The sequence below is a fragment of the Rheinheimera riviphila genome, from assembly GCF_004005945.1.
Lineage (GTDB): Bacteria > Pseudomonadota > Gammaproteobacteria > Enterobacterales > Alteromonadaceae > Pararheinheimera > Pararheinheimera riviphila.
Genome location: NZ_SACS01000024.1, coordinates 1 through 57,671, shown reverse-complemented (window position 1 = coordinate 57,671; position 57,671 = coordinate 1). Strand labels below are relative to the sequence as shown.

53 protein-coding genes and 1 other RNA gene (1 of these 54 running past the window's edge) are annotated in these 57,671 nt (G+C 49.6%); 28 read left to right on the top strand and 26 right to left on the bottom strand.

The annotated features are described in order from the left end of the window. The 8 genes from EOE67_RS17640 to EOE67_RS17605 form a co-directional block, all read right to left on the bottom strand. Positions 1 to 812: the start of a TonB-dependent receptor gene (locus tag EOE67_RS17640; RefSeq protein WP_206099653.1), read on the bottom strand. It extends 2,323 nt beyond the left edge of the window; 812 of the gene's 3,135 nt are visible here — the first part of the coding sequence; it begins with the start codon at positions 810 to 812; its stop codon lies beyond the left edge, outside the window. A 145-nt stretch (positions 813 to 957) separates the two neighbouring features. Further along, entirely contained in the window at positions 958 to 2,592 is a 1,635-nt protein-coding gene (locus tag EOE67_RS17635) for an NADP-dependent glyceraldehyde-3-phosphate dehydrogenase (RefSeq protein ID WP_127700650.1), read from the bottom strand. A gap of 125 nt (positions 2,593 to 2,717) precedes the next feature. Next, positions 2,718 to 3,668 carry a sugar kinase gene (locus tag EOE67_RS17630; protein WP_127700649.1) on the bottom strand — a complete coding sequence of 317 codons (951 nt, stop codon included), beginning with the start codon at positions 3,666 to 3,668 and terminating at the stop codon, positions 2,718 to 2,720. A gap of 74 nt (positions 3,669 to 3,742) precedes the next feature. After that, positions 3,743 to 4,432, bottom strand: a complete 690-nt coding sequence (gene eda, locus EOE67_RS17625; RefSeq protein WP_127700648.1) for a bifunctional 4-hydroxy-2-oxoglutarate aldolase/2-dehydro-3-deoxy-phosphogluconate aldolase — start codon at positions 4,430 to 4,432, stop codon at positions 3,743 to 3,745. Next, a complete protein-coding gene (locus tag EOE67_RS17620) occupies positions 4,429 to 6,060 on the bottom strand; it encodes a mannitol dehydrogenase family protein (protein WP_240652868.1) in 1,632 nt (543 codons plus the stop codon). The genes eda and EOE67_RS17620 overlap by 4 nt, the downstream gene beginning before the upstream one ends. A 55-nt stretch (positions 6,061 to 6,115) precedes the next feature. Continuing rightward, complete coding sequence (gene uxaC / locus EOE67_RS17615) at positions 6,116 to 7,531, bottom strand: glucuronate isomerase (protein WP_127700647.1); 1,416 nt, start codon at positions 7,529 to 7,531, stop codon at positions 6,116 to 6,118. A 45-nt stretch (positions 7,532 to 7,576) separates the two neighbouring features. Continuing rightward, positions 7,577 to 9,184, bottom strand: a complete 1,608-nt coding sequence (locus EOE67_RS17610) for a UxaA family hydrolase (protein WP_127700646.1) — start codon at positions 9,182 to 9,184, stop codon at positions 7,577 to 7,579. Between the two features lie 82 nt (positions 9,185 to 9,266). Continuing rightward, on the bottom strand, positions 9,267 to 10,760 hold the full coding sequence (locus tag EOE67_RS17605) for a glycoside hydrolase family 28 protein (RefSeq protein WP_240652867.1): 1,494 nt from the start codon (positions 10,758 to 10,760) through the stop codon (positions 9,267 to 9,269). Positions 10,761 to 11,239: 479 nt separating this feature from the next. Here EOE67_RS17605 and EOE67_RS17600 point away from each other — a divergent pair, with 479 nt between their 5' ends. Further along, positions 11,240 to 12,442, top strand: coding sequence for a hypothetical protein (locus tag EOE67_RS17600; protein ID WP_127700645.1), 1,203 nt, complete (start codon positions 11,240 to 11,242; stop codon positions 12,440 to 12,442). 10 nt (positions 12,443 to 12,452) lie between these two features. Next, positions 12,453 to 12,872 (top strand): type 2 periplasmic-binding domain-containing protein, encoded by a 420-nt coding sequence (locus EOE67_RS17595; protein ID WP_127700644.1) that lies wholly within the window; start codon positions 12,453 to 12,455, stop codon positions 12,870 to 12,872. Between the two features lie 67 nt (positions 12,873 to 12,939). Here the strand turns inward: EOE67_RS17595 and EOE67_RS17590 are convergent, their stop codons facing one another. From EOE67_RS17590 to EOE67_RS17555, 8 genes are all read right to left on the bottom strand, one after another. Further along, the gene (locus EOE67_RS17590; protein WP_127700643.1) at positions 12,940 to 15,891 is read right to left on the bottom strand and encodes a ligand-binding sensor domain-containing diguanylate cyclase; all 2,952 of its coding nucleotides are present in this window, start codon (positions 15,889 to 15,891) and stop codon (positions 12,940 to 12,942) included. A 100-nt stretch (positions 15,892 to 15,991) separates the two neighbouring features. Further along, positions 15,992 to 17,050, bottom strand: coding sequence for a LacI family DNA-binding transcriptional regulator (locus EOE67_RS17585; protein WP_240652866.1), 1,059 nt, complete (start codon positions 17,048 to 17,050; stop codon positions 15,992 to 15,994). A 31-nt stretch (positions 17,051 to 17,081) separates the two neighbouring features. Further along, positions 17,082 to 17,858, bottom strand: a complete 777-nt coding sequence (locus EOE67_RS17580; protein ID WP_127700642.1) for an IclR family transcriptional regulator — start codon at positions 17,856 to 17,858, stop codon at positions 17,082 to 17,084. A gap of 12 nt (positions 17,859 to 17,870) precedes the next feature. Further along, positions 17,871 to 19,166: a TRAP transporter large permease gene (locus EOE67_RS17575; protein WP_127700641.1), complete on the bottom strand. Its 1,296-nt coding sequence runs from the start codon at positions 19,164 to 19,166 to the stop codon at positions 17,871 to 17,873. Between the two features lies 1 nt (position 19,167). Beyond that, positions 19,168 to 19,665 carry a TRAP transporter small permease gene (locus EOE67_RS17570; RefSeq protein WP_127700640.1) on the bottom strand — a complete coding sequence of 166 codons (498 nt, stop codon included), beginning with the start codon at positions 19,663 to 19,665 and terminating at the stop codon, positions 19,168 to 19,170. Further along, complete coding sequence (locus EOE67_RS17565) at positions 19,658 to 20,788, bottom strand: TRAP transporter substrate-binding protein (protein WP_127700639.1); 1,131 nt, start codon at positions 20,786 to 20,788, stop codon at positions 19,658 to 19,660. The genes EOE67_RS17570 and EOE67_RS17565 overlap by 8 nt, the downstream gene beginning before the upstream one ends. Positions 20,789 to 20,946: 158 nt before the next feature. Beyond that, a complete protein-coding gene (gene kduI, locus EOE67_RS17560; protein WP_127700638.1) occupies positions 20,947 to 21,792 on the bottom strand; it encodes a 5-dehydro-4-deoxy-D-glucuronate isomerase in 846 nt (281 codons plus the stop codon). Positions 21,793 to 21,880: 88 nt separating this feature from the next. Then, on the bottom strand, positions 21,881 to 22,651 hold the full coding sequence (locus tag EOE67_RS17555) for an SDR family oxidoreductase (RefSeq protein WP_240652865.1): 771 nt from the start codon (positions 22,649 to 22,651) through the stop codon (positions 21,881 to 21,883). Positions 22,652 to 23,180: 529 nt separating this feature from the next. On the opposite strand from EOE67_RS17555, the gene EOE67_RS17550 reads away from it, so the two are divergent. The 4 genes from EOE67_RS17550 (at position 23,181) to EOE67_RS17535 (ending at position 30,673) form a co-directional block, all read left to right on the top strand. After that, positions 23,181 to 25,976: a TonB-dependent receptor gene (locus EOE67_RS17550; RefSeq protein WP_127700637.1), complete on the top strand. Its 2,796-nt coding sequence runs from the start codon at positions 23,181 to 23,183 to the stop codon at positions 25,974 to 25,976. 297 nt (positions 25,977 to 26,273) lie between these two features. Continuing rightward, complete coding sequence (locus EOE67_RS17545) at positions 26,274 to 28,640, top strand: glycoside hydrolase family 88 protein (protein ID WP_240652864.1); 2,367 nt, start codon at positions 26,274 to 26,276, stop codon at positions 28,638 to 28,640. Then, positions 28,640 to 29,866 (top strand): pectinesterase, encoded by a 1,227-nt coding sequence (locus EOE67_RS17540; RefSeq protein WP_127700635.1) that lies wholly within the window; start codon positions 28,640 to 28,642, stop codon positions 29,864 to 29,866. Before EOE67_RS17545 ends, EOE67_RS17540 begins: the two co-directional genes overlap by 1 nt. A gap of 12 nt (positions 29,867 to 29,878) precedes the next feature. Then, positions 29,879 to 30,673, top strand: coding sequence for a rhamnogalacturonan acetylesterase (locus tag EOE67_RS17535; RefSeq protein WP_127700634.1), 795 nt, complete (start codon positions 29,879 to 29,881; stop codon positions 30,671 to 30,673). Between the two features lie 7 nt (positions 30,674 to 30,680). Here the strand turns inward: EOE67_RS17535 and EOE67_RS17530 are convergent, their stop codons facing one another. Continuing rightward, positions 30,681 to 31,577 (bottom strand): LysR family transcriptional regulator, encoded by an 897-nt coding sequence (locus EOE67_RS17530; protein ID WP_127700633.1) that lies wholly within the window; start codon positions 31,575 to 31,577, stop codon positions 30,681 to 30,683. 97 nt (positions 31,578 to 31,674) lie between these two features. On the opposite strand from EOE67_RS17530, the gene EOE67_RS17525 reads away from it, so the two are divergent. Continuing rightward, complete coding sequence (locus EOE67_RS17525) at positions 31,675 to 32,154, top strand: PACE efflux transporter (RefSeq protein ID WP_164852424.1); 480 nt, start codon at positions 31,675 to 31,677, stop codon at positions 32,152 to 32,154. A gap of 16 nt (positions 32,155 to 32,170) precedes the next feature. Here the strand turns inward: EOE67_RS17525 and EOE67_RS17520 are convergent, their stop codons facing one another. Next, entirely contained in the window at positions 32,171 to 33,295 is a 1,125-nt protein-coding gene (locus tag EOE67_RS17520; RefSeq protein WP_164852423.1) for a serine hydrolase domain-containing protein, read from the bottom strand. 317 nt (positions 33,296 to 33,612) lie between these two features. Here EOE67_RS17520 and EOE67_RS17515 point away from each other — a divergent pair, with 317 nt between their 5' ends. Further along, on the top strand, positions 33,613 to 34,440 hold the full coding sequence (locus EOE67_RS17515) for a substrate-binding periplasmic protein (protein ID WP_127700630.1): 828 nt from the start codon (positions 33,613 to 33,615) through the stop codon (positions 34,438 to 34,440). A gap of 96 nt (positions 34,441 to 34,536) precedes the next feature. Then, positions 34,537 to 36,153 (top strand): methyl-accepting chemotaxis protein, encoded by a 1,617-nt coding sequence (locus tag EOE67_RS17510; RefSeq protein WP_127700629.1) that lies wholly within the window; start codon positions 34,537 to 34,539, stop codon positions 36,151 to 36,153. A gap of 106 nt (positions 36,154 to 36,259) precedes the next feature. Here EOE67_RS17510 and grpE read toward each other — a convergent pair whose 3' ends face one another. Continuing rightward, the gene (grpE, locus tag EOE67_RS17505) at positions 36,260 to 36,865 is read right to left on the bottom strand and encodes a nucleotide exchange factor GrpE (protein ID WP_127700628.1); all 606 of its coding nucleotides are present in this window, start codon (positions 36,863 to 36,865) and stop codon (positions 36,260 to 36,262) included. 45 nt (positions 36,866 to 36,910) lie between these two features. Continuing rightward, positions 36,911 to 37,939, bottom strand: a complete 1,029-nt coding sequence (gene hrcA / locus EOE67_RS17500) for a heat-inducible transcriptional repressor HrcA (RefSeq protein ID WP_127700627.1) — start codon at positions 37,937 to 37,939, stop codon at positions 36,911 to 36,913. A 110-nt stretch (positions 37,940 to 38,049) separates the two neighbouring features. On the opposite strand from hrcA, the gene nadK reads away from it, so the two are divergent. The 3 genes from nadK (at position 38,050) to EOE67_RS17485 (ending at position 41,222) form a co-directional block, all read left to right on the top strand. Next, entirely contained in the window at positions 38,050 to 38,976 is a 927-nt protein-coding gene (gene nadK, locus EOE67_RS17495; RefSeq protein ID WP_231916642.1) for an NAD(+) kinase, read from the top strand. Positions 38,977 to 39,115: 139 nt separating this feature from the next. Further along, on the top strand, positions 39,116 to 40,783 hold the full coding sequence (recN, locus tag EOE67_RS17490; protein ID WP_127700626.1) for a DNA repair protein RecN: 1,668 nt from the start codon (positions 39,116 to 39,118) through the stop codon (positions 40,781 to 40,783). A 73-nt stretch (positions 40,784 to 40,856) separates the two neighbouring features. Continuing rightward, positions 40,857 to 41,222, top strand: a complete 366-nt coding sequence (locus tag EOE67_RS17485; protein ID WP_127700625.1) for an outer membrane protein assembly factor BamE — start codon at positions 40,857 to 40,859, stop codon at positions 41,220 to 41,222. Between the two features lie 95 nt (positions 41,223 to 41,317). Here EOE67_RS17485 and EOE67_RS17480 read toward each other — a convergent pair whose 3' ends face one another. Both EOE67_RS17480 and EOE67_RS17475 read right to left on the bottom strand, forming a co-directional pair. Then, positions 41,318 to 41,647 carry an RnfH family protein gene (locus EOE67_RS17480; protein ID WP_127700624.1) on the bottom strand — a complete coding sequence of 110 codons (330 nt, stop codon included), beginning with the start codon at positions 41,645 to 41,647 and terminating at the stop codon, positions 41,318 to 41,320. Further along, positions 41,640 to 42,083, bottom strand: a complete 444-nt coding sequence (locus EOE67_RS17475) for a type II toxin-antitoxin system RatA family toxin (RefSeq protein ID WP_127700623.1) — start codon at positions 42,081 to 42,083, stop codon at positions 41,640 to 41,642. Before EOE67_RS17475 ends, EOE67_RS17480 begins: the two co-directional genes overlap by 8 nt. 116 nt (positions 42,084 to 42,199) lie before the next feature. Here EOE67_RS17475 and smpB point away from each other — a divergent pair, with 116 nt between their 5' ends. The 8 genes from smpB (at position 42,200) to EOE67_RS17435 (ending at position 47,783) form a co-directional block, all read left to right on the top strand. Next, positions 42,200 to 42,682 carry an SsrA-binding protein SmpB gene (gene smpB, locus EOE67_RS17470; RefSeq protein WP_127700622.1) on the top strand — a complete coding sequence of 161 codons (483 nt, stop codon included), beginning with the start codon at positions 42,200 to 42,202 and terminating at the stop codon, positions 42,680 to 42,682. 170 nt (positions 42,683 to 42,852) lie between these two features. Beyond that, positions 42,853 to 43,211, top strand: a transfer-messenger RNA (tmRNA) gene (gene ssrA, locus EOE67_RS17465). A 230-nt stretch (positions 43,212 to 43,441) separates the two neighbouring features. Next, entirely contained in the window at positions 43,442 to 44,905 is a 1,464-nt protein-coding gene (locus EOE67_RS17460) for a replication endonuclease (protein WP_127700621.1), read from the top strand. A gap of 17 nt (positions 44,906 to 44,922) precedes the next feature. Continuing rightward, positions 44,923 to 45,162, top strand: a complete 240-nt coding sequence (locus EOE67_RS17455) for a hypothetical protein (RefSeq protein WP_127700620.1) — start codon at positions 44,923 to 44,925, stop codon at positions 45,160 to 45,162. A gap of 72 nt (positions 45,163 to 45,234) precedes the next feature. Further along, positions 45,235 to 45,573, top strand: coding sequence for a hypothetical protein (locus EOE67_RS17450; RefSeq protein ID WP_127700619.1), 339 nt, complete (start codon positions 45,235 to 45,237; stop codon positions 45,571 to 45,573). Continuing rightward, the gene (locus EOE67_RS17445; protein ID WP_127700618.1) at positions 45,560 to 45,772 is read left to right on the top strand and encodes an excisionase; all 213 of its coding nucleotides are present in this window, start codon (positions 45,560 to 45,562) and stop codon (positions 45,770 to 45,772) included. The genes EOE67_RS17450 and EOE67_RS17445 overlap by 14 nt, the downstream gene beginning before the upstream one ends. A 3-nt stretch (positions 45,773 to 45,775) precedes the next feature. Then, positions 45,776 to 46,864: an Arm DNA-binding domain-containing protein gene (locus EOE67_RS17440; RefSeq protein ID WP_127700617.1), complete on the top strand. Its 1,089-nt coding sequence runs from the start codon at positions 45,776 to 45,778 to the stop codon at positions 46,862 to 46,864. Between the two features lie 328 nt (positions 46,865 to 47,192). Further along, a complete protein-coding gene (locus EOE67_RS17435; protein WP_127700616.1) occupies positions 47,193 to 47,783 on the top strand; it encodes a type III toxin-antitoxin system ToxN/AbiQ family toxin in 591 nt (196 codons plus the stop codon). A gap of 301 nt (positions 47,784 to 48,084) precedes the next feature. Here EOE67_RS17435 and EOE67_RS17430 read toward each other — a convergent pair whose 3' ends face one another. After that, on the bottom strand, positions 48,085 to 48,336 hold the full coding sequence (locus tag EOE67_RS17430; protein ID WP_127700615.1) for a hypothetical protein: 252 nt from the start codon (positions 48,334 to 48,336) through the stop codon (positions 48,085 to 48,087). A 6-nt stretch (positions 48,337 to 48,342) separates the two neighbouring features. After that, positions 48,343 to 48,849, bottom strand: a complete 507-nt coding sequence (locus EOE67_RS17425; RefSeq protein WP_127700614.1) for a hypothetical protein — start codon at positions 48,847 to 48,849, stop codon at positions 48,343 to 48,345. 116 nt (positions 48,850 to 48,965) lie between these two features. Here EOE67_RS17425 and EOE67_RS17420 point away from each other — a divergent pair, with 116 nt between their 5' ends. From EOE67_RS17420 to EOE67_RS17390, 7 genes are all read left to right on the top strand, one after another. Beyond that, positions 48,966 to 49,235, top strand: a complete 270-nt coding sequence (locus EOE67_RS17420) for a single-stranded DNA-binding protein (protein WP_164852422.1) — start codon at positions 48,966 to 48,968, stop codon at positions 49,233 to 49,235. A 125-nt stretch (positions 49,236 to 49,360) separates the two neighbouring features. Further along, positions 49,361 to 49,489 (top strand): major capsid protein, encoded by a 129-nt coding sequence (locus tag EOE67_RS21120; RefSeq protein ID WP_127700612.1) that lies wholly within the window; start codon positions 49,361 to 49,363, stop codon positions 49,487 to 49,489. 55 nt (positions 49,490 to 49,544) lie between these two features. Beyond that, a complete protein-coding gene (locus EOE67_RS17410) occupies positions 49,545 to 50,636 on the top strand; it encodes a hypothetical protein (protein ID WP_127700611.1) in 1,092 nt (363 codons plus the stop codon). Continuing rightward, positions 50,629 to 50,904 (top strand): DUF2523 domain-containing protein, encoded by a 276-nt coding sequence (locus tag EOE67_RS17405; protein ID WP_127700610.1) that lies wholly within the window; start codon positions 50,629 to 50,631, stop codon positions 50,902 to 50,904. The genes EOE67_RS17410 and EOE67_RS17405 overlap by 8 nt, the downstream gene beginning before the upstream one ends. Then, complete coding sequence (locus EOE67_RS17400) at positions 50,904 to 51,845, top strand: zonular occludens toxin domain-containing protein (RefSeq protein WP_127700609.1); 942 nt, start codon at positions 50,904 to 50,906, stop codon at positions 51,843 to 51,845. The genes EOE67_RS17405 and EOE67_RS17400 overlap by 1 nt, the downstream gene beginning before the upstream one ends. Positions 51,846 to 52,093: 248 nt before the next feature. Beyond that, positions 52,094 to 53,083, top strand: a complete 990-nt coding sequence (locus EOE67_RS17395) for a hypothetical protein (protein WP_127700608.1) — start codon at positions 52,094 to 52,096, stop codon at positions 53,081 to 53,083. Between the two features lie 11 nt (positions 53,084 to 53,094). Then, positions 53,095 to 53,667 carry a hypothetical protein gene (locus EOE67_RS17390; protein WP_127700607.1) on the top strand — a complete coding sequence of 191 codons (573 nt, stop codon included), beginning with the start codon at positions 53,095 to 53,097 and terminating at the stop codon, positions 53,665 to 53,667. A 134-nt stretch (positions 53,668 to 53,801) separates the two neighbouring features. Here the strand turns inward: EOE67_RS17390 and EOE67_RS17385 are convergent, their stop codons facing one another. Further along, positions 53,802 to 54,842 carry an oxidoreductase gene (locus EOE67_RS17385; protein ID WP_206099652.1) on the bottom strand — a complete coding sequence of 347 codons (1,041 nt, stop codon included), beginning with the start codon at positions 54,840 to 54,842 and terminating at the stop codon, positions 53,802 to 53,804. Positions 54,843 to 54,965: 123 nt separating this feature from the next. After that, entirely contained in the window at positions 54,966 to 56,039 is a 1,074-nt protein-coding gene (locus EOE67_RS17380) for a glycoside hydrolase family 43 protein (protein ID WP_206099651.1), read from the bottom strand. Positions 56,040 to 56,170: 131 nt separating this feature from the next. Between EOE67_RS17380 and EOE67_RS17375 the strand changes: the two genes are divergently transcribed. Continuing rightward, entirely contained in the window at positions 56,171 to 57,220 is a 1,050-nt protein-coding gene (locus EOE67_RS17375) for an arabinan endo-1,5-alpha-L-arabinosidase (protein ID WP_127700606.1), read from the top strand. Positions 57,221 to 57,671: the final 451 nt, after the last annotated feature.

Here is a 57,671-nt window from a genome sequence, read left to right as displayed (position 1 = left end):
GAATAGGCGGCGGAAAATAACACGCCAAACTTGTTATCCCAGTTTTTGCTGAACATCATTGACGCACGTGGGGTCACTTCTTCGGCGACATCGTTGTAACGGGCGTTCAGGTTGTAAGCGAACTTATCTTCCTGGTATTGAAATGGCCGCGCCGTTTGTAAATTGACGTTACCGGAAATACCACCGTCTTCCAGCTCGGCTGAGCTGGTTTTGTTGACATCAATCTGGGTAAATAACTCAGAGGCAAACACGTTAAAATCAAAAGCCCGGCTTTTATTGGCACCGCCCGCAGCGTCAGTAGCAGCACCAGCAGATGCCGATTCCATACCATTAATGGTGGTTTTGACAAAGGTCGAACCCAAACCACGCAAACTGATTTGCCGCCCTTCGCCCGCATCCTGTTCAATGGCAATGCCCGGCACCCTTGCTAAGGCATCGGCGATATTTAAATCCGGGAATTTACCTAAATCTTCGGCGAGGATAGTTTCTTTGGAGCCGACCGCTTCGCGTTTGGCCATTAACGCCACATTTAAACTGCCGCGAAAGCCGGAGACGGCGATCACTTCGATGTCTTTTTCTTTGTTGGTGGCAGCTGCAGGTTTGTCGGTATCGACAGTGCTTTGTGCCTGTCCTGTATTTTCCGAAGCAATATTTTCCTGCGCCACAACCTCCTGTGCGACCGCAGGTTGCAGCAATAACGTCATCCCACCGGCTAATAACATCGCCTGAAATAACGGCTGCAAAGGCCTGAGCTGGTTTGAACGAGTCGACCGGTGCGCGCCAGTCTGATGAGTTGATTTTTGGAATGTCATAAATATACCCTGTCTTTTTTTGTTGTGATTACAGGTTCTTACTGCGACCTGCTTGTTGGTTTAAAATAAAAATCCTGCTGCCATCGGCTGTTAAAATCCATAAGCCACCGGTGGCATTTCAAATAAATAAAAAGTTGCGTTCAACCTAAAACAGGAAATCCGTCGCTAAAAAACTACTGCTGCGCTGGTGGATCATCTGTTTTAATAAGGCAATTTGCTGATCGTTTTGCTTGGCTGCGACCAAAGTTGGAATAGAAAACTGCAACAAAGCGTCTTCCACCGACAAGGTGCCTTCGGCTGAATCTTTGCGACCGGTAAAGGGGAAACTATCCGGACTGCGCTGACACTGGCTATTGATGTTGATGCGGCCTACCTGATTGGCAAAAATATCCACCAGTTCACCAACTTGTTGCGGCTCACGACCAAAAATACTGAGCTGCTGGCCAAAATCAGAATGGATCACATAATCAATCACTTCGCTGATGTCGTTAAACGGCACCACCGGCACCAGCGGCCCAAATTGTTCTTCCTGATATAGGCGCATATCGGCAGTTACCGGATACAACACCGCTGGTTTAAACAACGATGCGGCAACTTCACCACCGCCTTGGTTCATCACCTGTGCGCCTTTCTCAGTCGCGTCCTGTAATAACGCGGTTAATGCGGCGGTTTTGCCGGGCTCCGGCAATGGGGTGATTTGCGCACCGGCTTGCCATGGCATCGCGAGTTTCAGCGCATTAACTTCCTGCGCCAGCTTTTGCACAAATTCATCCGCAATCGACTGATGCACAAACAGAATTTTTAGCGCAGTACAGCGCTGACCGTTAAAGCTTAACGCGCCGGATACCGCTTCTTTCACTGTGGCGTTTAAGTCGCAACACGGCAGAATAATCGCCGGATTTTTTGCATCTAACCCCAGCACGGCCCGCAGCCGATGTGGTTTTGGGTGCAGTTTTTTTAAGTCGCTGGCGCCTTTATTAGTCCCGATAAAAGCAAAAACATCAATTTTGCCACTTTCCATCAGCACGCCCACTGTTTCGCGGCCACGGCCATAAATAATGTTGATGACACCCGGCGGAAAACTGTCGGCAAAAGCCTGCAATAACGGCTGAATAAGTAACACGCCATATTTGGCCGGTTTAAAAATCACCGTATTGCCCATGATCAAGGCCGGGATCAAGGTGGTAAAAGTTTCATTCAGCGGATAGTTAAACGGGCCCATACAAAGAGCCACGCCGACCGGCACCCGGCGGATTTTGCCGATGGTGCCCTGCTCGACAATAAAGTGCGCCGCGTTGCGATCCTGCTGTTTTAGCGCATGAATGGTGTCGCGGATATAGTCGCAGGTGCGGTCAAATTCTTTGCTGGCATCGGCTTCGTTTTTGCCAATTTCCCACATTAATAGCTTGATGACTTCAGTGCGGGTTTTCAGCATCGCCTGCAGGAATTTCTCCACGTGTAGCACCCGCTCCAGCACCGGCAGCGTTGGCCATTCGCCACGACCCAAATCGTAGGCTTTGAGTGCTGCATCCAACGCGGTTAAGGCGGCAGTACCATCGAGCAAAGGCGTGGCACCCAGCACATAAGGGGTTAATTCATTGGTGTTTTCATCACGTAAACAGACCGGACTCACCACCGGTGCCAGTTCACCCGGCCAGCGTTTGAGTGCACCACCGATTAAATAGTCGCGTTGAAACACCGGCTCACCCGGCGCAAATTGCGGCGGAATATCGGCACTGGTTGGAAATAATCCGGCTAAAGGGCTGACTGGTTGGTTCACGTTATTGCTCCTGCAAATGGCTATTAGGCTGTCGATATTTCGATAGCGATCACGAATTTCAGGCAAAAAAAGCCCATACTGCGGCGAACCGCAGCAAAAATTCGGTCTTCCAAAAAAATTTTTAACTAGAAATCGGCGATCGGATTTTTAGTTTGAAACTCGGCAAATTTGTCTTTTGCCACAATAGCGCCGGTATGTTCCACCACAAAAGCAGCCAGCGTTGCCGCATACTGACAAGCCGCTTTGGCTGATTTGCCGTGTAGCCGCGCCGACAAATAACCGCCGTTGTAGGAATCGCCAGCAGCTGTGGTATCAACGACTTTTTTCACCTGCACCGCCGGGCTATGGAACGAATCGCCATCGACCTGTGCCAAAACCCCTTCTTTGCCGTTTTTGACAATAATTTCCTGCACGCCATAACTGATTAAGCGCGCCAGCACGGCTGGAGAGTCGGCATCGTTAAACAGCACTTTATGGTCATCGACGCCTGGCAGTGCTATGTCCGCCAGTTGATAAGCACGGATAAAATTCTCCCGCGCCTGCTCCGGGCTTTGCCATAACGCTGGCCGGTAATTGGGGTCAAAACCGATGCGACAACCGCTGGCTTTGAGTTCCTTCACCAGCGTAAACAAGGCTTCGCGATCTTCCGGCGATAAAATTGCCAGCGTGATACCGGAGAAATAAAACAAGTCCACACCTTGTAACGAAGCTTGCAGTTGCTGCGCCTGCAGGCATTGCAACACTTGTTTCGCAGCTGAGGTTTCGCGCCAGTACACAAAACTGCGTTCGCCAAAACAGTCGGTATTGATCATATAAAGGCCAGGACGGGCGGTTTTCGTGCGCAGTAATAAATCGGTGTCGATTTTTTCATCCTGTACCGCACGCAACAATTTATCGCTGATAAGGTCAGTACCGATGGCGCTAAAAAACTGCACCTGTGCCTCAGCGCCAACACTGCGTTTTAAATACACCGCAGTGTTAAACACGTCGCCAGCGAAATTCTGGTGGTAAACGTTTTCGACCAGCTGAAACAGCTCGACCATACATTCACCCATCATGATAACCCGTTGTGTCATAGTCTTTCGCCGTCCGTCTGAGTTGCTAAATTGCCTGCGTTAACAGTGGTTTAAAACATCAACAATGTGCCAGTTTAAGCCCGGCGTTGCAAGGCAGCGACCGGCTTGCAACGCTGAGCAACCGCAACTGCAGCTGCCGCCAAATCCGTGATCTGCTGCCAGTCGCCGGCTTTGACCAGAGCTGCCGGCGAAATCCAGGAGCCGCCGACCACAAACACATTGGATAGCGATAAATAATCCGCCAGATTATGCTGGGCAATACCGCCGGTCGGGCAAAACCGCACTTGCTGGTAAATGCCGCTGAGCGCTTTGAGCATCTCAGTACCGCCACTTAAATGCGCCGGAAAAAACTTCAGCTCGGTTAAGCCCATTTCCAAAGCCATCGCCACTTCCGAGCTGGTCGATACACCAGGCGCCATCGCCAAACCGGTATCGATCATCGCCTGCAACAACGCTGGGGTGCTGGCCGGGCTCACTAAAAACTGCGCGCCGGCGTTCTTGCAATTGTCAGCATCGGCTTTGCTCAGCACGGTGCCTGCACCGACTAACAAATCCGGGCATTGCTGACGAATGGCACTGATGCCATCCAGTGCCGCGGCGGTGCGAAGTACCACTTCCACCGCGCTGATGCCACCTTGTTGCATTGCTTTGGCGATTTGCACTGCTTGCGCTGCGCTATCGGCTTGGATAATTGGCAATAGTGCCGGACCGCTGATCAATGAAGATAAAGAAGGTAATGAAGGCGATGTTGATAAAACGGTCATACAGAAACTCCGTCTTGCTGCAATTGCAGCGCTAAAGTAGAAAGTTGTAATTGATCAAGGCTGGTGTAAGCGTTTTTCAGCGCGGCGACAAAACGGCTGTCGAGCGCCAGTTTCGGCGGGAAGACTGCATCTAAAGTGAGAAACAGTGCCACTTCCGTTGCCGGCTCATTCGCCTGCTCTGCACACTGCGCCGCCACCGCCAGAAGCTGCGCCGCCAGCGGATCGACCAGCGTCACGCCTTGCGCTTGCTGCGATGCGCGCAACCGGATAAACCGGCACCAGGCGGCAATCGCCAGCGCCAGTTTGGCAATAGGCCGGCCAGCCGCTAAGTTGTCCTGAATAACTGGAATGAGCCGCATCGGTAATTTTTGCGAGCCATCCCAGGCGATTTGCGCCAATAAATGCCGCACTGACGGGTTTTCAAAACGACGGAAAATATCGGCGCTGTAGCTTGCCACGTCCAGCTCGGCTGGCGCCTGAAACGATGGTTGAATTTCTTCCTCCACCAATGCCTTTAAGAATCTAACCAACACCGGTTGTTGCATCGCGTCATACACGGTTTCAATACCCAGCAACACGCCAAGGTAGGCCATGGTTGAGTGTGGTGCATTGAGTAGCCGCAATTTGGCTTTTTCAAAAGCACTGACATCGCTGGCATAAATCACCCCGGCTTTGCCCCAGGCTGGCCGGTCGGCGGGCAGAATGTCTTCAATCACCCACTGGCAAAAAGCTTCACGTTTAATTGGCCAGGCGTCTTCTAAACCAAGCTCATGAGCTACCGCTTGGCGCAGAGCATCGTCGGTGGCCGGGGTAATGCTGTCGACCATAGTGCATGGACTAATCAGCTGTTGCTTCAGCCAATTGGCGAGCGCCGGTGAACTTTTTTCGGCAAAAGTCAGCAAAGCATTTTTCAGCTTATGGCCGTTGTCGGTTAAGTTATCGCAGCTAATCACTACAAAAGGCGGCACGTTGGCGGTAAAACGCAGTTGCAGCGCTTTGACCAATAAGCCAATAGCCGATTTTGGCTGGCTACTATCAGCACAGCTGTTTAAATCGCGGGCAAAACTTTGTAAATCGTGCACGATATCAGCGTGTTGCAAATCCAGCACCCCGGCACCGTTCAGGCAATAACCTTTTTCGGTGATGGTCATGGTGACGTATTTAGTTGCTGCTGCCGTTAACCGCGCCAGCACTTGTGGGAAATGTTTTGGCGCGACCAGCACTTCGGCCACCGAGCCAATCAGCTGATAACTGGTTTGCTGCTCCATCACCGCCAGCGTGTATAAACCATCTTGTGGCGTTAAAGCATCCGACACATCAGAACTTCGTAGCGCCACCGCACAAATCCGCCAGTCGCCGCCCTGCTTTAATGCTTGATGCGTGTACCAGGCCTGATGGCCGCGGAAAAATGCGCCGGGGCCTAAATGCACAATGCCGATGCCGGGTTGAGCGGACTGATCAGCACCAGATGTTAAATAGCCCGGCAACGCCAAAGCCGGAATTGTGGCAGCAGTTCCTTGCAGCGTCTGCTGACTTAACCGTGGCAGCGTTGAAGTTTTCGCTTCTGCCAGCGGTGGCATTGTTTGTGCGTTTGCGCTCATCACCGAGTCCATCATCAGTGGAGCCATTTCGGCCCCGTTTTGAAATTAGTTTTGAAATTAATTGAGAAACGAATCCGCCAGCTTAAGCCAGCTGATAAGCCTTTTTCACCAGCCCATACGTCAGCTGATAAGCCAGTTCGGCCGCTTCGTCTTCACCTAACCGATGCTCGGCGACCAAACCTGCCAGGAAACGGCAGTCAATGCGCCGCGCGACATCGTGGCGCGCCGGAATGGAGAAGAAAGCCCGGGTGTCATCATTAAAGCCAACAGTGTTATAAAAACCTGCAGTTTCAGTGACCTGATGGCGAAAACGTAGCATGCCTTCCGGGCTGTCATGGAACCACCAGGCTGGTCCTAACTTCAGACAGGGATAATGGCCAGCCAATGGCGCCAGTTCACGGGCGTAAGTGGTTTCATCCAGCGTAAACAGGATGATTTTTAAATCTGAGTTATTGCCGTACTTATCCAGCAAGGGTTTTAAATTACTGACAAATTCGGTTGGGCTTGGAATATCGGCGCCTTTATCCGGGCCAAAATTCTGGAAAATAACCGGGTTATGATTGCGAAAGGCACCCGGATGAATTTGCATCGTCATGCCATCTTCGATGCTCATACCGGCCATTTCAGTCAGCATTTGCGCGCGGAACAATTCGGTTTGCTGCGTGCTGGCCTCACCTTTTAAACAAAGTGCAAACAGCGCCGCAGCTTCGGCTTTAGATAAATCGGCGGTTTTGGCGGTTGGGTGACCGTGATCGGTCGCGGTCGCGCCATGGTCGCGGAAAAATTGCCGACGGATGCGCAGCGCCTGTAAATAACCGTCCCAGCTTTGCGTATCCTGGCCTGTTAGTTCACCGAGTTTTTGCACATTGGCAGCAAAATCGGCGCGATCGGCATCGACCACATCATCCGGGCGGAAAGTGGTGATGACTTTTTTGTCATAACCGGTGCCTTTCAGTGCGCTGTGGTATTTCAATGAATTGAGCGCACCTTCGGTGGTCGCCAACAGCTCAATGTTAAAACGGTCTAACAAGGTACGGGGCTTAAATTCTGGTTTCACCAGCTGCGCATTGATGCTGTCGTAAAAATTGTCAGCGGTGGCCGTGGTTAAGGCTTGCGTAAAACCAAACACTTCGCTAAACACATGATCAAGCCACATCCGCGATGGCGTGCCGCGGAACAAATGATAATGGCTGGCAAAAGTCTGGAAAATTTTACGGTAATCGCTTTCCACTGCCACACCGTCTTTACGGCGAATACCTAAGCTTTCCAGCGAAATGCCCTGGCTATATAACATCCGGAATACATAGTGATCCGGCAGTAATAACAGGCTGGTGGCGTTGTCGAAATTGGCATTGTCGGCAAACCATTTTGGATCAGTATGCCCATGTGGGCTGACAATAGGTAAACCGGCGATTTCGCGGTATAAACGCTGCGCGATGGCCCGAACTGTTGGATCGGACGGAAATAAACGGTCTGGATGTAAAGTTAATGCGGCCATCTGGGCTCCTTCAATTGCCGGTATTTGCGGCAACTTATTCATTAGTTAAAGCGTGACGCCGTTTTTCCACAGCGCAATTTCTTTATTGTCAGACTTCTCATTGCGGGTGTACTGACCTGACGCCACCTGCAGTAAATAACGGAAAAATTCTTTGCTAAATTGCTGGCTATCCACGCCCGGTAACAACATGGCGCCGGCGTCGTAATCAATCCACATTGGCTTACGCGCAGCTAAATTTGAGTTCGACGAAATCTTCACCGTCGGCACTGGAAAACCAAGTGGCGTGCCACGACCGGTGGTGAACAACAGCAGCGTCGCGCCTGCTGCGGTAAGCGCAGTGGACGACACGGCGTCATTGCCCGGCCCTTCTAACAAGGTCAGGCCCGGCACGCTGGCCAGTTCGCCGTATTGGATCACTTGCTCGACGATGGCCGACCCACCTTTTTGAATGGCACCTAAGGATTTTTCTTCCAGCGTCGTCAAACCACCGGCTTTATTGCCAGGGCTTGGGTTTTCATACACCGGTTGGTTGTTGTCGATAAAATATTGCTTAAAGCCATTCACTAACTTCACGATGTCGTTAAACACCGCTTCATTGCGCGCGCGCGCCATAAACACTTGTTCAGCGCCAAACATTTCCGGCGTTTCGGTCAAGATCACTTTGCCGCCAGCGCCAGCGGCTAAATCAGCCACCTGACCGACTAAAGGATTGGCGGTGAGACCACTTAAACCGTCTGATCCGCCGCATTTCATCCCAAACACCAGCTCGGATACCGGGCAAGCAGTACGTTGGTCTTGCGCCATCAGCGCCAGCAATTCTTCAACCGCCGCGATGCCTTCTTCGACTTCATCTTCCACTTGCTGCGCGTTAAAAGAACGAATGCGGCTGCTATCAACGCCAGGGCTGGCTTCCAGTAATTTCGCCAGCTGATTGTTTTCACAACCAAGACCAACCACCAGCACCGCACCAGCGTTGGGATGCTGAATCAGACCAGCCAAAATAGTGCGGGTATGGGCGAGATCGTCGCCAAGTTGTGAACAACCAAATGGATGGGTGTAAGCAAAAACACCATCAATACTGGTTTGCACAGAATCGGTGTTTAAAATTCCAGCCGCCGCCAGCCGCTTATTGGCTTCTGCGGCAATCCGGGTGGCTGCGCGATTGACACAACCGACGGTATTGATGATCCAAAGCTCGTTGCGGGTGCCGACTTTGCCATTTTTGCGGCGATACCCCATAAATTCGGTGGGTAAATCAGCAGGATAATCAAGCTCAGTCGCCTGACAGCCACTGTAGTTGTAGGCCAGTTCGCCGCTCAGATTGGTCGCCGTATTGTGCGAGTGAATATGGCTACCGGCTTTTACTACTTGAGTTGTCGCGCCAATGGCAAAACCGTATTTGCGCACTTCAGCGCCTTGGGCTAAATCGGCAATCGCGACCTTATGACCGGCCGGAATTTCTTCCAACGCAGTCAGGTGCTGATATGGCGCTGGCAACACTTCGCCTTGAGCGATAGCACGCAGTGCAATTAATACATTGTCGCGTGGATGCACTTGCCACAAAGCAACGGTTTGCGTAGTGGCCGGCTCTGGCAAACTGACACTGCAACCTGGCTTGCTGTTGCTGGCTGCTGTTGTTGATTCAGTCGACATCGACTTGCTCCTGGGCCCCGCTTGGCTAGCGGTGGCAATTTTAAAAAATATAAGTTTTATCGTTGCGGTAGCGGCCTGGCCACTACAGCTGTAACGGCTTGCCGTTATAACGCACGTTATCCAGCACCAGTTGCGGCGCCCCTTCCACCACGCCAATTTCGGCTTGATCGATGGTGACATTCGACAACTGTACCAAGCCGACCGGCGCCCGTGGTAACCCCCGCACTTCAAAAATCCGCTTGGCTTTTTTCACATGCAAATTGCTGACAAAAATATTTTGTACCAACGGCAAATGGTCACCGGCATCACCTTCTTCGTAGTAGAAGTTAATGACGATGGCGTCTTTTACTTCGCCAATTTCGATATCGGTTAAAGCCACGGTATCAATCAGACCACCGCGCAAGGAGTTGGTTTTGATGCGCAGGCCACGTTCTAAATCCGGGCTACTCATCCGTAATCGACGGGCGAAAATGTGGTTGGCACCACCGGAAATTTCGCTCCCGATCACCACACCGCCGTGTCCGGATTTCATCATGCAATCCTGGATCACCACGTTTTGCACTGGCGTCGCCAAGCGCCGACCATCGTTATTGCGACCGGATTTCAGCGCAATACAGTCATCGCCGGTATCAAATAAACAGTTTTCAATCAGTACTCTGTTGCAGGATTCAGGATCGCAGCCATCGGAATTTGGACCGTGGCTGACAAAGTTCACACCACGCACGATGACGTCCGTGCAAAGCACCGGATTAACCAGCCAAAACGGCGAATTGCGAATGGTCACGCCTTCAATCAACACCCGGCTACAACGATACGGCTGAATAAACGGCGGTCGTAAAAAGTTCTTCTCAAATACCCGCTCCGCCACCGGCACACCTGCTTCAGCCATCGCAAATAACGGCGCGCGGGTTTGCTGTTGATCGGTTGCGGCGTCAAGCTGCCACGGCGTATGTTTCCATTTGCCTTTCCACGGCCACCAGTTGGTATTGCTGCCACCACCTTCTAAAATACCTTCGCCGGTAATGGCGATATTGTCTTGCTCAAAGGCGTAAATCAGCGGCGAATAACCCATTAATTCCACGCCTTCCCAGCGGGTAAACACATAAGGCAAATAGGCTTTAGGATCGGTTGAAAATGCCAGCACGGCGTTTTTCTGCAGGTGTAAATTGACGTTGGATTTTAAATGCACAGCGCCGGTCAGCCAGCGACCTTCTGGCACCATCACCCTTCCGCCACCGGCTTGGGCGCAGGCGGCAATCGCCTTGGCAATAGCGTTGGTGCAATCGGCACCTGCCACAGCACCAAACTGGGTGATTAAAAAATCGCGGGCGGCAAATTGAGTCGGCGCGATACTTTTTACAATAGCGTCGGCTTGTTGCCAGAGCTGCTGTTGTGCCTGTTGAGTTTTTGGCGAAGAACTTAATGTGTTTAATTTCGCAGCCGGTGTTGCCGAATTCACATCAGTCGATTGCGTTTTAGCACAACCCGCCAACCAGCCGCCGAGCGGCAGCGATAAAGCAGCCAATGACATCAGGCCGCCTTTCATGTGCTGTCGTTTTTGTCGATTGATGGTCACGCTATTCACTCCAACTGCCGAATTCACACCACATAAGTACAACTAAGTACAATGAATCTCTGTATTGAACCACAATATAACGCATCTGCCACCGGTGGCAATAGCTGACAGAAATTTTTTGCCACCGCTGGCAGGATGCTGATTATTGGTTTCAGATATGAAATAACGGCCTGAATGGCAAGGTTACTGTCGATGCGGTAGCGGTAATAATTTCAGCAGCGCGTTTACCGCCACCGGCAGCAGCACAGGCGCTGTAACCCATGCGAAGTAAAATCGTCTAAATATCTGAAATACCAAAACTTTATGCTAAAAAACATCACCCACTTCTGCCCGAGCGTTCGGAAAAATCGCTGGTTCAATATAGTGCTAAGCCTTGATAAAGAACAAATTTATCATCTGCAATCCAAAAAAAGCCACGGCATCTGCGCAAAGCTCAACTACGCTTGAGATGATTACCCACAATAACAAAAGGATAGGCGATGAAACTGCAATATAACCCGCGGCAACGCTGGCTGATTGGCTCGGTGTTGCTGACGACTCTGTATTTGCCGTCGGCAGTGGCGGAAGTAAAACTGAATGGCTTTGCGTCGATCCGCGGCACCTCTGTCTCCTCTGACGGCGGTGCAACCCCCTACCCAGGTTACGAAGAAGGTGAACTATCATTTAAAACCGAATCGCTGTTTGCGATTCAGGCTTCTGCCGATTTGTCGGAAGGCTTGTCCGCCACTGTGCAGTTATTTGGTGAAGGCGCCACCGACTTTGAAGTGGATGCTCGCTGGGCCTATTTCAGCTATCAGTTAAATGATACCCATCGGCTGAGCGCTGGGCGGTTTGCCAACCCGATTTTTCACCAGTCAGAATATGAAAAAGTTGGCTACGCCCACAATTTTTCCAGATTACCAAAAGCGGTCTATATTGGATTGGATTTCAGCACCATCGAAGGTATTGCGGTCGACAGCCAGTTTAATATTGGCGATTACAACCTGCAGACCAAAGTGCTGTATGGCGGCTGGTCTGGCGAAGTGTTTAGTGTGGTGACCAACAGCGCCGTTGGTTTTGGACTGGATAATATTATGTCGGCCAACGCCACCCTCGCCGGTGACTGGTGGCAACTATTTGGTGGTATTTTTGCAGCAGAAATTGATGGTGCGGTGATCGACAGCACCACGGTCTTTCCACTCGCTGCGGGTGGTATTGCGCTCGCCACCGCCAACGGCGCAACTGCCGCACAGATCGCTGATTTTCGAAACAGCATTGGCTGGAATGAAAAAGACGCCTTTTACTGGTTCAGCGGTTTTGCGGTGGATTACAATAACTGGTTGGTCGATTTTGAATATGTCGATTATGCAGTGAAAGACTCCACCGATGCGCTGAATAAATCCTGGTATCTGGCTTTGGGTCACCGTTTTGACAACGTCGTGGTGACCATCCACACCGAAGACTATGCGCAAGAAGCCGACTATGGCTTTTTAAACAGCGTCGCTCATCCGGTGTTGCAAGCTACCGGACGTGGTATTCACAACGCTTTTGCTCAACGTGAGTTCGACGGCGTCGGTTTATCAGTGCGTTACGATTTCCATCCAAGCGCCGCCTTTAAAGCGGATTATTTTAAAGGTACCGATACCAGAGCGACAGTCGATGACTATCAACTGATCTCTTTTGGCGTCGATTTGGTTTTTTAAGGGGCATCTGATGAAAAACAGAATTTTAGTACTGTCGACCTTACTCACCACCCTTGGCAGCACCATGGTATTTGCCGAAGTCGCGGTGATTGTTCATCCATCAAACGCCAATGCACTGGATGCGGCAACGGTGGCAAAAATTTACCTCGGCCGGGAGAAATCCTTTGCGGATGGCCAGTCCGTGGTGCCGATGTCGTTGGTGGAAACGGCGCCAAGCAGTGCCAGTTTTAACGATGTGGTGCTGAAAAAATCGGCCAGCCAGTTAAAGGCCTATTGGTCGAAGCTGGTATTTACCGGCAAAGGCACACCACCCAAAGAGCTGACCACTGAAGAGGAAATGCTGAAGCTGGTCGCTGGCAATCCGAGCCTGATTGGCTTTGTCGACGCCAGTAAAGTTGATGCTTCGGTGAAAGTCGCCTTTAAGTTCTGATCCGGCAATTGTGTATGACATGCTCTGGCCCGACCGTCGATAATGACGGCCGGTTCAGAGCATGGAACTAGCTGCAAACGGTATTGCGGCCATTGGCTTTGGCCTGATACAACAAACTATCGGCGCGGGAAATTAATTTGTCGTAATGTGCCAGACCGGTATTCACCGCTAAACCAAAACTGGCGGTTACGGTGAGTCCTGCGGCAATGTCCTGATAATCAGTACTTTCGATGGCATGACGCAAACGTTCACAGACTTCATGCCCCTGCTGCAAACTGGTTTGTGGCAATAACAACGCAAACTCTTCGCCGCCCCAGCGCGACGTCATATCGATATCGCGGCTATGTAATTTCAGGATTTGCGCTATCCGTTTCAGCACTTCGTCACCCGCCATATGTGACCATTGATCGTTGATCCGTTTAAAATGATCGATGTCGATAATCACCAGGCACAGCTGATGATGCAGGCGTTGCGCGCGGTTAAACTCAGACGCCAGCTGCTCATCAAAAGCGCGGCGATTGGCAAGTCCGGTCAGACCATCTTCGCGTGCCTGCGCAGCAAAAGCCGCTGCTTGCAGCCGTAACTGTTCAGCCAAAATACTTTTTTCTTCCACGGCTAAAGTCAGAATTTCTGCTTGTTGCCGCAGCGCCGACGTTTTTTCCAGCACCTGTCGCCGCAGCGTTTGCTCGTTGCGGCGCAAGCGGTGAATTCGCCAGCGATACAAAGCCAACATCAACAGCACCATTCCGCTTGCTGCGATCACCATAAAACTGGTGCGCTGCCAGAAAAATGGCAAGATTTCCAGCTGCACTGCGGCGGGATCTGCAGACCAGTCACCATCCGGATAAGCCGCGCTGACCAAAAACTGATAACGGCCAGGCGTCAGGTTGGTGTATTCGGCGACATGCTGCGGGCCGCGTTCGACCCAGTCTTTGTCAAACCCAACTAACTTGGTGCGGTACTGGATACGGGTTGGCATCACATAACTTAAACCAGCGAACTGCATTTCCACCCGACGGGTACCGGCCGATAACTGCTGGGCGGCAACCGGATACTGCACACCATCGGCACTAAGCTTCTGCACCACCACCGGTGGCGTGCGGATCACAAATTCGCTGAGCCTGGTCGGCGTGACCATCGCGACGCCTTGGGAAGTGGCAAACCACAAACTGCCATCTTGGCGGGCAACTGCAGCTGGCATCGAACCACCATTACATTGGGCACTTTGCATACCGTCACTTTCACCAAATAACTCATAACCGACCAGTTTCGACTGAGTCCCGGCAGCCACCTGCAATACATCCTGCTGCTTCACCCGCAAAATACCGCGATTGGAACTCAACCAAAAATACTGATCCGCTTCTGCTGCAATGGCGAAAACTTTATCAAAAGGCAATCCTGCCGCTTTGCCAACCAGTTGGATCTGGTTTTTTACAGCATCAAACCGCACCAATCCGCGATCAGTTGCCAGCCATAAATCATCACTTGCCGGCGGCTGATAAAACCCAAACACATAGTCGGCCTGATCAAAATTGTTGAGTGGTAACTGCCGGAATTTATCGCCTTCCTGAATTGAGACACCACTGCCAGTGCCGACCCACAGTTTGCCATTGGGCTGTACGGCAAGCGCCGTGACAAATTCGCCGGATAGACCATCTTTGACATGAAACTCGCGCACAGTGCCATCAACCAGATGACTCAAACCACCAGACGTGCCGACCCAGACACTGCCATCCGCCATCGGCAAAATCGCCCGCACTTCATTGGACGTAAGGCCAAAAGCCCGGTCAAATACAGCAATCACTTTGCCGTTGCGCAACCGCATTAATCCTTGTGAATAACTGCCGACCCACACATCACCGTCTGGCCCTTCCGCCAGACTCAGCACGGACGTCAGCGGCCCACCTTGCGGATGAGTTACCGCCGAAATCTTGCCATCGAGCTGTCGATCCAAACCGCCGCTGGAGCCAATCCACATCGAACCATCGCGGTGTTCCAGCACGGTTCGTACATAGTTATCAGACAACCCTTTGCTGGTGGTGAGATTGCTAAAGGGCGCATCCCGTAGCCGCAACACGCCGCCGTTGGTACCAATCCAGATGCTTTTTTCGCGATCCTGCCATAACGCTAACACCCGGTTATTCGGTAAACCATCAGCAACGGTGAGTTGCTCCAGCCCGAGTGTGCCAAGGCGCATCACTCCCTGGTTAATAGTGCCAAGCCAGATTTGTTGTTGCTGATCCAGCATCATCACCGACACCGCCACCCCTTTCAGGCCAGGATCCAGCGGCGTAAATTGCTGCTGTTGCCGTTTAAAAGCGCCTTGCTCAGTGCCAACCAGCAAAGTACCGTCACCACTGAGCGTCAGCGCAAAAATTGAGGTCAATGGCATGCCCTGCTCCGGACCTGCCAAATGGAATACCGGATTAGTCAACGACGGGTCAAACCAATACAAGCCTTGTTGGGTCGCCAGCCAGATTTTGCCCTGAGTGTCATCCAGCAGGCGGTAAATCACTGTCGGCGTCAGCCCGTCAGCCGCTGTAAATTGTCGGGTTTGACCATCAGGCTGTTGTAGCAGCAGTCCGCCGCCTTCGGTGGCAATCCACAAGCGGCCATTGGCATCACGGGTTAAATCGTTGATTAATTTTTCAACGGCAGGTAACGATTGCCACTGACCGTCTTTGACCAATGCCATGCCACCACGGGAGCCGCCCATCAGTAAATCACCGTTGCGATCAAGGCTAAACACCCGCACCCCGGAATCCGGTAAACCAGTCAGTTCACTACGGCCAAATACGGTGAAACTGCGGCCATCATAACGGGCCGCCCCTTCCCAGGTGGCGAACCATAAATAACCGTCTTTGCTTTGAATAATGCTGTTGATGGTGTTGTGTGGCAGACCGTCACGGGTGGTCCAGCTTTCGCGGAAATAATCGGCTAATGGCGCAGGGCGCGCCAGCAGGTCAAAGCTGCACAGGGACAGCAGCAGTTGCAACAGCAAAATGAAAGTCAAACGCACCAGACGATACTTCCTGTGATCGTAATGCCAGTGCGTTTAACAATACCCGAATCTGCACCAGAATGGCAGTCTGAATAAAGTATTTTTCTAATAAAGGAACTCAGGCAGCTGGCTCGGCAAAACGGGCGGTTGATTCACGCACCACCAGCGTTGGCGCCACCTTGGCTGCCACATTATTGGCAGCTTTGCTGTTGTGTTCAATATCCATAATGATTTTACTGGCCGCCAGTTGCGCCATTTGCCGCACCGGACGACGAATGGTGGTCAACGCCGGGATCACTCTTGACGCCAATAAGTTATCATCAAAACCAGCGACCGATAATTGCCGCGGAATGGCAATGCCCAAATCATGGGCGGCTTTTAATACACCGGCCGCCATCTGGTCGTTATTGGCAAAAATTGCACTTGGCAACGGCTGCTGCGTCAATAACTGCCTGGCGCATTCAATACCGGTTTCATAAGTATTATTGCCTTCGATGATCCGCTCTGGTTTGAGCTCAATACCATAAGCTGACAGACCAAGTTTAAAACCTTCCATCCGTTCGGTCGACGATTTATAGCGTTGTGGGCCGCTGATAAAAGCGATATCGCTGTGGCCAAGCTGGGCAAAATAACGCGCCATTTCAGCAGCGGCGGCGCGGTCGTCTGACACCACACTATGCCGGGTTTCATCCAGCAAGACCGAGGTTAAACGGACATAAGGCCGGCCGGCTTCTTTCAGTGCCGACGCCAGATGATCCAGCTCCGACACCGGCGGCAGTACAATCACGCCATCCAGTTTTGAGCGGTTAATAAAGTTAAAACAATCCTGCACCAGCGTTTCGCTGCGATAACGACATGGATGTACCACCAGCTCATAGCCCAGCTGCGAGCAGACTTCCAGCACGCCACGCTGTACATCATCGAGGTACAACGCATCCGGGTTATCGTAAATTAAACCGAGCAGATAAGAGCGGCTCGACGCCAGTCCTCGCGCCTGGGTATTGGGTGAATAATTCAATTCGCTGATGATTTTCTCAACCCGCTCCCGGGTGCCATCGCCGACACTGAGCGAGCCATTGATCACCCTTGATACGGTGCGTTTGGAGACACCGGCGAGTCTTGCAACATCGTTAATCGTCGAAGTTTTATGCATGTGACCTTCTGAGATAATGCCCATTTACTTCTGCATTTGTAGGTAAGTTGCCTGCTTAACGCGTACCGACCAACAACTCTGGCCGGTACGTCGCAAGCGATACCGCAATCGCCGCTTGTTTCACCTGCTGCGCCACTTGTGCCGTCGCCAGCTCTGGGAATAACTGCAACGGACCGGTGACGCCGATAGCCGCCACCACCACACCACGTTGATCACGCACCGGCACCGCCAGACAGCGCACGCCATCGCGGTATTCCTGTTCGTCTAACGCGTAACCACGCGCCTGAATACGCTGCAATTCTACCTTGAGCGCTGCCGGATCGGTAATAGTTTGTGTTGTGTGCCGGATAAAGCCCGGCGTGACGGCAAGTTCGGTTAATTGCTCGAAATATAAATGGGTTAAAAACAACTTACCCGCTGCAGAACAATGCAATTGAGCACAAAACCCCGGCCGCGCTGCCATGCCAAAGTTATTCGGGCTGTCGACAACTTCGGCCACCAAAGCACTGCCTTGCTGCGGCAACACCAGCTGCGCACTTAAACCGCTCGATAACGCCAGCTGCTGCAAGTGCGGCAACGCCTGTTGATGCAACGGGTTGTGATTGATCAGATCCAGCCCCAACCGGTACAAACCCGTGCCCACCAGATACTTACGGCCTTGTTTACACAGCACTTGCTGCTGACACAAGGTTTGTAAAATCCGAAAGGCGGTGGTGCGCGGCAACGACAGCTGTTGCTCCAATTCCGACAAACTTAAGCCTAAAGGCGAGCGCGCCACCAGTTCCAGTAAGCGGCACGCATTGGCGAGATTTGGGATCACATAACTGCTCATTACCGCCTCCTGTTATAAACCAAATACCGACGGCAACCATTCGCTGATTGCCGGAATGTAAGTCACTAACATCAATACCACAAACATCGCGGCGTACATTGGCAACAAGGGTTTAAGCAGCTGTTCCAACCGCACTTTGGCAATGGCACAAGCGACAAACAGCACACTCCCCACCGGCGGCGACACCAGACCAATCGACAGGTTTAAAATCATCATGATGCCAAAATGCAGCGGCGACATACCCAGCTCAACCGCCACCGGCAGGAAAATCGGCGTGAAAATCAGCACCGCCGGTGTCATATCCATAAAGGCACCAACAATTAATAAGATAATGTTAATTAATAACAAAATCAGAATTGGGTTATCGCTGAGCGTCAATAAGCCCTGGCTGACGGTCTGTGGAATATTTTCATAAGACAAAATCCAGGACATCGCCGCTGAGGTGGCAATCAGTGCCAGCACGATGGCGGTGGTTTCGGTCGATTTTAATAAAATATTACCAAGCTCTGACACTTTGACTTCACGGTACACCACCACAGCCAAAATAAAGGAATACACCACCGCAATGGCTCCAGCCTCAGTCGCGGTAAATGCGCCGCTGATAATACCGCCAATCACCAAAAAAATCATAAACAGGCTGGGAATTGCCGCGGCCACTTTTTGCGCCACCAGCTTCAGCGGTAACCGGGCACCGGTTGGGTAACCTTTGACTTTGGCATAACCGGCACAGACGATCATCAAGGCGATACCCAGTAAAATTCCAGGGAAATATCCGGCGACGAACAAGGCGGCAATCGATACCCCACCACTGGCAATGGCGTAGACAATCATAATATTCGAAGGTGGGATCAACATGCCGGTGGTGGCTGCTGCGGCAGTGACCGCTGCGCTGTAGCTGGTGTCGTAGCCTTGTTTTTTCATTTCCGGCAGCATAAAACTACCAATGGCGGAGGTTGCCGCCACAGCAGAGCCGGAAATTGCACCAAATAACATACAAGACATCACGTTGACCAGTGCCAGACCACCCGGCAGCGCGCCAACCAGCGCCATTGCACATTCAATCAGCCGTTTGGCGATGCCGCCGCGCCCCATCAATAAACCCGATAGCACAAAAAACGGGATTGCCAGTAACGCAAAACTGTTCAGGCCACCCGCCATCCGCTGCGCCAAGGTCGTCAGCGCCGGTAATAAATCCATACTGAGCAACATGGTGGCCAGAGTGGCCAAGCCAATACAAAATGAAATAGGTACGTTGAGCATCAACAATGCAAAAAATACCACCAATAAGATCAATGCCGATAATTCCATCTTAACAATCCTCCGCCGGCGTCAGTTCTATCTTCTGCCACAAGCAGCAAAGCTGACACAGACCATAAAAAGCAATCAATAAACCACTTAACGGCAACGCCAGATAAATCCAGCTGATGCGAATACCCAGCGCCGCCGACATCTGATCCAGCTGATAGGTCAGCAGTACCAGTTGCCCGCCACCAACCACCATTGCCGCCAGCGCAAACATCACCACCATAGCGGTCAGTACCAGCGCGACCCGGTGTTGCCACAGCGGTGACATTTTTCGGGTCAAAATGTCCAACCCCAAATGCTGCCCGGTCCGGTAGGCAAAAGCGGCGCCCAGCATGCCAATCCACAACAATAAGGTGCGGGCTATTTCTTCGGTCATTGAACTGGGTTCACCCAGCACAAACCGCGACAATACTTGCCAGCACACCACCAACACGATGGAAGCCATCAGCACCATCAAGGTGCGGCGCAAGATTTGGTCGACCCAAAATACCGCCTTATTCATCGGAACCTCCGGTTAATGCTGATGTCGTTGGAGTGGTTGTCTTGGTTACAGGTGTGGCGACCGGTGTAGTTTCAGCCGGTATGTTGGCTGGAACAGCGACAGGCGCCACCTGCACTGCCATAATTTTGTTGACCAAATCCCCCACCGCTGTGCCTTGTTGTGCTTGCAACATCGGCTGTACTGCCTGAATAAAGGCGGTTTTATCCGGGTAAATCACTTCCACCCCATGGGCTTTGACTTTGCTCAGTGCATCATCACTGGCTTGTTGCCACAGCGTTTTTTGATAAACCACCGAATCGGCCATCGCCTGCTCCAGCCAGCCTTGTTGCTCGGGCGTCAGTTGGTTCCAGATATGCTGGCTCATCAGGATCATGTCCGGCACCATGCTGTGTTCGTCCAGCACGTAATATTTCGACAGTTCATAATGACGGGACAGGTAAAAACTCGGTGGATTATTTTCCGCACCGTCGACCACGCCTTGTTGCAGCGCGGTGTATAGCTCACCCCAGTCGACCGGCGTTGCCGCGCCGCCAAGTGCCTGCACCATTTCGACCGAAGTCTGGCTATTGGGCACCCGGAATTTTTGACCGGCTAAATCGGCCGGGCTATGTAAGGCTTTGGCTGTAGTGTAAAAACTGCGGGCACCAGCGTCGTAATAACCAAGGCCTTTTAACCGCACTGGCTCCAGTGCCGCCAGTAAATCCTGGCCAACTGCACCGTCCAGCACCGCCCACAAATGGGCGGAATCGCGAAACACATAAGGCAGGCTGAACACTTTCATCACTGGCACAAAACCTTCCAGCGGTGCCGCCGACACTTTAGTCAGTGCCAGACTGCCAATTTGCAAAAGCTCAATCAGCTCGCGCTCGGAACCCAGCTGACCACCGCTGTAGATCTGGATTTTCATGCTGCCGTCGGAGTAAAACGCCATCCGCTCTGCCATTTTCACCATGGCTTTATGAACCACGTGTTCCTGATCCAGCGTATGCGCCATGCGCAAAGTCACCACCTCCTGTGGTTTACTGCAGCTGCCAAGCAACCACAAGGTCGTTGCCAGCAGCCACAGCCAGCGTCTGGAACGCTGCTGTGGCTTCGAAAGCGCTCGCCTGTTGAGAATATTCATGTCGTTAAGCCCTGTTGATTATTTTTGTTGTGCTGTTTTACTTTTTTAACGCTTATTGCATTTTATGGTGTTGTTGCTTTAGATTTTGTGGTGCCAACCGCGCAAACAGCCGACGCCACAGCTTCAGTTTTTTAATTGTCAGTTTTTATCCGTCAGCCCTAGCGCAAACTGCTGGCCGGGAATTTGTCCATATCGTGATAATCGAGGTTTTCACCAGCCATGCCCCAGATAAAGGCATAGTTGCTGGTGCCACAGCCGCTGTGGATTGACCAGGGCGGCGACACCACGGCTTGTTCACTGCCAACCCAGATGTGCCGCGTTTGCTGCGGTTCGCCCATAAAATGACAAACCTGTTGATCCGCGCCTAAATCAAAGTAGAAATAGGCTTCCATCCGCCGGTCGTGTTGATGCGCTGGCATGGTGTTCCAGACGCTGCCCGGTTTTAGTACCGTTAAGCCCATTTGTAACTGACAGGTTTGCACTACATCACGGATCATCAGCTGATAAATATCACGATGATTACTGGTTTCCAGCGCGCCCATATGCAGCACGTTGCATTGCGCCATGGTGATATGTGCATTTGGGTAATTGCGATGCGCCGGCGTGGAATTTAAGTAAAACTTCGCCGGAGTGCTGGCATTGTCGCTGTGAAAAGTCACTTCACGTGCGCCCATGCCGACATACAAAGCTTCTTTATTATCAAGTGGGTAACTGACACCATCGACCAACACCACACCTTTACCACCAATGTTGATCACCCCCAGTTCACGCCGCTCTAAAAAAAACGCCGCTTTGAGTGCGTCCACAGTTTCTAATACCACCGGAGCTTTGACCGGCACCGCGCTGCCGACCAGCATCCGCTCGTAATGGGTGTAATTGAGCACCAGCAGGTCTGGTTGCATCAGGTTATCCAGCAGGAAATGCTGACGCAGTTCATCGGTGTCGTAATGGCGAACGTCATCCGGATGGGTGGCGTAGCGGTTGGTGAAAATGGGTGTACTCATGGTTATCTCCAGTCATCTCACTGCCGCTATCACGACAGCCAAAAATTGTCATTCGGCTTGCATTAGAGCCGTTTGCAGCTGCGTTTTCTTAACGCGCCAGCCAGCCGCCATCAACCGCCAATACATGGCCGTTGACATAATTGCTGGCGTTGCTTGCTAAAAACACCACAGCGCCGGTTAAATCTTCCGGCTCGCCCCAGCGTCCGGCCGGCAACCGCGCCAGAATTTGCGCGTTACGCTCCGGGTTTTGCTGCAGCGCAAAAGTGTTGTCAGTTTTAAAATAACCAGGTGCAATGGCGTTGATATTCAGACCATATTGCGCCCATTCGTTAGCCAACGCTTTGGTGAGGCCAGCAATCGCATGTTTACTGGCGGTATAAGCTGGCACCGTGATGCCGCCGCTGTAGCTCAGCATCGAAGCAATATTAATAATTTTGCCCTGTCCACGTTTGATCATGCCCTCTCCGACCAGCTGGCAAAGCAAAAAGGCCGCATCGAGGTTGACCGCCAGATTCTGCCGCCATTGCTGCATCGGGAATTCCACTGCGGGTGCGCGAAAAATAGTGCCGCCGCAGTTCACCAGAATATCGACCTGGCCTTGCCAACCAATGGCAGCAGCTGCCAGTGCCCGTACTGAAGCCTCATCAGCTAAATCTGCAGCCACTGCGATGGCGTCCCCGCCTTGGCCACGAATGGCCGCAACGGTATCAGCCGCGCCTTCGACGGTTGAACTTGAGCAAATCACCCGCGCGCCACTACTGGCCAGAGCAAGCGCAATCGCTTTACCCAAACCACGGCTGGCACCTGTCACCAGTGCCGTTTGGCCATCAAGCCTGAATAAAGCGGAAATATCGGTCATCGGTTAAAACTCCTTGCTGTAAATTTATCGCCAGTCGCCACACCTGATAGCAGTGAAGTTCCGCCGCCCCTTGCTGGCACTTAGCAGCCACTTTGCACCATATATGAAACAAAGTCAGACTTTACCCAGGGCTCTAAAAACAATTACAACGATTAAATTCAATGTGTTAGGCGTAATTTGTCGCTAAAAGCTGCCATGTTTACTGATTTATTTTTGTTCGGTATTTGACAGTATGAATTCGTTGGTGTTAGCTTTTTGCCATCGGTGGCACAAAATAGCAAGCATTTTTTGCCACCGGTAGACAAAAATCAACAGGGAGCCGCCAGCAGGTGTCTTCCAGCAAAAAAATGTCGCAGGCATGTACCTTGAGCGACACCAAATATTGACCCAAAATCATTGAAGATTCGGGTAGGCGCCGAGTAAGTGAGACCACAGGAGCATAGCTGTCTATGTGACTGTGGCGAACGAACGAAGGCAACAACCCCGTATCTTCAAGGATGACGGGTATAGACAGGATGAGGAAGGCATTATGGCTGTTCAACGCTCACAATTTCGCCCCAACAAACTGGTTTCAGCCATGCTGCTGGCCGGTTTTACTTTTGGTTTCACCCCACAACTGCTGGCACAACAAACCCCGGCACCTGATGCCAAAGCGGCTGAAAAAGATATCGAAGTGATCCAGGTCACCGGCAGCTTCCGCGACAGTTTAAGTAACGCGCTGAACCAAAAACGTCAGGCCGACAGTGCCGTCGATTCGATCCTGGCTGAAGACATCGCCGATTTCCCTGATTTAAACTTAGCTGAATCGCTGCAACGTATTCCTGGCGTGGCCATTAGCCGTGCCGCTGGCGAAGGCCGGCAGATTTCAGTCCGTGGTTTAGGCCCGGATTTCACCCGTGTCCGCATCAACGGCATGGAAGCAATTTCCACCAGTGGTGGTACCGACCAAATTGGTGGTGCCAACCGCGGCCGTGGTTTTGACTTCAACACTTTCTCATCTGATTTATTTAGCTCCTTAACGGTACGTAAAACCGCCAGCGCCGATATTGAGGAAGGCTCACTGGGCGCCACAGTTGACCTTCGCGCCGCCCGTCCTTTTGACTACGATGGTTTCACTTTTGCAGCTTCCGGTCAGCTTGGTTACAACGACCTCTCTGAAAAATCTGATCCTAAAACCTCGTTTTTAGTCAGTAATATTTTCGCCGACGGCAAATTGGGTGCGTTATTTTCCGCCTCTTATTCTGAGCGCAGCTTAACCGATCAAGGTTCAAGTACCGTGCGCTGGGGCAATGCCAACGACTTCGGTCGTTACAAAGGCAGCAGCACCGCGACCGAATTGAACGCCATCAACAATTCGTTCCGGCCACGGCTGCCACGTTACGATTCGTACACTCACGAAATGGAACGGCTAGGTTTAAGTGCTGCGCTGCAATTTAAACCAAACGACGACACCAAATTTGACTTAGATGTGCTGTACGCCAACACCGACGCCACCCGTAACGAAATCTTTATGCAGGGCATTTTAAACGCCGGTGGTAACCGTCCAACTACCGGCACTGCAGGGAGCGGCATTAGCGGTGGCATGAATGTGCTGGATTATTTCATCGATGATACCAATACCATGACCTACGGTAGTTTCGAAAATGCCACCATCCGCTCTGAAAATCGCTTTGACGAATTAGGCACCGACTTCTCGCAAATTACCTTACACGGCAGTCATCACCTGAGTGACAGCTTAAAACTGGAAGGGATGATCGGCACCACCACCTCAAAATTCGACAACCCGGTGCAAACCACCCTGGTGATGGAAAAAACCGGTACCACCTTTAGCTACGATTACCGTGATGGCGCACGTGACAATCCAATCTTAACCTTCGGCAACAGCGTGTTTGACCCAACCGGTTGGACCTCGAACAGCGTTCGGTTACGTCCGCTGGGTGCCGAAAACGGTTTTGATACCGCTGAACTGAATTTAGCCTGGACGCTGAACGATTTCATCACCTTAAAAAGTGGTCTGCACTACAAGAAATTTAGCTTCGAAACTTACGAAGCGCGTCGTCAGACTGAAAATGGTGCTGGCATCGTGTATACCCCGGATCTCATTGCTACTTACAATTCTGGCCTGGGTCCAAATCCAAACTGGCTGATCCCGAACTTCGACGCCATTGATGCTAAATATGGTCTGTACAGCAATAGCGGCGCCTTTTTGGTTAGCAAAGATTTCCGCCGTCCAGACAACTATTCAGCGGAAGAAACCACCCATGGTGCGTACCTGATGGCATCGTTTAACACCGAAATAAAAGATGCGCCGTTGTGGGGTAATGCCGGGGTGCGTCAGGTCAAAACTGACCAGAGTTCAACAGCTTTCGCCACTGTCGGTGGCGCTGCGCAGCAAATCACTGCCGAGCACGATTACAACGAAGTGTTACCTTCATTGAACTTAAACTACGAGCCATTTGAAGATGTGGTGTTGCGTTTTGGTTTTGCCGAAGTGATGGCGCGGGCTGGTTTAGGCTCCATTCGTCCGGACGTTTCAGTGTCCGTATCAGGCGGTAGCCGCTCTGTTTCTGGGGGTAACCCGCAGCTTGAGCCAACCAAAGCCAAAACTTACGATTTAGGTCTGGAATTTTATTTCAGCGACGAAGCGATGTTAGGCATTGCGTTGTTCCAGAAAGATATCGACAGCCACGTCCAATCATTGCGTGAAACCAAACCTTTCACTGCCACTGGCTTGCCTATTCAGGCGGCGATTGACGCTTGTACCGCAGGCCCGGGTTATGGCGGCAATTCTGGTTGTGATGAAAACGTCGACTGGCAAATCACCACACCACTGAATGGTCCAGGCGGCGACTTAAAAGGTTTTGAAGTCAGCTTCCAAATGCCGTTTACTGCATTACCGGAATTCTGGAATCGCTTTGGTTTTATCGGGAACTACACCGATGTCAAAGCCGAAATGGATTACATCAACGTCGCTGGCGTGGTACAGGCAACCCGCGATTTACAAGGTTTATCGCGCAGCACCACCGCCGCAACTTTGTACTACGAGCATGAGAAGTTAAACGCCCGGGTCAGCCTGGCCAAACGTGACCGTTACCTGACCACCGCTGTCGGCCGTGACGGCAACGATATGGAAGGCACCAATGCCACCACCAACGTCGATGCTTCTGTTTCTTACGCTTTATCTGAGCAGTGGAAACTGACGTTCGAAGCGCTGAACCTGACCGATGAAGTGGATGACCAATGGGTGGATGACGCGGGTAACCGCTTGACCTATTACCATGAAACCGGTCGGCAGTATTACCTAGGTGTGCAATATAAGTATTAATCCCCGTCATCCTTGACGATGCAGGGTTGTTGGCTTCATTCGCTCTCCCGGGGTTTCGCTCAATTGCCGCCTACCTGCATCGCCAATGATTTAGGGGATATATGATCTATGTAAGAAGTCAGCCTGCTTAGGCTGACTTTGTTTTTGAACGACAGAACAGGGTTTATTACTGTGAATTTTCTGCCTAACCGTATAATTTTATTGACCGGTCTGAGTGTTTTACTCAGCGCCTGCTCACAGCCAGCTCCAGATACGGATGCACCTGCGACTACCGCGACAACTCAAGAAAAGCAGGCTGTGGCAAGCCAAAGCGTCGCCACTTTGCGGATTGACAATCCATCGAATTTCGCCCGACCGCAGCAACCGGTACTGTTACCTTTCACCGATTTAGGCGTGACGTTAAAACCTGGTGAAAACCTGCGCGTCAGCGAATTGGCTGGCCAAGCGCTACCATCGCAATTGATTGACCGGGATGGTGATGGCGAAAAAGACAGCCTGTTGCTGACGCCGGATTTTAGCGCTGGCGGCAGCAAAGAACTGCTGATCCAACAGGGTGATCCGGCAACTTCAGTGCAACTGACCCAGGCGGAAGTTTCCGAAAAAACCGGTGGTCAGTGGCAAGACGGTCAATACATCGGCGGGACTTTCCAGAACGTAACAAGCCTGACCCCACCGCCACAATATACGGATCACAGCGAATTTATTCGTTACGAAGGTCCGGGCATTGAGTCGGATAAAGTCGGTTATCGTATATACCTCGATTGGCGCAACGGCTTTGATATTTTCGGCAACAAAACCGGCAAGCCAGTGCTGCATCAAGTCGGCCTTGATGGCTACAAGTCCTACCATGAACCACAAGCTTGGGGCATGGATGTACTCAAAGTGGGCAAATCTTTAGGCGCCGGTGGTTTTGGGTACTGGAATGGCGAAGCGGTTGAGCTGGTGTCCAAGCTATCCGGTCACACCGCCACCATCGTTGAAAACGGTCCGCTTTATAGTGCGCTCACCATCAACTACAAAAACTGGCAAATCGCTGGCAAGACTCTGAATATTCAGGCGCATTTGTCGATGACCGCTGGCAGCCGTTTGCTGCAAAACCGCCTTACTTTCGACCAACCACTGGATAACTTAGCCATCGGCATGGTGAAATTACCCGATACCCCCGATAGCAAAATAAAAGTGCTGACCGGCACGCTGGAAAGCAGCGGTCATACCTACACTTACCTCGCCACTTACGGCAAACAAAGTCTGGACGGTGCTAATTTGGGCATGGCACTGCTGTTTAAGCGTGGCAAACTGCAAAAACTAACATCCGATGCCAACAGCCATGTCGCGGTGATGGACGTGTCGGGGCAACATCTGGAGTACTATTTTGTTGGCGCCTGGCAGCATGAATTAAACGGTATTCAGACCCAGCAACAGTTTGTCGACTACTTACAACAGGAAGTGGAAAAACTGACGTTGGCGCCACGCCTGACCTTAAAAACAACACTCAGCAAAACCCAGACCGAACAACCGCTGACCAGCTCCAGCGCGCTGGCCTGGAGCACCCGGTTTGCCGATAGCGACTTAAACCGTCAGGCTGGTCAATATTATTGGGGCGGCTGGGACAGCGAACGTGACCGGCCGGTGGCGTTTGAATACACCACCGGCTTGCTGATGCAGGCTTATGATGACTTAAATCAGGTCGCGCCAAAGCCCGAATATCAGGCGGCAGTCAGTAAAATGGCCGACAGTTTTGTCGCAGCTGACGGCACCATTCACAGTTATGACGCCAGCAAGTTTAATATCGACAGCATTAACAGCGGCTCGGTGCTACTGCGGATGTATGAAAAAACCGGCGATGCTAAATATCAGCTTGCTGCAGAGAAACTTCGGGCGCAGTTAACAGATCATCCAAAAACCAGCAATGGCGCTTACTGGCACAAAAAAATCTACCCACATCAGCTGTGGCTGGATGGCGTGTACATGGGCATGCCCTACCTCGCTTACTACAGCCAGTTATTTGAAAATGGTGCCAGCTTAAAACAAGTGGTGCATGAATTTGAAGTCAGCCGTGAGATGCTGCGCGACCAGGCCACCGGCCTATATTTTCATGCCTGGGATGAGTCCAAAAGCATGAACTGGGCCGACCCTGCGACCGGTCGCTCAAAGTTTTTCTGGAGTCGCGGTATCGGCTGGCTTGGCATGGCGTTGGTTGATGTGCTGGATCGTATTCCACAAACCAGCACTGAGCTGCGGGCCCCACTCCTTGCGATGATCCCGGAACTGGCCGATGCACTGCTGCGTTATCAGGATCCGGCCTCAGGCGTCTGGTGGCAAATCACCGACAAGCCGGGTGAACGTGGTAATTATTTAGAATCGAGCGCCAGCAGCATGTTTGTGTATTTCCTGGCCAAAGCTCAGAACAAAGGCTATTTGCAAGGCCAACAGTACCGTGATGCCACCGTCAAAGCCTATCAGGGTTTGCTGAATGAATTTGTGCTGGTGCATCCGGATCAAAGTATCAGCCTGACCAAAATGGTGCAGGTAGCCGGGTTAGGCGCTGGCCGTGACGGCAGTTATCACTACTACATGAGCGAGCCGATTTACCGCAACGACAGCAAAGGCACCGCCGCCTTTATCATGGCTGGTGTGCAGGTGTCGCAGCTGCTGAAAAACTGATGACAGCTTTTAGCAATCGCTTGTTCTTGTTCAAAAAAATGATGCGCCAGCTTTGCTGGCGTGTTGCTTTGGCGCTGCTGGTGCTGGTTCAGGTACCGCCAGCCATCGCCAACACGATCCCGTCGCCACTAATCCTGCACATTGCCGCGCCGTCAGAACGCCACCACCCAACCGACACTTTTCGCACCATCAGCCAAGCATTGGACGCCCTGCCCAGGCTAGCGCCAGATCCAAACCAGTGGGTCGTACTGCAACTGGCAGCTGGCACTTATCGTGAAAAAATCTTTTTAGTGCGCGATAAAGTAGTGCTGGTCGGCATGGGGCGCGAGCAAACTATTTTGCAATATCCGGAACTGCGGCAACATTTTCTAAAACGTCAGGCTGCGGCCAATTCAAAAACAGCTGCTGACAATACAAAAACAGTCAACGGGCTCCCAACCGGTAAAGCACTGAGCCAGGACTGGGGCGCAGCAGTGGTCAATATCCAAAGTTCTGATATTGCCCTGCTCGATTTAACCGTCCACAACAGTTATGCCGATGAAAACCCGCAGGATCCTGAGCGGTATGAACATCAGTTTGCGGTGCGTGGTTTTGAACAGGCCACCCGCATCATCACCGATCACTGCGCCTTACTGACTTCAGGCGCCGACACTTTAAGTTTATGGAATAAAACCAACGGCATGTATTACCACAGCCATTGTCAGTTCCGTGGTCGGGTGGATATGGTCTGCCCGCGTGGCACCGCTTTTATCACCCATAGTGAATTTATTAATCAAAATGATTCTGCCACTTTATGGCATGACGGCGAGTTAAACTCCGCGCAAAAGCTGGTGGTGATGTACTCAAGTTTCAAAGGCGCCAAAGGCTTTCAGCTGGGGCGGCGCCATTATGATGGTCAATTTTATTTACTGCACAACAGCTTTAGCCCGGAGCTTGCTGACCAGCCGATTTTCCGTCGTACTTATCCGGAAGATCCCAAACGCGATCAGCCGAATTTATATGGCGACAGGAATTATTTCTATCAGAATCAAGGCCCTGCTTATGTATGGTTGCATGATAATTTAACCAAAACGCAAGCTGCGCAGATCAACGCCGATTGGACCTTTGGCGGGCAATGGCAACCAGGAGCGCAACTGGCGCAAATCCGCAGCTGGCTGCAGCAAGCGAAACAGCACACCGGTGACTCTAAAGAGCAACAAACTCACCCAGCACCAAATCAAAAATAACCGGAACCGCCGATGAAATTTATTTATGATGCTTTGCTATTGCTAGCCCTTAGTTTTTCTCTCACGAGTGTCCACGCCATGAGCCAACCCGTTCCCAAAGGCACCAGCACCGATCTGCCCTCGCCGCGGCTGCATTTAGTCGGCGATTCGACCATGGCCGACAAAGTCAATCTGGCTTATCCGGAGCGTGGTTGGGGCCAATTATTACCTGAATTTATGCTACCCGAATTGTCGATTATCAATCACGCCGCCAATGGCCGTAGCACGCTGCGTTTTTTAAACGAAGGCCGTTGGCAATTGCTGGTGACCGAGCTCAAACCTGGTGATTATGTGTTGATCCAGTTTGGCCACAACGACCAAAAACAGGACGACCCCAGCCGCTACGCCGCGGCAGATTCCACCTATCCGCAACTACTGAGTCGTTTTATCGCTGAAGTCCGTGCCAAAGATGCTATTCCAATGCTGGCAACGCCAATTTGCCGCCGCAGTTTTAACGCCAAAGGCCAGCTGGAAAATAACCTCGCCAGCTTTGCCGATGCGATGCGCAAAGTGGCGGTAAAGGAAAAAGTGGCGTTGTTTGATTTAAATGTGCAAAGCTGCGCCGACATCAGCCGCTTTGGGCTTGCCGCCAGTCAGGCTTTTTTTATTCAGGTACCGGCCGGTTTGTATCAGAAGTTTCCAGAAGGGAAAACTGACAACACCCATTTAAATACCCAAGGCGCCAGCTGGATAGCACAGTTGTTTGTACGGGAGCTGAAAAAGCAACAGCACCCATTGGCAAAATTGGTCTGGCGCGAGTTGTTATAAAACAATCTTAAACTCTATTTAATAATCGCTGTAACAACCATCGCGCCGCTGGCCCCGGCGTTTTACCACGCTGGCGCCATAGTTCCAGCTGCACCGGTAAAATTGACGAAGGTAAACCGGCAGTGTCTTTTAGATGCAGTGGCAGCAGCGCCTTCGGCTGCTCGGCTAATGCCGTTTGCGCCAGTGGCTCTGGTAACCAGGCCCAGCCGAGGCCTTGTTTCACCAACGCTAGCACCGCCATGTCCCCTTCCAGCCACCAAACATCAGCCGCCAACCGTCCGCGTTGTTTTTCTACCCCTTGCAAGCGATCGGTCACCAGCAATTGCCGGTGTTGTTGCAACTGGTTAGTTGTTACCCCATCCTCCACAAAAGCCGCCAATGGGTGTGTGACCGCCACCAACAATACAAAATTTATCGCTTGCAGTGGCCAGCGTTCAATATCGGTCGGCGGCGACAACGGCTGATAACTAATCGCCAAATCAGCCTCACCCTGACGCAATAGCAACGTCAAATCTTCCAGCAGTGGAAACAATAAGCGCAGCTCCAGCCGCGGAAAGGCCAGCGCAAATTCAGCAAGAATAGGCGCCAGCCACGGCAACTGTCCTTCATCGTCCACCGCCAGCGTCAAGGTGCTTTCTTCACCATCACTCAAGCCAGCCGCAAATTCACTCAGCGCCTGACACTGGGCGTTAATAATAAGTGCTTGCTGCAATACCCGCTCGCCAGCGGCGGTGAGCTGCGGGTATCTTTTGCTGCGATCAAACAGCTGGATACCTAAATCGATTTCCAGCTCAGCGATGGCTGAACTGACCGCCGACTGGGCTTTTTGCAGCCGCCGGGCCGCCGCCGAAAACGAACCGGTTTCGACCACCACCGCCAAAGTCTGTAATTGTTGCAGATTCATCTATCTGTTTTCCTGATAGGTTCCAACTTTATCTACCAGTTAAACACAGATAATATCTGCGGTAAATCAGGTCGTTTTACAATAGAGGATGATCAACATGACCCAATCCATACCGACACAACCAACTCAACTACAACGCAGCTTACCGGATCGCATCCGGATGGCGTTGGCGTTTGAAATCATCGGTTTGTTATTGCTGGTGCCGGTGTCGACATTTTTACTGGATAAACCGCTGCTGCAACTGGGTGGTCTGGCGGTGATCATGTCGCTGATGGCAACCTGGTGGAATTATCAGTTTAATCTGTGGTTTGACCGCTATTATCTGATCCCACGTGGCCGCTGGCAAAAAACGCTGGGCGAAAGGGTGTGGCATGCGTTGGCGTTTGAAGCGGGGTTATTGCTGCTATTTTTACCACTGACTGCATGGTTGCTGGCGATTAGCTTGTGGCAGGCCTTATTGCTGGATTTGGCGTTTATGCTGTTTTATCTGGTGTATGGTTATCTGTATCACTGGGGCTATGATCGGATATTTCCGTTATCAGCTGCGCAGCCAAAAGATCCGGTAGCGCAGAGATAACGGTGAACACCAGCAGCTATTGCGGGATCGCCGGCAGAATTTTCTGCACCACTAATTCCATCAACCGGCGCTCCTGATCCCGCACATTCGAAGGCACGTTATAACCCATCACCAGGATGGTCGTATCTTGCGCCGGTAACGTCAGTGCAAACTGGCCGCCATAACCCCAGGCCAGTTGCAGTGCACGACCGTTATCACTACCCAGCCACCATAAAAATCCATAACCGGTTAAATTCAGCCCACCGACACTGGCACGCAAATTCCGCTGTGATTCTGCGGCGGTCAGCAGATAGCTCGCCGAAACCAGTTGCTGTTGCTGCCAACGTCCCTGCTGTTGCCACAACACCGCCAACTTAGTTAAATCACGCGCCGTCAGTTGTAATCCGGCGGCGCCATTGGTAAAACCATCCCGCAACTTTGGCCAGTTCCAGTTGGCAATGCCCAGCGGCGTAAATAATTTCGTCCGCGCATAACTTTCGGTGCTCACGCCGGTGGCTTTGGTCAGGATCACTGATAACAAATGGCTAGCGCCAGAATTGTAATTAAATTGCAGACCCGGCGTCGTCAGTAGGCCACGCTCAAGCACGTAACGTGTTGGATCAGATGAACTTTCCCAGTCGGTATAACCACTAAGCTGACTTTCATCCCAGCTGATACCAGAACTCATCGTCAATAAATGCCGGATAGTGATGTCCGTTTTATTGTTGAGTAAACTGCCATAATCTGCGCGCAAAAAATCGTTGATTGGCTGGTCAAGACTTTGAATTTTGCGCTCGGCGATGGCTATTCCAATCAAGGTTGAAACCAGCGTTTTGGTGACGGAGCGTAAATGCAGCAAATCGCTGGCCTTTTTGTCGTTGTAATAGGCCTCGCCCACCAACAATCCACGTTTTGCCACCAGCACGGCATAAAGACCATTTTCGGTGCGACCGGCCTGATATGCCTGGTCTAACAACGTACTATTCAAACCTTCGGCCGTCGCTGTGCTCACTGGCCAGTCGGCAGCTGCGGTAGGTTGCCAGTTGATACCGCTTGGTTGCTCGCTCACCGGTGGTGGCGCAGCATTGCCGCCGCTCCCACCGCCGCCGCAGCCCAACAGCAAACTAAAACCCAGCGCCAACAGGCCATATTTTTTGTTCATGCGTACATCCTTGAAGTCTGACATTTGAAGATCACTGGCGTGATACTTCAGCGCAGGTCATTAAATTCAATCGTTTTTCCGGTCAAACACCGCGCAGGTGAAGTGCGGTGCAACGGCTTGTGGCCGGGCATCATACCGTTGCCGGAATGTAAATTCGAGACTTTTGCTGGTAATACATGAGCAAATTGCTGATATCGCTAAGGCGCAGTAGCGGACTGCTGAATTGTTCAACAATTCTGGCCGCTGTCGGCACTTTTCGCCACTTGCAGATCCGGTAATACCCGCTAGGCTCTGTTTTATGGACAAGGAGGTTGATCATGCGCGCTTTTTATTGCGATCTCACGACAGCACTGTTTGCAATCGTCTGTTTGACCCTGTTTAGTGGGTTGCCGCTGCACAGCAATGCCAGCGAACCACAAGCCCCAATCCAAATTCTGACGGTGATTGAACCCCCAGCGAGCTATCTCAATAGCCATGGTGAGCTAAGCGGTTATGCCACCGAATTGGTGCGAGCGCTGCAAACACAACTACAAGATCGCAGCGATATTCAAATTATGCCGGAATCCAGAGTGTTATTAACCGCGGCACGCCAACCTAATGTGCTGTTGTTTGGCTTTTCCAGAACTCAGGATCGGGAAGAAAAATATCATTGGATCATGCCGTTATTGCGAAAAAGATGGGTGCTGTATGTACACAAAGATAGCCCGTTGCAAATCAACAATCTGGATGAACTGCGTAATCTGGACAGTATCGGCGTGGTACGCGGTGATGTGCGGGAAGAATGGCTGACCGCACAAGGCTTTACCAATTTGCATAGTTCAGCCAGCCACGCGCAGAACCTGGCCAGACTGCGTAGTGGCCGGTTAACAGCTATCGCCTACGAGCCGCAGGGGATGCAGTATCTACTAAAAGAAACCGGCCATCCGCCGGATGAATTTAAACCCGTACTGCATTTTCACAGCTCGGAAGTCTGGTTATTGATGTCACGCAAAACTCAGAGCAGCGAAGTGCAACGCTGGCAAACGGCCGCTGAACAACTGAAATTAAGCGGTCAGCCGCTGGAAATTGCCAAACGCTGGCAACAGCGGCTATGGCAAACCGAGCAAATACTCAGCAGTGTACAGCAAGATTTGTTGCAATTTTAGAAAACAAAACCAGTGGAATTTAGTCAACCGATTGGAGAAATCTTCAATCCGTGCCCATACTTGCGTCACAACAACAATCAGGACAAGGAACTTAAGATGAACTTTCACAGTATCAGAGTGAAAAGCACCATTCCCATGTTGATGCTTGGCGTGACCCTACTTATTGTAGTTTCGATGTTTAGTTATTTATCAGCCATGCAACGCAGCGCTTTGGACGCGCAGGCCGACAATTTCCTCAAAGCCATTTCAGTGGTATTAAATGCTGACCGTGACCTCTATCAGGCCAAACTCGCTACCACCCACTTTTTGAACAAATTTGGTGATATTGAGCAACAACGCAAAGATGTTGCCGAAAATGCCGAACAAGTCAAAGGCCGTTTTGGCGAATATCTTGGTTATTTAAAAGCTTATCCTGATGTCACTGGCCAATTCAGCCGTTTTGACCGGGAGTTTTCACAGTGGCTGCAAAGCACCAACAGTTTGATTGGCGCTGCCGATAACCAAGCTGATTTACAAGCACTGATCGCCGATGAAGAACAGAAATTTTCATCATTACGCGCGGTATTAGATGAAGCCGGTGATGCGGCTTTGCAAAAGTCTATTTCTGAACAACAAGCATTAACTGCTTCTATCTCGCGTTTTCAATGGCTCACCTACGGTATCAGCCTGACTATTTTGCTGATCGCCGGCTGGTTCAGTTATCAAATCCCGCGCGCCTTAACCGGACAAATTAACTTTCTGACCCGGCGCATCAATGAAATTGCCTCAGGTGAAGGTGATTTAACCGCCAGGCTGACTGTGCAAAGCCGGGATGAATTTGCCGAACTTGCCCATGAATTTAATGGTTTTGTCGCCAATCTTTGCCAACTGATTGCTTCGGTATTGCAACAAGCCGGTCAGCTCAGCAAACTGACTGAACATTTGTCGCAATCGGCCAACAACAGTAAAAATATCACCAACTCACTGAATGTGGCGTCCGATTCAATTGTCAGCGCAGTGCACGAAATGACCATCGCCAACAAAGAAATGGCAGTCGTCGCCACCAATTCAGCCCATGAAGCCGATCTCGCCAGCCGCAACGCCGAGCAAGGCCTACAGGTGGTAGATAGCGTGAATCAAAGCATGACGGCGCTATCGAGCGATGTTGATATGGCGCTCAGCTGTTCTACGGAACTGGAAAATAGCTCTGAGAATATCGCTTCGGTGTTGGATGTGATCCGAAGTATTGCCGATCAAACCAACTTACTGGCGCTGAATGCTGCCATTGAAGCGGCCCGTGCTGGTGAGCAAGGTCGCGGATTTGCAGTGGTCGCCGACGAAGTGCGTACCCTGGCGTCGCGCACGCAACAAAGCACCAACCATATTCAGGAAATGATCCAGAGTTTGCAAAGTCGGGTGAATCAGGCGTCCGGCGCTATCAACAGCGGCAAAGCCAATGCCGATCGGACTCTGGAGTTTTTTGCCAAAGCCGATCAAGTGTTTCATCAATTGCAGGAATCATCGCGTCGGGTCAACGATATGGCCACCCAAACCGCGGCAGCCACTGAAGAACAAAGTTTGGTATCAGAAGAAATCACCAAAAATCTGTATGCCTTGCACGATCAGGCCAGTGCGGCAGGTGGTATTGCTGAAAGTAATGAGCAGTTATCGGCGCAAATTAAACAGCTGTCGAATACACTGTTTGGGCTAGTGGGCAGGTTTAAAGTCAGTTGATTTTCCGATTTTTCGGGAAAAAAATGATTGTTTGTTTTGAATAAGTAAATAACAGCTGCAAAAAAGCCGGCATTAGAGCCGGCTTCTTCTTTACAAAAATGACTGATTAATCAGGCTTTTTCGACACACCAACCATGGCTGGGCGCAATAACCGGCCATTCAGTTCGTAGCCTTTTTGCATCACAAAAATCACGGTATTGGCATCGAGTTCAGCATTTGGCTGAATCGACATCGCCTGATGGAATTCAGGGTTAAACGGCTGACCTTGCGGATCAATTTGCTGCACACCGAATTTCGCCACTGTATCCAACATCCCTTTGAGGGTCAGCTCGACACCTTCGGCCAAAGCTTTTACCGCTTCGTTGTCACGATCGATAAAGCTTAACGAACGTTCTAAATTGTCCAGCACTGGCAATAAGTCACCAGCGAATTTTTCCAGGGCAAATTTATGAGCTTTATCAACGTCTTGTGCTGAGCGACGTTTGCTGTTTTCAGCTTCGGCTTTCACCCGTAGTGCCAGATCCTGTTGATCTGCAGCCAGTTGCTTTGCTGCAACCAGTTCAGCTTCCAATTTTGCAATGATCGCCTGCTCGCCCGATAACTGCACCGGCTCGCCTGCCTGCTCTGTGGATTGTTGCGCTTTTGCTAGCTCTGCCGCTGCCAGCTCTGCTGCTGTTTGCTGTTCGTTTTGCACTTTTTCTTGCTCGCTCATCGATTGACTACTCCAAACCCGCTTCTTAAAACGTAAGTCTGGCTATTATGGGGATTGTTTTGGCTGATTCAAGTGCTTTGACAATTGTTGGCCACAAGCCTCAACCAAGGGGATTAATCGTGCATAGTTCATCCGCCGTGGCCCAAGCAGCGCCAGATAGCGATGGGGATCAGCCTGATAACGCACGGTGATTACACTGACATTGTGCAATTGTGCAATACCCGACTCGCGGCCAAGAATTAACTTGGTGCTGTCATCCAAGGTCAGTGGTTTTAATAAACTCATCAGACAGGCCGGTTGCTCCAGCAACTGGATCACTTGCTGCAGTGCGGGATCCTTTTGTGATTCAGCAGCTTGCAATAAATGATGTTGACCAAACACCAGCGGCTGATTTTGCTGCAACTCATCTAAACTCAGTTGCGCCATCACGTCTTGCAGCAGTCCGGCAATAGCGCCGGTTTCGGTTTTTAACATTAGCGCCAGCCTGGAAATACCATCCAGCCATTGTTGTCCGCATAACGCCGCATTGAGTAAACACAAAGCCCGGCTTAACGTCATCGCTTCGACACTTTGTTGCTGCGAAAGCACTCGATGTAAAATATCGCCTTCTTCGTCAATCACCACCAATAACAGGCGATCTGCGGCTAACCGCACCAAATCAACTTGCCGGATCACCCGGCCACCGCTTTTGGGTGGACTAAAAATACTGACCAAACCGGTGAGGTTGGCCAGCAACTGCCCCGCTTTTTGGCACAACAACGACACTGGCAACTGCGGCTGCAGATTCTGCTGCATTTCACTGAGCCAACGTGAAGGCAATGGCTCCAGCTGCAACATTTTATCGATAAATAACCGGATGCCCTGAGTCGTAGGAATGCGCCCGGCCGAGGTATGCGGCGAGCGGATCAGCCCTGATTGTTCTAATTGCATCATGGTGTTACGCACAGTAGCAGAACTGACCTGCAACGACGTATGCTCTGAAATTGCCTTCGAGGACACCGGCGAACCATCTGCCAGATACTGCTCAACAATTAATTTCAGGATCAATTCTGATCGACTCAGGCCAAGCGTCATACTGCCACCTTTGACTAAACACTTGCATATAGTGGGGCCTTGGCTGAAAAAATCAACCGCAGTGGTTGAATGAACATCAGTTCGCGGGTTGCCACTGGTACAGAGCGTGAGTGCTGCGTATACTCAAAGCCAAACTTTCGCTGGATCAACAAGCTATGAGCCACGCCTTTCGAACTATCGGCCTGATCGGCAAGCCCAATCATCAGGGCGCCAACCACACACTGGTGAGTCTTTATCATTTTCTGAAACAGTATCAGCTGCAAGTTTATGTCGAAGAAAAAGTTGCAGGATCCTTAGGCCTTGATGGCGTGCAAGCGATGGATTTAGTTGATTTAGGAAAAAACTGCGATTTAGCCATCGTCGTTGGCGGCGATGGCAATATGCTGGGAGCCGCTCGCGTTTTAGCACGATTTGGCGTGGCGGTACTGGGTGTCAACCGCGGTAATCTGGGCTTTTTAACCGATTTATCGCCGGAAAGTTTTCAAATTCCACTAGCCGAAGTGCTGGCCGGCAATTATGTCAATGAACACCGTAACTTGCTGGAAATTGAAGTGCATCGCCATGACAGCATTAAAAGCAGCAACAGTGCGGTCAACGAAGCCGTTTTGCACGCCGACAAAGTCGCGCATATGATTGAATTTGAAGCTTATATTAATGACGAATTTGTGTTTAGCCAAAGATCCGATGGCCTGATCGTCAGTACCCCAACCGGTTCAACCGCCTATTCTTTATCTGGCGGTGGCCCAATTTTAACGCCGGAACTGGATGCAATGAGTCTGGTACCGATGTTCCCGCATACTTTGAGCAGCCGACCGCTGGTGGTGTCCGGCAACAGCGAAATCCGCTTAAAAGTTGCACCAAGTAACGACGCCCACTTACAAATCAGCTGCGATAGTCACGTGATTCTGGCAGTGATGCCGGGCGATGAAATTGTGATCCGCAAACACCCAAAACCACTAAAATTGGTCCATCCACCAGGCTACAGTTATTTTAATGTGCTGCGTAACAAACTGGGCTGGGGTTCTAAACTTTATTAAAATCAATGGCTTTTAACTGCCATATTTTTATGAGTTTTACCGCATGAAAATTTTTCTGCAGTGAGCCTTGCCAGTTGGTCAAATACTGTATAAATTCACAGTCATGAATTTTATCCAGTAGTTTTACCCGGAGGCCTTCATGTTAACCCATCTGCATATCAGCAATTTTGCCATAGTCCGGGCGCTGGAAATTGAATGGCACGCCGGCATGACTACCATCACCGGCGAAACCGGCGCCGGTAAATCCATTTCTCTGGACGCGTTGGCGTTATGTCTGGGTGAACGCGCCGATGGCACTGTCGTTCGACCGGGCACCGACAAAGCCGATTTTGTTGCTACCTTTGATATCAGTAACTTACCTGCAGCGCAGCAATGGTTGCAAAGCCAGGATCTGGCGATGGGCAACGAATGTATCGTCCGCCGTGTTGTCGGTAGTGAAGGCCGATCCCGCGGTTATATCAATGGCGTGCAGGTTCCGGCACAACAACTCAAACTACTAGGCCAGTTGCTGCTCAGCATCCACGGCCAGCACGCGCATCAACTTCTATTAAAATCTGATCACCAACGCCAGTTGCTGGATGCGTTCGCCGATCACCCTGCACTACTTGCCAGCGTCAAACAACATTGGAAAAACTGGCAGCAGCTGAAGCAGGAATACCAGGAACTGCAAAAATCCCAACAACAGCGGGAAGCACAGCGGCAACTACTGGAATATCAGGTGGCCGAGCTTGATCAATTTTCACCACAAGCCGACGAATTCTCCGCTTTGGAAAACGAACATCAGCGATTAAGCCACAGCGCACAGCTGATTGAATCGAGTCAACAATGTGTGCAACTCCTCAGCGACAGTGACGATGGCAATGTGCTCAATTTACTGCGACTGGCCGCACATCAAATTTCCGATGCTTGCGCTATTGATGCAAAACTTGCCAGTGTCGACCAGATGTTGCAGGAAGCTTTAGTCCAGGTAGATGAAGCCAGCCGTGAATTACGTCGTTATGGCGAACGGGTCGATATTGATCCGGAACGGCTGAGCGAAATTGACCAGCGGTTAGGCCAATGGCTGACCTTAAGCCGCAAACATCAGGTGCCCAATGATCAGCTGGCCTTACATCATCAACATTTAAGCTCACAACTGCTGCAACTGGCCGGTGATGATGAACGCCTGAATGAACTGGATTTAGCCATTGCACAAGCGGCAAGGCAGTACAGTGAAACCGCAGCTTCGCTCACCGAACAGCGGCAACAAGCAGCACTGGAACTCAGTACAAAAATTGCCGCCAGCATGGCTGATTTGAGTATGCACAACGCCAGATTCCAGATTGAAGTTCAAACGCTGGCGCTCGACAAAGCGAATGCCCTGGGCCTTGACCATATTGAATTTATTGTCAGCACCAACCCAGGCCAGCCGTTACAGCCGATGCATAAGGTGGCATCCGGCGGCGAACTTTCCCGCATCAGCTTAGCGGTACAAGTGATCCTGGCAGACAAAACCACCACCCCAACGCTGATTTTTGATGAAGTCGATGTTGGGATCAGCGGCCCTGTTGCAGCAGGAGTTGGCCGGTTATTACGGCAGCTTGGCAGCGCTACGCAGGTCATTTGTGTCACCCACTTACCGCAAGTGGCAAGTCAGGGTCATCAGCAAATGTATGTGGAAAAATATACCGACGGCATTCATACCGAAACTAGAATGCGCAACCTGAGTGACGATGAGCGGGTACAGGAAATTGCCAGGTTATTGGCCGGCGAAAATGTCAGTGCCAGCGCCATCGCCAACGCCCGCGAACTTTTATGTACCCCTTAGGTCAGAAGGAGGGTTTTAAACCTCCTATTGCTTGCGGTATGATGCAAGCCTAACTTAAAAAATGAAGAGTGTTATGGCAGCTGTATTCTCAAAATCAATCAGCAAATGGCTGATTGCCGCAAGTTGCGCCTTATCGGTATCAGCTTGCAGTAACTGGATTTTCCGGATTGATGTGCCACAAGGCAACTTTCTGGAACAAAAAGACATCGACAAACTGCGTATCGCAATGACCAAAGAACAAGTGCAGTTTGTGCTTGGTAACCCGGTAGCAGAAAATAGTTTCGACAATGACGTGTGGCATTATTTTTATGCCTTAAAACGTGGCAACGGCGAGAATTTCGAGAAAAAACTGGTGCTGACTTTTGCCGACAACAAACTGGCGCAAATGACCGGTGATTTCGAAACTCCTGCCCAATTTAATACCGCTTTGGATCAATAACAGCTTCAGCTGATGCGGATTATCAGGGTATCCCACATTGTGGTGATACCCTTTTTTATGGCAGACGCTAGCAAGAATAGTATCCAGCAAAACATTTAATGTTGCGGCCGACCACCTGTGGTCTTATCAGCGCGACCTTCTTCTTTGGCTTTTTCAGCCCGACGACGCCGCATATCTTTGGGGTCAGCAATCAATGGCCGGTAAATTTCAATGCGGTCGCCATTTTTCACTAGCTCATCCAGCTTCACGGTGCGACTCCAGATCCCAACTTTATTCACATCCAGTTTAATTTCCGGGTGACTGGTCAAAATTCCAGATAATTCAATTGCCTGCTGTACGGTCACACCCAAAGGTACAGACAAGCTAAGCAAACTTTGCCGCTCAGGCAAGGCAAAAGCGACTTCCACCGACAGTTGTTCAGCCATGCTGATCTCCATAAATTTGTTTGGCGCGGTCAGTAAAGGCCTGCACCATCGCCAGCGTCAGTTCATTAAAAATTTTACCAAAGGCAAATTCGACCAACTTACTTGAAAACTCAAACTCCAGCGCCAGCACCACTTTACAGGCTTGCTCATTCAACGGCATAAATTGCCAGCCGCCGCGTAAAAATTTAAACGGACCGTCGACTAACTCCATCGCCAGTCGCTCATGTGGAATTAAGGTATTACGGGTGGTGAAACTTTTGCCGATACCGGCTTTGGAAACTTCCAGAGTCGCCGTCTGCACTGTGCCATCAAAAAACAACACCGCAGACTTGCTGCAACCCGGTAAAAACTGCGGATAAGAAGGCACATCGGCGACCAACTCAAACATCTGACGGGCACTGTAAAAAACCAGCGCGCTACGTTCAATTTGTGGCATACTCACTCCCCTGAATCAGGCGCCGATTGTAGCAGAATCAGCGCTTGTAACAAGTTTCACGGGCACCATCAGCAGCATTCAGTTTATTCGCCCCATTGAGCGTACCTCGAGCAAGCATGAGTAAAAAATCAAACAAAACCAGTAGCGGCGGCACTATTGCCTCCAACAGAAAAGCCCGGCACGATTATTTCCTGCAGGATCGTTTTGAAGGCGGCATGGCCTTACAAGGCTGGGAAATCAAAAGTATCAGAGTCGGTAAAGTCAATATTTCCGATTCCTACGTCGTGATTAAAAACGGCGAAGCATTCCTGTTTGGCGCCATCATTACCCCACTCAATAGCGCTTCCAGCCACGTGGTTTGTGATCCGGAACGGTCACGAAAACTGCTGTTAAACAAACGCGAATTGAACAAACTGATTGGTGCCACTGAACGCGATGGCTTTACGTTAATCGCCACGTCCATGTATTGGAAAGGTCCATGGGTGAAACTAGAGTTTTACCTGGCCAAAGGTAAACGCGAATTTGATAAACGTGACGACGTGAAAGACCGCGACTGGTCACGCGAAAAAGAACGGATGATGAAACATTCCAAGCGTTAAGCAGCGAAGAGTGTTTTATTTTGTAGCTAAGGGTTGATATTGCACAAAATACCACCACTTAGTTGAAAGACGGTGAACAAAGCAGCAAAGCCTCTAAGCATTGCTTGCCGCACTCACCATCAGGGCGTAGAATGCCCACGTTACTGAAGCGTTCGCTTCACGAAGAATTCGGGGCTGATACTGGATTCGACGGGATACTCGAACTCCTAAGTGCATGCCGAGGGGCGGTTGGCCTCGTAAAAAGCCGCAAAAAAGTAGTCGCAAACGACGAAACATACGCACTCGCTGCCTAATAAGCAGTAGAGAGCTCTTCCCCTCACGCATGCCTATAAGCTGAGACTCTGGAAGATCACCCTAATTAGGATCGCATGGCGGCTTCGTCCGTAGCCAAGATGCTAAAACCAATCGGACTCGCCCGACGAGAGCCTGCCATTCGGCGCTCATAGGGTCAACTAAATGAATGGATAAGCATGTAGTACTGAAGACGTAGGTTTTTCGGACGGGGGTTCAAATCCCCCCAGCTCCACCACAAATGAGAGCGGCGCAAGCTGCGCCGCTTCTCAAATATCCCTCAAAAACAAACACTTAAAAATTCATCAAGCAGCCAATTACTTTGGCTACAGCACTCCAGACTCGTCTGGAAATTGTCATTCCAGTGCCAACATTTGTCATCCCAGCGCCAACTTCTGCAATGAGCTACCCTCCCCTGCGAGTTCTACCAGCCGCGACATTCTGAAAAAATATCTCGCTGATCAGCAGTTGGTTGAGGAAAATCACGCACTGTTTTTGCTCAACACCATCCATCAGGCAATGGTGGTTGATGATTTAGATTTCTCAATCGAGCATGCCAGGCTAAAAGAATTCGCCATCAAACAAGCAGACATTTGCAAAGTAGTTGAACTGAACAGCGCCATCACACTTTTTGAAAAGTACCAGCTGGGCAAACTGGCCTATACCGAACTTGAAACTAAAAACCGACTGCAAGATGCCAAATTCTGGCTGCGCCGTATTCGTCGCAAAACTGCGTCGCTGATTAGCCAAGTGGAACGAGCGTTAGGCTATGTGTCCAAACGTCGAGCAGTTTACTGTGGTGATGTATCGTTAAATCGCCATCGACAAAATCAGCTTCTGAGTCAGCAATACATGCAAAACACTTATCTGCAAAATGATGAAGGTTTCAGTATTCCGCTTTCAGAGATTGCCGAACATAACATCAGTAATCCGGTGATCCGACGTAATGAACTGATGGTCAGAATTCGCGGTTTTGAAGAAGTCGCACAGTACTGCGGCCATGCTGCCGTATTTGCGACCCTCACAACTCCTTCACGGATGCATGCAACGAATGCCACCGGCATTCCAAACCAAACCTATGACGGCTCCAGTATCAACGATGCCCAGGATTATCTAAACCATGTTTGGCAGTTGTGCCGAGCCAAGTTCGACCGAGAGGAAATTAAGCCCTATGGCTTTCGTGTAGTGGAACCACACCACGATGGTACGCCACACTGGCATTTGTTGCTGTTTATGCCCTTAGAGCAAATAAAACACTTCAAAGAAGTTTTGACCCATTACGGCCTGCAGGATTCACCTGATGAAAAAGGCGCAAGACAGTATCGGGTCAAGTTTATTGATATTGACCCGTCAAAAGGCAGTGCAGCCGGATACATCGCCAAATATATATCTAAAAACATAGATGGCTTTGCCGTCGGCAACGACACCAGCGGTCAGCCCTCCAATTTAGTAGCCGCCCGAATTAACGCATGGTCAAAATCAGCCAACATTCGCCAGTTTCAGCAAATTGGCGGCCCAAGTGTCACCGTCTGGCGTGAGCTTCGAAAGCTGAGTTCAGCTGACGAAGATGTGGAGTTAAATGACGCTTATTCTGCTGCGGATTCATCAAGCTGGGCTGCATTTTGTATTGCGATGAACGCGATAGATACTCCACGAAAAGAGCATGCAATTTCCCCGTTTTACGAAACAAAGACGGCAGAACATATTGATTATCAGACCGGTGAAATTACTGCGAACTACATTTTCCCAAATCGTTACAACGAGCCAAGAAAGCCGACAATTGCAGGTTTAAAGACAGAAAAAACCATCGTCAAAACAAGAACCACTAAATGGCACCTTCTACCGCAACCGCCGAGTCGAGATATTCCCAGACGACCTTTAGGTCGGCTGGGAGTGTCGAGTGAGGGGGTCTCCTTGGACTTGTGTAAATAACTGTACGGACGAAAAAAATGACACAGAAAAAACAATTAAACAGCACCAGTTTTACGGTTCAAGAAGTAGTCGCACTGCTGAATTACACAGTGATCAGGCTAGACCGTGGCGACAAGTTCGTACCGGAAAATCTTGGCATTATCTGCGGTGTCCTGACGTTAAATGAGGATGTCGAGATCGTTGTGAAATTCATCGACCGAGTTGGTCAATTCACAAAAACAGAGTTTACGAAGTTCTACCGTGTTATCAGGGACTAATGAAAAAGCTTGATCTATTAAACCTCAGTTAATATAGTAAATTACATTCAATACTAAACTTGAGGTTTAGCCATGTTTGCTTTTCTGTCAGATGAACAAAACCAACATTTAGCGGCAGTGACCCGAGAGTACACCGGCCAAATGCCAACCTTAGGTGCTGCTTTAGGCGCAATTACAATTGGGCATGTATATGGCTGGCGCGTTTTAAAAATAGTGCATAGCCCAGCCACGTTAAAAAAGTACGAAAACATCATCGGTTTCAAGTACGAAGAACTTTGTCCTGAGATTACGGAACTGAGTAGCCGGAATGTTGGTTTTCGTATGTACCAAAAAATTGGAGCTTTTTGGAAAGTGGTACTTGGCCAGGTCAAAGTAGATAACAAAAATGAGGCCAATGATGATGTCGAATGATCAGGCAAATCTTATCAATCACGGCGTCAAATGGGTCACTGTTGAAAAATGCGCTGAACTTATCGGTTGGAGTAAAGATGCTATCAACTCACTTCGGGTAAAAGGCAAAATCCGTATGGACATCCACTGGACTAAGCGGAACGGCAGAATTTTTATTGATTTAGTCGCTTTTCAAAAGTGGATTGAAACAGGAACTTAGACGTTGAAACCAACTGAATTTAAGGGTATCTACGCTGGCGAGAAGTCGATCCGGATTGAATTTATGTTTCAATGCGTCCGCTGCCGTGAGACCATTCGCGCCACTCCCAATAAGACCAGACTGCAAGAGGCTGCCCGTAAACGCGAACAAATTCAGTATGAAATTGATATGGGGCAATTTGATTATGCACGCCATTTCCCATCAAGTCCCAATGCCAGAAAATTCAGTACGAATAAAGGTCAATACATTACGATAAAGCAAGCTGTAGACATTTGGTTTAGGCACCGAAGTAAGGCTTGGGCAAAAAGCACCTATCGTGGTTATGTCAGTAAGGTCAATACGCACATCCTGCCAAACTTCGGGAACATGATAGTTTCGGATTTTAAGCCGTCTGTTTACAAAGCATGGGCTGCAACTGCCGACCTCTCACCAAAATCAATCAATGAGGTCCGTTCGATACTTCATGGCATTTTTAAAGAGCTTTTCAACGACGAGATTATTCCGTCAAATCCGATAGAAAAGTGCGAGCCAACGCCGAGAAGAACAAAGGAAGTACGACCTTTCAACTCGGAAGAACGGGCAAAAATACTTGCTGCGCTTCCAGATAACTCAGTGCGTGATTTTTATACATTTGCATTTTGGACGGGCCTTCGCACTGGTGAGCAATTGGGCTTATGCTGGCAAGATGTAGATTTTGACAAAAACCGAATTTATATCCGGCAGTCTATTGTTAACGGTCAGCATGCAGGGACAAAAACTGTCAGTTCCAGCCGCACCCATCAGTTAGACCCGAGGGCATTATCAGTCCTTCAGCATATACGGCAGTATCACCCAAGGCCTGCCGCTCAAGAACGGATTTTTCTCGATCCGAGAACCCTTTTGCCTTGGTCATATGATGGTGTACCACGAGAGCGATACTGGAAGCCTGCTCTCACTGCTGCAAAAATTGACTACCGGTGCCCTTACACCTGCAGGCATACATACGCTTCTACCATGCTCACGGCGAAGGAAGACCCCTCTTGGATTGCAAAGCAGATGGGACATAAGGACTGGGGAATGATACGCAGTATCTATGCTCGATGGATGGACTGATTATTGATTTATGAAGTATAGTGCGACTAAATCAAATTTTATGTTCGATGCAAAACCAGCAGTTTGGAGCAAAATTTTCACGCTGCTTGACGCACAAAAATTACAGTCTTATAATCTGCTATAAGGTGATACGCTACCTCTAAGTGCGAACTTGAAATCAGGTGATACGCTACCTCTAAGTGCGAACTTGAAATCAGGTGATACGCTACCTCTAAGTGCGAACTTGAAATCAGGTGATACGCTACCTTAAGTGCGAACTTGAAATCAGGTGATACGCTACCTTAAGTGCGAACTTGAAATCAGGTGATACGCTACCTTAAGTGCGAATTTGAAATCAGGCTTCGCTGCCTTAAAAGCGAAAAAAGTGGCTATCGCCACTTTTTTTATTTCTGAGAAGGAACTTATGAAATTTTATACAATATCTGACGACTATATTTCTTACTTGTTGAATTTTGATCATAAAGTACCAAACAACGGTGGTGCCGGATACAAAGGCAAGAAGGTTTACATCGGTATAGTTCTTGAAATTGGAACGCATAAATTCCTCGCCCCTCTGACTTCATACAAGCCTGCACAGGACCGGATTCAGTCGTCTTCCTGCTCAGCCTTCAAGCTTCACGAGCGTACAAATCCCGACAACAAACTTGGACTCATTGCTCTAAACTATATGATTCCTGTGTTGGACAGCGAACTTGTCGAATTTGACATTGAAGCTCAAGAACATCGCTACAAACAAATGTTGCATCGCCAGTACGAGTTCATCAAAGCCAATCGCCAAGAAATCATAGAGCGAGCCTCCAAACTCTACGAGCATGTGGTTATCAAACGTACAGAATTTTTCGTCCGAATTTCCTGCGATATTCCGAAGTTAGTCGATGAGTACAGGAACTATGAAAAGCCGAAAGAGCAAGATAACTAATATCGACAAGTTGTCTACAGTTAATCTTACTGCGGCAATTAACGTTTCGCACAAAGCACCATTTGGAAAGTTGCCAGTCAAACAGAGTCTTAGTAGAAAATATTACGCATCAGATTTACTTAGGATGCGATCTGTAAATAGACATTGAGCTTTTATTTTTCTGTCCGAAGATTCTACAATAATGCAGGATTGAATGTTAATCGCTGTATGTTTCTAACGTCGCTTCACCACAGCGACGTTTTTTTTAGCGACACGTTAACCAAAATACTGCGATTAGAACACGTTGAAATAGGGTTAAATTTCAACGTGTATCCATATCTCCGAAGTACGCCTCAGATGTCAGAACTTCTATTTTGTTGATTAATCCAATGACATAATAATCATTAAGCTCAAAGGCTATAGCGTAGTAAAAGCCAATTTCCTCCGATATTTCAATAACGTTTTCGTCACCGGTCCCAACAATTTCAATGTATCCAAGTAATTTTTCGATGATACGTTTTCGGTAATCAAAATTACCTGATTCCATATCGGTCACTTCAAGGCTTGAATCCATTGATTATTATCTTGCAGCAATAAAATCAGTAATGGCCTGACGCCGATCGCCTATCGCTAACTTGGACATTTCCTCTTTGACACTGCGGTAATAAGAAATAGCCGCATCGATCTCGTCCTTAGAAACTGCGCGCTCCAGCCTGTCTAAGCCACATCCAACAACAGAGCCAATGTCTGAGTCGAACTCCTCGGTCAAAAGATCTCGGTAATTTTTGAATGTATGTTGGTTTGCCATATCTTCTCGCTCCTTGACTTCCGCTGCCTTTTTTTCCATTTCCGGTAAAAGCTTTTCAATAACTGCTACGGTCACGAACTGGCTGATACTTAAACCTTCCGAATCACAGTAAGACTGTAACAAGTCGTAGATTGCACTTCGCACCCGAACTTGCTTCGACGATTTATCACCTTCAAGTTCTTTCAGCTGCTCCAGTTTCGCATGCGAAACTAACAAGCCATCACGTTCTTGCTGCCAAAGCTTGAATTTCTCAATATCAGTCAGATCATTTATTTTCATATAAATCTCAACAACTTAACAAAATGAAGCATTTTTTGTCGACAAATTTCGTTGACAGATTTTGCTTCGAAAATTAATCTCATTTCCATACTATAGCAACCACTGAGATGCAGCACATGAAAATTGAGATTCAAAACCCACAGGTTGAAGTCCGCAATGGTACAGGCAGAGATCAGAGACCATTTCAAATCAGACGTCAAGTTGCATATGCACACCTTGCCGGCCTTGCATACCCAGTCATGATGCGGCTTCAGCTGGAAGATTCAAACCAAGGCTTTCAGCCAGGTATGTATGAACTTGATGAAAGTTCTTTCTATGTCGGCAAGTACGGTGAATTGGCGATTAGCCGCAGTGTTCGCCTGCGTCCTGTAAGTGTTAAAGCCTGAACATGGACATATCAATTGACCCCGCGCAAGCGGTCGAGTTTATCAAAGCGGTGGCTCTCTTATGGGCGGCAGCTTGGGTATTAGTGCAACTACGCAAATCAATCAAATAGTTATCGGAGAACAATATGGACTTAACTTCAGTTACAACCAGCATTACAGACTCAATGGCCGATGTGACCACATTAGGTTTGGCATGCTTAGGCATCTATGTCGCAATCAAAACCTTCGGTTGGATCCGTGGCGGTCTGAAATAATCGAAGTCACGGGGCTGCCTTGCAGCCCCTCTTTTTAACAGGAGTACTGCATGGAATGGTTTCTTTATATTTTCGTTGTACTTTGTGCGCTCTATATCTTGTTCCGCAAATAGCCTTCGCGCAGGTTTATCCTTTTCCAAACACTAATACAATCCCCATAACAACCGGTGGTAAAGCCAAGCTAAAAGGCGTCATGGCGATTGATGCTCCCGCAAAAACGGCTTCTGTGGTTATTGATGCCAGAGACAAATTTGGCAACAACATGCGGGTTTTTAAAACTGCCAACTTTAGTCCGGCAAAGTTAAAAGAATACGCAAAAACCTGCATAAAAAATCCAGTAGCCTGCGCTGCTTCAGCCATTCTCACAGCTGCGCTAATTGAGTACGGATACACTATTACACCGGACAAAATGATTGTGCTGCCTGGCCAGTCAACGGCATATCCGAACTGTGTCGACAAACCGACACCTCAAGGTGAAGAAGGCGGAGTGATCAGCGCTTGGGGGCCAATCCCTTGTGCAAAAGCCTATCCGAATGGTAGTGCTGATATTTATACCTATCAGCCAATGCCACAAAGGCCAAACGATTATGTCGTTAGGCTAAATGGCATGACATTTGACAATTCAAGCCCATATGCCTCGAGGAACCTATATTACAAAAACGGCTATCTCGCTTCAGTTGGAGCGATTCCAAATCAACCGGCGGTAAACAGTGAAATAACACCTGAACAGGCTGCTGAAGTCGCGTTGGCCAATGCAGCAGCAATTCAGGTGGCACCCGGTGTGTATCCGGACGTGTTTTCACCTATGCCGCTTCCGGAGGTGGCTAAAGACACTGACATCGGCACTACACCAGATCCTGAAACAGATCCGGAAACAGACCCTACAGAAAATCCCGAAGCTGAACCAATGATTGATATGTCACAGGTGCCAACAAGGGTAATTGATATCTCGCCTTGGTTTTCATTTGGCAGCGGATGGCTACCTAAATCCTGTCCTGCAGCAGAGTCGGTCGTTATTTTGGGGCGTTCCTTTACCATGAATAACCAGCTGGTCTGTCAGGTGATTTCTGGCTTTATCGCTCCATCAGTCCGGATTTTGGCGATCTTTATGTTTCTCCACATCGTGATAGGAGCTATCCGTGATTAATATCTTCAGGCTTTTTGGTGCTGCGGTTGCGACCAATTTTGTGGCAAGAATACTGGTTGCATTGGGGGTATCTTTTGTCTCATACACAGGTTTCAGCACCATTTTAAACAGTGCAGCAAATCAATTGAGATCGCTTTTCGGCGGAATGCCATCCGACATTATTGCGTACATTGGCCTTTCAGATATCGACCTTGCAATCAATATGGTGTTGTCAGCCTACACCGCAAAGCTGGCGATGGTCGCCATGAAAACTCTGAGGTTTGAATAATGATTCATTTAATCACCGGCATCCCAGGCTCAGGCAAGACACTTCTGGCAGTTGAGTTAATTGTAGAAAACATGAAATCAGCGAGTATTAGACCGCTATACACGAATATCAGCGGCTTGAAATTCAACGATTTGCGCTGCTTTGAACTGGAGAAACCAGAGGAATGGTTCAACTTGCCTGATGGTTCTATCATTGTGATTGACGAGTGCCAACGCTGGTTCAGACCTCGGCCAAATGGATCGGCAGTACCGGAAATGATTTCCCGTTTTGAAACGCATCGCCATCAAGGGCACGACATTATCTTGATAACCCAGAATCCACGACTGATTGATAGCAACATTCGTAAGTTGGTGGAGCTGCATCAGCATATGTATCGGCCGTTTGGTCTCCAATCGCGGACTGTAATGGAATGGACTACGTGTAACGAAAGCCCTGAGCCAGCCCAATCTGAGAGTTCGTCGCTCAAAACCAAGAAGGCCTTTGATACAAAGCTGTTCAGTTATTACCAATCTGCAACAGTCCACACTCACCAGCGTCGTTTGCCGTGGAAAAAAATCTATCTCATGGCTGGTTCAGTCATTTTTGTCGCCGGTTGCGCATACAAGTTTATTTCAGGCAAAGTTGAAGACATTGAACAGGCGCGCAGTCACGGCACGGAAACTTCAGTCACTGATACGGCAAGCAAGCCAGGAGTAATAGCGGCATCTCCCGAACAAGAAGAAACAGAAGTAGAAGAAAACTTTGTCTTCAGGGGGTTTGAACGTACGGGTACTAATATCACGATCTACTTTGAGAACACAGCAAGCGGCAAGCTGTTTACTCTGGCCGACTTCGAGGGATACAGCAAAAGCGGCGCCTTAACAGAGCTGTTTGTAGAATCATCAGCTGGCCGCAAGACTTACCAGATTTTTGACTCAGAACTTGCCAGCCTGCTGCCGTAAGTGGTCGAGGTGGGCGCTTGCGCACGCCTCGAACGCTTATGGTAAAAAATCAAAAAAATCAAAACCATACAAGAGCGATTGAAAAAGACCAATTAGCAAGCTAACTTGCAAAGATTATGTCATTAATGCTATTTATAGGAACAAATAGTATTATTGATGCAAAATGACAGCATTTGCAGATAAGAACCACGCAATCCTAAAACATAAAAATCACACATTTGCAACATTTAAAGTAATGGACTAAGCTAATGTATCAAGATCACGAAATAGTTGTTAAGCATCTACTTGGAAAAATTGTCTTCAAAACAAGAACACTAAACGTGGAAGAAGATGTCCAAGTTGATAAAAAGCTGACTTTCGGGGATTTGGGTACTCATCTTGAATCTCTAAAAGGTTTCGATGCTCAGTACTTTAGCAAGACACTTGTTTTGACTTTGGAAGATGTAAATTATGACGTTGATAAAAGCGTTATTTATCTAATGATCAACAGCCATTTAAAACGCTCCAAGTCAACTGTCATAAAAAATAGAGAAACAAAAGTTCGTAAAGAATACACTCCAGACGTACCGGCCGGAGATCGTTATGAACATTCGACTCATGTTGTAATAAAAGCGACACCCAAATTTGATGGTGACCACGATATACTAATTGAAAAGACAGAACATTTAGCTACAAACATTTTCTTTCTATTCATTAATAAAGTGCTTTTTGAAATTGCAAAGAAAAATGAGAATGATTACACCTGCAAGGCAAAATTATCTAACAAAGAAATTAGATTTAAACCTGCTGTGGAATATCATTCAAAGCCTGACGAAGAATTCATGAAGAATGTGCAGAGTGGGAGCATATCGGAAATTGTTCTCATAAAGTCAGAACCTCAAGAGATAATAATTCCTGACCAAAACATCGTAATCAAGACTAAAGAGCACACTTTAAAAATAGACACATCGAGCCTAAGTAATAATGCAATAGATTCATTAAAGAAAATCGGTGCTTTTTTTAAAAAATCAGAAAAGCATGTAAACTACGATAAAATAAAAGTTAGCTTTAAAAATCCAAAGTCTGTAAAAGGAATAGGTGGTGGTACTGCATATTTAGACGCTACGACTCTTGCACAAGATACGACAGAGAACTATGTCACAAAAAAATATGTAGTCAGTGGTTTCAAAGGGCAAATAAAATCGTCCTACGAAACTATAAATAGTGAAATTGCAGAAAAAATATTTGATCTCCTCTAAAGGAAAACATAATGTTATATCAGCTTTTTCGTCCATTTTCATATTTGACGATTTTCAATGTCGGACATAAAGCATTTTATGATTACATAATACCTTTAGCTTTAACAATAATATCCTTATTCACAGTCTGCGCTGGGAACAACTGGGAAATAGCAAAAATTGTTAGCGAAAACCGTCTTGCAGCCGGACTGTTTGATGTAGTAAAAAACCTTCCTGGATTCTATATTGCAGCATTAGCAGCTATCGCAACATTTAACAAACCAGAACTTGACAATATTATTACTGACCAAAATAATAATTCACCTCAAGTGAATGTGCGGCATGTAGATCATAATGGACGAGTAAGTGATTGCCCCACGGCCATTTCGAGACGAGTCTTTCTGTCGATGCTTTTTGCATATCTAACCGCTATGAGTTTTGTAATAATTATCCTTTATGTAGTATTTTACTCAGCTGGATTCTTAGGTTCAGCATATGTTGTATTTGCATCTATTTTAAACGTAGCGTTTACCGCGATGTTCTGGCAAGTCGTGGTTTGTACGTTTTTTGGTTTATACTACCTTGGTGACAAGATTCATCACTAGCACCTTAAGGCATTGAATTGATAAGAATTAATTTAGGTTCAAATCCCCACAGCATCGCGAATCAAAACTAAGGCCACCTTGCGGTGGCCTTCGCATTTCTTAATAACTAAACCCAAATCCAAACAACCAAAAACTCACCCAACAACTTCAACCCTCAGCCCCAACTCCGAACTTAAAATCGCCAATTCAATCAACCGAATGCCCGCCAAAGCATCTACCACAGGTACCGGCAACTCAGCATCATGTAATAGCGCAGCCACTAACTGCTGATAAAACAACGCATAATTACCAGCCAAAGTCGGGTAACTCATCTGGCTATCAACCGTCGCCAGCACGCCGTAGTCTGTAGCTTTCTCTAAGCCCCAATCCGTACCGCCTGGCATTGCACCGGCGCGCAGCGCGTCTTCTTGTGGATCCAGGCCGAACTTTTGATAGCTGCCTTTTGTTCCTTGCAGCATAAACCGCAGGGTTGGGCTGGCGCAAAAGGGGCTGGAGTGTAGTACCACTTCTTTGTCGGGGTAATGCAGTTGCAGGTGGAAATAGTCGGTGCTTTCGCCGCCGGGGCGCAAGGTGCGGCAGTTGGCGGTGATGGCTCGTGGCATGCCGAATAAGCAAAGTGTTTGGTCGATTAGATGCGGTCCTAAGTCCCATAAAATGCCACTGCCGGGGCCGGCTTGTTCGCGCCAGCGGGCACGTGGTTCGGGTCGGAAGCGGTCAAAATGTGATTCGAAATAATGAATATTGCCAAGTTCGCCGCTTCGGATCAGCTGTTGCAGCGTTAAAAAATCACCATCAAAACGTCGATTATGATAGACCGCGAGCTTGCGGCCGCTTTGCCTGGCAATCGCCGTCAGTTGCTGGCCTTCTTCGCTACTGAGCACCAGCGGTTTTTCCAGCAGCACATGTTTGCCTTGCTGCAGCGCAGCTTTGGCCAGTGGGAAATGGCTGTGATTGGGTGAGGTGATCACCACCAGCCCGGCATCGCTATTTGCTATCAGCGCGTTGGCATCCGGGTAATGCGAAAGCTGCGGGTAATCAATTGCCAGTTCCGGCTGGCTGCTGCTGATGGCGACAAGTTCAAGCTCGGGTTGCAGCTTGATAAAAGGCAGATGGAAAGTGCGGGCCGACAGGCCATAGCCAATCACGGCGGTTTTAAGCTTTGCAGTTTCGAGCATGGCAGTTACCTATTAATAGCGCTGCGGATTGCAACGGCGCGATTTGGATCCTGCCACGATCATACCTGAAAGCTTTAAGCGACATCGGTTAGCATCGCTAAAAATCAGCGAACAGCCTTTGGGTTAATCGCCCTTTTCCGGAAAAAACAGCGGAAAGCCCTGTGCGTCGTAATACAGCGGCCGGATGCGGGCGTGGCGATTGGGATCGGTCAGCGGCGTGCCGCGAAGCTCTTTATAATCGCGGCTGTGATAGAGCATTAAATCGGTTTTACCGTCTTCGGCCAGCACAAAACTGTTGTGGCCCGGGCCAAATCGATTGAGGCTGGCGTTGCTGGCAAATACCGGTTGTGGCAACTTGTGCCAGCTATGCGTCTGCCGTAAATCGGCGTTGGCGTCGGCCCACAACAAGCCCATCGCATAACGCTCATCGGTGGCGCTGGCCGAATACGTGACCAGCACCCGGCCATGGCGCACCAGCACCGCCGGGCCTTCGTTGACTTTATAACCCTGCACTTCCCAGTCGAGCGTTGGTTCGCTCAATTTCACCACCGGTGGTTTAATTTCAGTTGGGCTACTCATTTCCGCCAGCCACAAAGCGGAGTTGTAACTTTGGGCGGCGTCTTGTTGTGCCCACATCAGGTAGCGTTTGCCGTTGTGACTAAAAATGGTGGCGTCGAGGGCAAAACTATCCAGATGCGTGACGAGCTGCCCTTCTTCGCGCCATGAGCCTTGTTTGGGATCGGCGTGGCCGTTCGACAGCACATACATCCGGATACTAAAAGGCTTGGCGATATCGCCAGCAGCAAAATACAGATACCAGCGGTTGTCGATGCGGTGCAATTCCGGCGCCCAGATATTGGCGCTCATTGGGCCGTTGGCTTTTTTCTGCCAGACGGTGACCGGCGTCGCCAGTTTTAAATCATTCAGCTGGCAACTACTGCGGATTTCCAAGGCTGAAAAATCGGGTACAGTGGCGGTGAAGTGGTAACAACCGGTACTGTCGTCGCGATGGATAAAGGGGTCGGCTCGTTGCAGCACCAACGGGTTATCCGGCAATTGCGCTGATGCTGGCGCGGAAGTGGTTGGTAAAAGTATTCGCGCCTGTACAGGCTCGTCAGCCCGTAACATGGCAGACGGCCCTAACAAGCCGACACCAATAGCAACAGCGGCAAACAGCAAATAAACTAACTTTGGCATCAGGTTTCTCCTGGTCAACGCCAGACTTGTCCGCACCAGACTTGTTGTCTGGCGACAATCTCGCTATTATTCATATTGTATTACTTATTAGAGATTACACAGCACTGGTTCACCAGTAAAGGAGAAAATGGATGGCGCACCTGAAAAAAAACCGGCTCAGTAGCACTAAGTTGCTGAGCGCATTCAGCTTGTTTTGCAGTGCCTTGTTATTGCCGACCACTGCAGTCATGGCCAAACAGCTGGAAGTGCACGATCCGGTGCTGGCAAAAGAAGGCAAATATTATTATGTGTTTAGCACCGGCCCGGGCATTACCATTTATCGCTCCACCGATTTAACCAACTGGCAGCGCAGTGGCCGGGTGTTTGCAACTGAACCCACCTGGGCGAAGAAAGTGGCGCCTGGTTTTGATGGCCACCTCTGGGCGCCGGATATCATTGAAAAAGATGGTGTTTTTTATCTGTTTTATTCGGTGTCGGCCTTTGGCAAAAATACCTCGGGCATGGGCGTTGCCACCAATCAAACGCTGGATCCAACGGCGAAGAATTATCAGTGGCAGGATCAGGGGCTAGTCTTGGAATCGGTACCGAATCGCGATAACTGGAACGCAATTGACCCGGCGATTATCAAAGACGAGCAAGGCCACTACTGGATGAGTTTTGGCTCGTTCTGGGATGGTTTAAAACTGGTGAAACTGGATCCGAGCCTGACCAAACTGGCAGAGCCGCAACAATGGCACAGCATCGCCAAGCGGCCACGTGATGCTTTATTGCCGGATAGCGATGCTGGTAACGGTGCCATTGAAGCGCCGTATATTTTTAGCAAAAACGGTTACTACTATCTGTTTGTTTCTTTTGATAAATGTTGCCGTGGTAAAGACAGCGACTACAAAATTATGGTCGGTCGCAGCAAAAGCGTCACCGGGCCTTATCTGGATAAAACCGGTAAAGATTTAAATGTGGGTGGCGGCTCGCTGGTGCTCAAAGGTGACAAAGATTGGGTCGCTTTGGGTCATAACGCCGCTTATACGCTGGATGGCAAAGATTATCTGGTGTTTCACGCTTACGAAACGGCAGATAACGCCTTGCAAAAGCTGAAGATTTTACCAATGGGTTGGCAGGATGATTGGCCGGTAGTGGATCAGGCTGAGCTTAATAAATATCGCACCAGGTTGGTGGAATGATATAGGAGTTTAAGTGGAAAAAGTAAGGCGTACTCACCCGAAGGGTAGTACGCCGAAGTGGTTTAGATGCACATGCGGCGTACTGCCTTCGGCGAGTACGCCCTACGATTTTTCTATTTGAAACAATAGGTTGACACCATCGCACCTGTTGCCGTAAATATATAAATTTATATGGAAAAGTAGGGCGTACTCACCGCGTCAGCGGTAGTACGCCGAAGGTGCCACTCACCGCGTTAGGTACGCCGAAGTGGTTTAGGCGTACGGCGGCGTACTGCCTTCGGCGAGTACGCCCTACGATTTTTCATTTAAAACAATAGGTTGATACCATCGCACCTGTTGCCGTAAATACATAAATTTATATGGAAAAGTAGGGCGTACTCACCCGAAGGGTAGTACGCCGAAGTGGTTTAGATGCACATGCGGCGTACTGCCTTCGGCGAGTACGCCCTAC

What these genes read in the sequence shown, in the direction of transcription:
- recN (WP_127700626.1), top strand. Translation starts at nt 39,116, where the DNA reads ATGTTAACCCATCTGCATATCAGCAATTTTGCCATAGTCCGGGCGCTG.
- hrcA (WP_127700627.1), bottom strand. Translation starts at nt 37,939, where the DNA reads ATGACGCTTGGCCTGAGTCGATCAGAATTGATCCTGAAATTAATTGTT.
- EOE67_RS17385 (WP_206099652.1), bottom strand. Translation starts at nt 54,842, where the DNA reads ATGCTCGAAACTGCAAAGCTTAAAACCGCCGTGATTGGCTATGGCCTG.
- EOE67_RS17430 (WP_127700615.1), bottom strand. Translation starts at nt 48,336, where the DNA reads ATGGATTCAAGCCTTGAAGTGACCGATATGGAATCAGGTAATTTTGAT.
- kduI (WP_127700638.1), bottom strand. Translation starts at nt 21,792, where the DNA reads ATGAGTACACCCATTTTCACCAACCGCTACGCCACCCATCCGGATGAC.
- EOE67_RS17380 (WP_206099651.1), bottom strand. Translation starts at nt 56,039, where the DNA reads ATGCCAAAGTTAGTTTATTTGCTGTTTGCCGCTGTTGCTATTGGTGTC.
- EOE67_RS17555 (WP_240652865.1), bottom strand. Translation starts at nt 22,651, where the DNA reads ATGACCGATATTTCCGCTTTATTCAGGCTTGATGGCCAAACGGCACTG.
- EOE67_RS17630 (WP_127700649.1), bottom strand. Translation starts at nt 3,668, where the DNA reads ATGACACAACGGGTTATCATGATGGGTGAATGTATGGTCGAGCTGTTT.
- EOE67_RS17580 (WP_127700642.1), bottom strand. Translation starts at nt 17,858, where the DNA reads ATGAGCAGTTATGTGATCCCAAATCTCGCCAATGCGTGCCGCTTACTG.
- EOE67_RS17565 (WP_127700639.1), bottom strand. Translation starts at nt 20,788, where the DNA reads ATGAATATTCTCAACAGGCGAGCGCTTTCGAAGCCACAGCAGCGTTCC.
- EOE67_RS17445 (WP_127700618.1), top strand. Translation starts at nt 45,560, where the DNA reads ATGATGTCGAATGATCAGGCAAATCTTATCAATCACGGCGTCAAATGG.
- EOE67_RS17425 (WP_127700614.1), bottom strand. Translation starts at nt 48,849, where the DNA reads ATGAAAATAAATGATCTGACTGATATTGAGAAATTCAAGCTTTGGCAG.
- smpB (WP_127700622.1), top strand. Translation starts at nt 42,200, where the DNA reads ATGAGTAAAAAATCAAACAAAACCAGTAGCGGCGGCACTATTGCCTCC.
- EOE67_RS17540 (WP_127700635.1), top strand. Translation starts at nt 28,640, where the DNA reads ATGACAGCTTTTAGCAATCGCTTGTTCTTGTTCAAAAAAATGATGCGC.
- grpE (WP_127700628.1), bottom strand. Translation starts at nt 36,865, where the DNA reads ATGAGCGAGCAAGAAAAAGTGCAAAACGAACAGCAAACAGCAGCAGAG.
- EOE67_RS17420 (WP_164852422.1), top strand. Translation starts at nt 48,966, where the DNA reads ATGAAAATTGAGATTCAAAACCCACAGGTTGAAGTCCGCAATGGTACA.
- uxaC (WP_127700647.1), bottom strand. Translation starts at nt 7,531, where the DNA reads ATGGCCGCATTAACTTTACATCCAGACCGTTTATTTCCGTCCGATCCA.
- EOE67_RS17410 (WP_127700611.1), top strand. Translation starts at nt 49,545, where the DNA reads ATGGTTTCTTTATATTTTCGTTGTACTTTGTGCGCTCTATATCTTGTT.
- EOE67_RS21120 (WP_127700612.1), top strand. Translation starts at nt 49,361, where the DNA reads ATGGACTTAACTTCAGTTACAACCAGCATTACAGACTCAATGGCCGAT.
- EOE67_RS17485 (WP_127700625.1), top strand. Translation starts at nt 40,857, where the DNA reads ATGGCAGCTGTATTCTCAAAATCAATCAGCAAATGGCTGATTGCCGCA.
- EOE67_RS17535 (WP_127700634.1), top strand. Translation starts at nt 29,879, where the DNA reads ATGAAATTTATTTATGATGCTTTGCTATTGCTAGCCCTTAGTTTTTCT.
- EOE67_RS17620 (WP_240652868.1), bottom strand. Translation starts at nt 6,060, where the DNA reads ATGGCTCCACTGATGATGGACTCGGTGATGAGCGCAAACGCACAAACA.
- EOE67_RS17400 (WP_127700609.1), top strand. Translation starts at nt 50,904, where the DNA reads ATGATTCATTTAATCACCGGCATCCCAGGCTCAGGCAAGACACTTCTG.
- EOE67_RS17520 (WP_164852423.1), bottom strand. Translation starts at nt 33,295, where the DNA reads ATGAACAAAAAATATGGCCTGTTGGCGCTGGGTTTTAGTTTGCTGTTG.
- EOE67_RS17600 (WP_127700645.1), top strand. Translation starts at nt 11,240, where the DNA reads ATGAAACTGCAATATAACCCGCGGCAACGCTGGCTGATTGGCTCGGTG.
- EOE67_RS17480 (WP_127700624.1), bottom strand. Translation starts at nt 41,647, where the DNA reads ATGGCTGAACAACTGTCGGTGGAAGTCGCTTTTGCCTTGCCTGAGCGG.
- EOE67_RS17515 (WP_127700630.1), top strand. Translation starts at nt 33,613, where the DNA reads ATGCGCGCTTTTTATTGCGATCTCACGACAGCACTGTTTGCAATCGTC.
- EOE67_RS17550 (WP_127700637.1), top strand. Translation starts at nt 23,181, where the DNA reads ATGGCTGTTCAACGCTCACAATTTCGCCCCAACAAACTGGTTTCAGCC.
- EOE67_RS17585 (WP_240652866.1), bottom strand. Translation starts at nt 17,050, where the DNA reads ATGGGCATTATCTCAGAAGGTCACATGCATAAAACTTCGACGATTAAC.
- EOE67_RS17595 (WP_127700644.1), top strand. Translation starts at nt 12,453, where the DNA reads ATGAAAAACAGAATTTTAGTACTGTCGACCTTACTCACCACCCTTGGC.
- EOE67_RS17525 (WP_164852424.1), top strand. Translation starts at nt 31,675, where the DNA reads ATGACCCAATCCATACCGACACAACCAACTCAACTACAACGCAGCTTA.
- EOE67_RS17530 (WP_127700633.1), bottom strand. Translation starts at nt 31,577, where the DNA reads ATGAATCTGCAACAATTACAGACTTTGGCGGTGGTGGTCGAAACCGGT.
- EOE67_RS17455 (WP_127700620.1), top strand. Translation starts at nt 44,923, where the DNA reads ATGACACAGAAAAAACAATTAAACAGCACCAGTTTTACGGTTCAAGAA.
- EOE67_RS17390 (WP_127700607.1), top strand. Translation starts at nt 53,095, where the DNA reads ATGTTATATCAGCTTTTTCGTCCATTTTCATATTTGACGATTTTCAAT.
- EOE67_RS17450 (WP_127700619.1), top strand. Translation starts at nt 45,235, where the DNA reads ATGTTTGCTTTTCTGTCAGATGAACAAAACCAACATTTAGCGGCAGTG.
- eda (WP_127700648.1), bottom strand. Translation starts at nt 4,432, where the DNA reads ATGACCGTTTTATCAACATCGCCTTCATTACCTTCTTTATCTTCATTG.
- EOE67_RS17610 (WP_127700646.1), bottom strand. Translation starts at nt 9,184, where the DNA reads ATGTCGACTGAATCAACAACAGCAGCCAGCAACAGCAAGCCAGGTTGC.
- EOE67_RS17570 (WP_127700640.1), bottom strand. Translation starts at nt 19,665, where the DNA reads ATGAATAAGGCGGTATTTTGGGTCGACCAAATCTTGCGCCGCACCTTG.
- EOE67_RS17395 (WP_127700608.1), top strand. Translation starts at nt 52,094, where the DNA reads ATGTATCAAGATCACGAAATAGTTGTTAAGCATCTACTTGGAAAAATT.
- EOE67_RS17375 (WP_127700606.1), top strand. Translation starts at nt 56,171, where the DNA reads ATGGCGCACCTGAAAAAAAACCGGCTCAGTAGCACTAAGTTGCTGAGC.
- EOE67_RS17475 (WP_127700623.1), bottom strand. Translation starts at nt 42,083, where the DNA reads ATGCCACAAATTGAACGTAGCGCGCTGGTTTTTTACAGTGCCCGTCAG.
- EOE67_RS17510 (WP_127700629.1), top strand. Translation starts at nt 34,537, where the DNA reads ATGAACTTTCACAGTATCAGAGTGAAAAGCACCATTCCCATGTTGATG.
- EOE67_RS17575 (WP_127700641.1), bottom strand. Translation starts at nt 19,166, where the DNA reads ATGGAATTATCGGCATTGATCTTATTGGTGGTATTTTTTGCATTGTTG.